50 protein-coding genes (1 of these 50 only partly in view) are annotated in these 56,784 nt (G+C 71.0%); 23 read left to right on the plus strand and 27 right to left on the minus strand.

The window, feature by feature from the left end; translation table 11 throughout:
- The first annotated feature begins 530 nt into the window (after positions 1-530).
- The 4 genes from ACFV9D_RS18530 to ACFV9D_RS18545 are packed head-to-tail and all read left to right on the plus strand — an operon-like array spanning position 531 to position 4,837.
- Positions 531-1,394 carry a DUF6457 domain-containing protein gene (locus tag ACFV9D_RS18530; RefSeq protein ID WP_385146765.1) on the plus strand — a complete coding sequence of 288 codons (864 nt, stop codon included), beginning with the start codon at positions 531-533 and terminating at the stop codon, positions 1,392-1,394.
- Positions 1,391-2,761, plus strand: coding sequence for a molybdopterin molybdotransferase MoeA (locus ACFV9D_RS18535; protein ID WP_385146768.1), 1,371 nt, complete (start codon positions 1,391-1,393; stop codon positions 2,759-2,761). The genes ACFV9D_RS18530 and ACFV9D_RS18535 overlap by 4 nt, the downstream gene beginning before the upstream one ends.
- Complete coding sequence (locus ACFV9D_RS18540) at positions 2,758-3,840, plus strand: potassium channel family protein (protein ID WP_385146771.1); 1,083 nt, start codon at positions 2,758-2,760, stop codon at positions 3,838-3,840. Before ACFV9D_RS18535 ends, ACFV9D_RS18540 begins: the two co-directional genes overlap by 4 nt.
- A 10-nt stretch (positions 3,841-3,850) precedes the next feature.
- Positions 3,851-4,837 carry an NAD(P)H-quinone oxidoreductase gene (locus tag ACFV9D_RS18545; RefSeq protein WP_385146774.1) on the plus strand — a complete coding sequence of 329 codons (987 nt, stop codon included), beginning with the start codon at positions 3,851-3,853 and terminating at the stop codon, positions 4,835-4,837.
- Between the two features lie 208 nt (positions 4,838-5,045).
- On the opposite strand, the gene ACFV9D_RS18550 is transcribed toward ACFV9D_RS18545, so the two are convergent.
- The 5 genes from ACFV9D_RS18550 to ACFV9D_RS18570 form a co-directional block, all read right to left on the minus strand.
- Positions 5,046-5,591 carry a bacterial proteasome activator family protein gene (locus ACFV9D_RS18550; RefSeq protein WP_376434368.1) on the minus strand — a complete coding sequence of 182 codons (546 nt, stop codon included), beginning with the start codon at positions 5,589-5,591 and terminating at the stop codon, positions 5,046-5,048.
- A gap of 111 nt (positions 5,592-5,702) precedes the next feature.
- Complete coding sequence (locus ACFV9D_RS18555) at positions 5,703-8,561, minus strand: FtsX-like permease family protein (RefSeq protein WP_385146778.1); 2,859 nt, start codon at positions 8,559-8,561, stop codon at positions 5,703-5,705.
- Entirely contained in the window at positions 8,558-9,292 is a 735-nt protein-coding gene (locus tag ACFV9D_RS18560) for an ABC transporter ATP-binding protein (RefSeq protein WP_385146781.1), read from the minus strand. Before ACFV9D_RS18560 ends, ACFV9D_RS18555 begins: the two co-directional genes overlap by 4 nt.
- Positions 9,293-9,460: 168 nt before the next feature.
- Positions 9,461-10,138 carry a PadR family transcriptional regulator gene (locus ACFV9D_RS18565; RefSeq protein ID WP_385146784.1) on the minus strand — a complete coding sequence of 226 codons (678 nt, stop codon included), beginning with the start codon at positions 10,136-10,138 and terminating at the stop codon, positions 9,461-9,463.
- A 105-nt stretch (positions 10,139-10,243) separates the two neighbouring features.
- The gene (locus ACFV9D_RS18570; protein WP_385146786.1) at positions 10,244-10,456 is read right to left on the minus strand and encodes a hypothetical protein; all 213 of its coding nucleotides are present in this window, start codon (positions 10,454-10,456) and stop codon (positions 10,244-10,246) included.
- Positions 10,457-10,730: 274 nt separating this feature from the next.
- On the opposite strand from ACFV9D_RS18570, the gene ACFV9D_RS18575 reads away from it, so the two are divergent.
- Complete coding sequence (locus ACFV9D_RS18575; protein WP_385146789.1) at positions 10,731-11,000, plus strand: hypothetical protein; 270 nt, start codon at positions 10,731-10,733, stop codon at positions 10,998-11,000.
- Between the two features lie 240 nt (positions 11,001-11,240).
- Here ACFV9D_RS18575 and ACFV9D_RS18580 read toward each other — a convergent pair whose 3' ends face one another.
- The gene (locus tag ACFV9D_RS18580; RefSeq protein WP_385146792.1) at positions 11,241-12,869 is read right to left on the minus strand and encodes a protein kinase; all 1,629 of its coding nucleotides are present in this window, start codon (positions 12,867-12,869) and stop codon (positions 11,241-11,243) included.
- Positions 12,870-13,152: 283 nt separating this feature from the next.
- On the opposite strand from ACFV9D_RS18580, the gene ACFV9D_RS18585 reads away from it, so the two are divergent.
- Positions 13,153-14,799 carry a protein kinase gene (locus tag ACFV9D_RS18585; RefSeq protein WP_385146795.1) on the plus strand — a complete coding sequence of 549 codons (1,647 nt, stop codon included), beginning with the start codon at positions 13,153-13,155 and terminating at the stop codon, positions 14,797-14,799.
- A gap of 15 nt (positions 14,800-14,814) precedes the next feature.
- On the opposite strand, the gene ACFV9D_RS18590 is transcribed toward ACFV9D_RS18585, so the two are convergent.
- The 3 genes from ACFV9D_RS18590 to ACFV9D_RS18600 form a co-directional block, all read right to left on the minus strand.
- A complete protein-coding gene (locus ACFV9D_RS18590; protein ID WP_385146798.1) occupies positions 14,815-15,831 on the minus strand; it encodes a phosphotransferase in 1,017 nt (338 codons plus the stop codon).
- Between the two features lie 15 nt (positions 15,832-15,846).
- Positions 15,847-16,263 (minus strand): pyridoxamine 5'-phosphate oxidase family protein, encoded by a 417-nt coding sequence (locus tag ACFV9D_RS18595; protein ID WP_385146801.1) that lies wholly within the window; start codon positions 16,261-16,263, stop codon positions 15,847-15,849.
- Between the two features lie 85 nt (positions 16,264-16,348).
- On the minus strand, positions 16,349-17,008 hold the full coding sequence (locus tag ACFV9D_RS18600; protein WP_385146804.1) for a response regulator: 660 nt from the start codon (positions 17,006-17,008) through the stop codon (positions 16,349-16,351).
- 334 nt (positions 17,009-17,342) lie between these two features.
- On the opposite strand from ACFV9D_RS18600, the gene pdhA reads away from it, so the two are divergent.
- The 3 genes from pdhA to ACFV9D_RS18615 are packed head-to-tail and all read left to right on the plus strand — an operon-like array spanning position 17,343 to position 20,900.
- On the plus strand, positions 17,343-18,506 hold the full coding sequence (gene pdhA / locus ACFV9D_RS18605; protein ID WP_385146807.1) for a pyruvate dehydrogenase (acetyl-transferring) E1 component subunit alpha: 1,164 nt from the start codon (positions 17,343-17,345) through the stop codon (positions 18,504-18,506).
- 2 nt (positions 18,507-18,508) lie between these two features.
- On the plus strand, positions 18,509-19,489 hold the full coding sequence (locus tag ACFV9D_RS18610; protein WP_385146810.1) for an alpha-ketoacid dehydrogenase subunit beta: 981 nt from the start codon (positions 18,509-18,511) through the stop codon (positions 19,487-19,489).
- A 31-nt stretch (positions 19,490-19,520) separates the two neighbouring features.
- Positions 19,521-20,900 carry a dihydrolipoamide acetyltransferase family protein gene (locus ACFV9D_RS18615; protein WP_385147282.1) on the plus strand — a complete coding sequence of 460 codons (1,380 nt, stop codon included), beginning with the start codon at positions 19,521-19,523 and terminating at the stop codon, positions 20,898-20,900.
- An 81-nt stretch (positions 20,901-20,981) separates the two neighbouring features.
- Here the strand turns inward: ACFV9D_RS18615 and ACFV9D_RS18620 are convergent, their stop codons facing one another.
- Positions 20,982-21,836: an NAD(P)H-binding protein gene (locus tag ACFV9D_RS18620; protein ID WP_385146813.1), complete on the minus strand. Its 855-nt coding sequence runs from the start codon at positions 21,834-21,836 to the stop codon at positions 20,982-20,984.
- Between the two features lie 111 nt (positions 21,837-21,947).
- Between ACFV9D_RS18620 and ACFV9D_RS18625 the strand changes: the two genes are divergently transcribed.
- Entirely contained in the window at positions 21,948-22,340 is a 393-nt protein-coding gene (locus ACFV9D_RS18625) for a winged helix-turn-helix transcriptional regulator (RefSeq protein WP_385146816.1), read from the plus strand.
- 13 nt (positions 22,341-22,353) lie between these two features.
- Here ACFV9D_RS18625 and ACFV9D_RS18630 read toward each other — a convergent pair whose 3' ends face one another.
- Positions 22,354-22,602 carry a hypothetical protein gene (locus ACFV9D_RS18630; protein WP_385146819.1) on the minus strand — a complete coding sequence of 83 codons (249 nt, stop codon included), beginning with the start codon at positions 22,600-22,602 and terminating at the stop codon, positions 22,354-22,356.
- A 226-nt stretch (positions 22,603-22,828) separates the two neighbouring features.
- On the opposite strand from ACFV9D_RS18630, the gene ACFV9D_RS18635 reads away from it, so the two are divergent.
- The 3 genes from ACFV9D_RS18635 (at position 22,829) to ACFV9D_RS18645 (ending at position 25,335) form a co-directional block, all read left to right on the plus strand.
- Positions 22,829-23,272 carry a hypothetical protein gene (locus ACFV9D_RS18635; protein WP_385146821.1) on the plus strand — a complete coding sequence of 148 codons (444 nt, stop codon included), beginning with the start codon at positions 22,829-22,831 and terminating at the stop codon, positions 23,270-23,272.
- Positions 23,273-23,383: 111 nt separating this feature from the next.
- Entirely contained in the window at positions 23,384-24,025 is a 642-nt protein-coding gene (locus tag ACFV9D_RS18640) for a GntR family transcriptional regulator (protein WP_385146824.1), read from the plus strand.
- The gene (locus tag ACFV9D_RS18645; RefSeq protein ID WP_385146827.1) at positions 24,022-25,335 is read left to right on the plus strand and encodes a nitrate/nitrite transporter; all 1,314 of its coding nucleotides are present in this window, start codon (positions 24,022-24,024) and stop codon (positions 25,333-25,335) included. Before ACFV9D_RS18640 ends, ACFV9D_RS18645 begins: the two co-directional genes overlap by 4 nt.
- A gap of 39 nt (positions 25,336-25,374) precedes the next feature.
- Here ACFV9D_RS18645 and ACFV9D_RS18650 read toward each other — a convergent pair whose 3' ends face one another.
- Positions 25,375-26,202: a maleylpyruvate isomerase family mycothiol-dependent enzyme gene (locus tag ACFV9D_RS18650; RefSeq protein WP_385146830.1), complete on the minus strand. Its 828-nt coding sequence runs from the start codon at positions 26,200-26,202 to the stop codon at positions 25,375-25,377.
- Positions 26,203-26,357: 155 nt separating this feature from the next.
- On the opposite strand from ACFV9D_RS18650, the gene ACFV9D_RS18655 reads away from it, so the two are divergent.
- Positions 26,358-27,155, plus strand: coding sequence for a carbon-nitrogen family hydrolase (locus tag ACFV9D_RS18655; protein WP_385146833.1), 798 nt, complete (start codon positions 26,358-26,360; stop codon positions 27,153-27,155).
- Between the two features lie 276 nt (positions 27,156-27,431).
- Positions 27,432-28,634, plus strand: a complete 1,203-nt coding sequence (locus tag ACFV9D_RS18660) for a trans-sulfuration enzyme family protein (protein ID WP_385146836.1) — start codon at positions 27,432-27,434, stop codon at positions 28,632-28,634.
- 92 nt (positions 28,635-28,726) lie between these two features.
- Here ACFV9D_RS18660 and ACFV9D_RS18665 read toward each other — a convergent pair whose 3' ends face one another.
- Complete coding sequence (locus ACFV9D_RS18665; protein WP_385146839.1) at positions 28,727-29,254, minus strand: LURP-one-related/scramblase family protein; 528 nt, start codon at positions 29,252-29,254, stop codon at positions 28,727-28,729.
- Between the two features lie 88 nt (positions 29,255-29,342).
- Here ACFV9D_RS18665 and ACFV9D_RS18670 point away from each other — a divergent pair, with 88 nt between their 5' ends.
- Positions 29,343-31,148, plus strand: a complete 1,806-nt coding sequence (locus ACFV9D_RS18670) for an NHL domain-containing thioredoxin family protein (protein WP_385146841.1) — start codon at positions 29,343-29,345, stop codon at positions 31,146-31,148.
- Here ACFV9D_RS18670 and ACFV9D_RS18675 read toward each other — a convergent pair.
- The 3 genes from ACFV9D_RS18675 to ACFV9D_RS18685 all read right to left on the minus strand — a co-directional run bounded on the left by ACFV9D_RS18675 (position 31,145) and on the right by ACFV9D_RS18685 (position 34,757).
- Positions 31,145-31,468, minus strand: a complete 324-nt coding sequence (locus tag ACFV9D_RS18675) for a hypothetical protein (RefSeq protein ID WP_385146844.1) — start codon at positions 31,466-31,468, stop codon at positions 31,145-31,147. The genes ACFV9D_RS18670 and ACFV9D_RS18675 overlap by 4 nt on opposite strands.
- 57 nt (positions 31,469-31,525) lie before the next feature.
- On the minus strand, positions 31,526-32,818 hold the full coding sequence (locus tag ACFV9D_RS18680) for a M18 family aminopeptidase (protein ID WP_385146847.1): 1,293 nt from the start codon (positions 32,816-32,818) through the stop codon (positions 31,526-31,528).
- Positions 32,819-32,927: 109 nt separating this feature from the next.
- Positions 32,928-34,757 carry an acyl-CoA dehydrogenase gene (locus ACFV9D_RS18685; RefSeq protein WP_385146850.1) on the minus strand — a complete coding sequence of 610 codons (1,830 nt, stop codon included), beginning with the start codon at positions 34,755-34,757 and terminating at the stop codon, positions 32,928-32,930.
- 306 nt (positions 34,758-35,063) lie between these two features.
- Between ACFV9D_RS18685 and ACFV9D_RS18690 the strand changes: the two genes are divergently transcribed.
- From ACFV9D_RS18690 to ACFV9D_RS18700, 3 genes are all read left to right on the plus strand, one after another.
- Positions 35,064-35,555, plus strand: a complete 492-nt coding sequence (locus ACFV9D_RS18690; RefSeq protein WP_355110628.1) for an SseB family protein — start codon at positions 35,064-35,066, stop codon at positions 35,553-35,555.
- A 113-nt stretch (positions 35,556-35,668) separates the two neighbouring features.
- On the plus strand, positions 35,669-36,631 hold the full coding sequence (locus ACFV9D_RS18695; protein ID WP_385146853.1) for a pirin family protein: 963 nt from the start codon (positions 35,669-35,671) through the stop codon (positions 36,629-36,631).
- 229 nt (positions 36,632-36,860) lie between these two features.
- The gene (locus ACFV9D_RS18700) at positions 36,861-37,976 is read left to right on the plus strand and encodes an AI-2E family transporter (RefSeq protein WP_385146856.1); all 1,116 of its coding nucleotides are present in this window, start codon (positions 36,861-36,863) and stop codon (positions 37,974-37,976) included.
- 1 nt (position 37,977) lies between these two features.
- On the opposite strand, the gene ACFV9D_RS18705 is transcribed toward ACFV9D_RS18700, so the two are convergent.
- Entirely contained in the window at positions 37,978-38,796 is an 819-nt protein-coding gene (locus tag ACFV9D_RS18705; RefSeq protein WP_385146859.1) for an MBL fold metallo-hydrolase, read from the minus strand.
- A gap of 181 nt (positions 38,797-38,977) precedes the next feature.
- The gene (locus tag ACFV9D_RS18710; protein ID WP_385146862.1) at positions 38,978-41,230 is read right to left on the minus strand and encodes a SpoIIE family protein phosphatase; all 2,253 of its coding nucleotides are present in this window, start codon (positions 41,228-41,230) and stop codon (positions 38,978-38,980) included.
- A gap of 136 nt (positions 41,231-41,366) precedes the next feature.
- Between ACFV9D_RS18710 and aspS the strand changes: the two genes are divergently transcribed.
- Together aspS and ACFV9D_RS18720 are read left to right on the plus strand one after the other, a co-directional pair.
- Positions 41,367-43,193 (plus strand): aspartate--tRNA ligase, encoded by a 1,827-nt coding sequence (gene aspS, locus ACFV9D_RS18715; RefSeq protein WP_385146865.1) that lies wholly within the window; start codon positions 41,367-41,369, stop codon positions 43,191-43,193.
- A gap of 118 nt (positions 43,194-43,311) precedes the next feature.
- Positions 43,312-44,274, plus strand: coding sequence for an intradiol ring-cleavage dioxygenase (locus tag ACFV9D_RS18720; protein ID WP_385146868.1), 963 nt, complete (start codon positions 43,312-43,314; stop codon positions 44,272-44,274).
- Here the strand turns inward: ACFV9D_RS18720 and ACFV9D_RS18725 are convergent.
- Positions 44,271-45,032 (minus strand): triphosphoribosyl-dephospho-CoA synthase, encoded by a 762-nt coding sequence (locus ACFV9D_RS18725; protein ID WP_385146871.1) that lies wholly within the window; start codon positions 45,030-45,032, stop codon positions 44,271-44,273. The genes ACFV9D_RS18720 and ACFV9D_RS18725 overlap by 4 nt on opposite strands.
- A gap of 210 nt (positions 45,033-45,242) precedes the next feature.
- On the opposite strand from ACFV9D_RS18725, the gene ACFV9D_RS18730 reads away from it, so the two are divergent.
- Positions 45,243-45,809: a Uma2 family endonuclease gene (locus ACFV9D_RS18730; protein WP_385146874.1), complete on the plus strand. Its 567-nt coding sequence runs from the start codon at positions 45,243-45,245 to the stop codon at positions 45,807-45,809.
- Between the two features lie 62 nt (positions 45,810-45,871).
- On the opposite strand, the gene ACFV9D_RS18735 is transcribed toward ACFV9D_RS18730, so the two are convergent.
- From ACFV9D_RS18735 to metG, 8 genes are all read right to left on the minus strand, one after another.
- A complete protein-coding gene (locus ACFV9D_RS18735) occupies positions 45,872-46,216 on the minus strand; it encodes a barstar family protein (protein ID WP_385146877.1) in 345 nt (114 codons plus the stop codon).
- Between the two features lie 960 nt (positions 46,217-47,176).
- Positions 47,177-47,701, minus strand: a complete 525-nt coding sequence (locus tag ACFV9D_RS18740; protein WP_385146880.1) for a hypothetical protein — start codon at positions 47,699-47,701, stop codon at positions 47,177-47,179.
- Entirely contained in the window at positions 47,691-48,017 is a 327-nt protein-coding gene (locus ACFV9D_RS18745; protein WP_385146883.1) for a hypothetical protein, read from the minus strand. The genes ACFV9D_RS18740 and ACFV9D_RS18745 overlap by 11 nt, the downstream gene beginning before the upstream one ends.
- A gap of 113 nt (positions 48,018-48,130) precedes the next feature.
- Positions 48,131-52,729 carry a putative T7SS-secreted protein gene (locus tag ACFV9D_RS18750; protein WP_385146886.1) on the minus strand — a complete coding sequence of 1,533 codons (4,599 nt, stop codon included), beginning with the start codon at positions 52,727-52,729 and terminating at the stop codon, positions 48,131-48,133.
- A 2-nt stretch (positions 52,730-52,731) separates the two neighbouring features.
- The gene (locus ACFV9D_RS18755; RefSeq protein WP_385146889.1) at positions 52,732-53,376 is read right to left on the minus strand and encodes a hypothetical protein; all 645 of its coding nucleotides are present in this window, start codon (positions 53,374-53,376) and stop codon (positions 52,732-52,734) included.
- Positions 53,373-53,816: an SseB family protein gene (locus tag ACFV9D_RS18760; RefSeq protein ID WP_385146892.1), complete on the minus strand. Its 444-nt coding sequence runs from the start codon at positions 53,814-53,816 to the stop codon at positions 53,373-53,375. Before ACFV9D_RS18760 ends, ACFV9D_RS18755 begins: the two co-directional genes overlap by 4 nt.
- Positions 53,817-53,920: 104 nt before the next feature.
- Complete coding sequence (locus ACFV9D_RS18765) at positions 53,921-54,760, minus strand: hypothetical protein (RefSeq protein ID WP_385146895.1); 840 nt, start codon at positions 54,758-54,760, stop codon at positions 53,921-53,923.
- Between the two features lie 163 nt (positions 54,761-54,923).
- Positions 54,924-56,531, minus strand: a complete 1,608-nt coding sequence (gene metG / locus ACFV9D_RS18770) for a methionine--tRNA ligase (protein ID WP_385146898.1) — start codon at positions 56,529-56,531, stop codon at positions 54,924-54,926.
- Between the two features lie 136 nt (positions 56,532-56,667).
- Here metG and ACFV9D_RS18775 point away from each other — a divergent pair, with 136 nt between their 5' ends.
- A protein-coding gene (locus tag ACFV9D_RS18775) for a response regulator transcription factor (protein WP_385146901.1) crosses the window boundary here: on the plus strand, positions 56,668-56,784 show its 5' portion. It continues 537 nt past the right edge of the window; 117 of the gene's 654 nt are visible here — the first part of the coding sequence; its start codon is at positions 56,668-56,670; its stop codon lies off the right edge, out of view.

Raw genomic sequence — 56,784 nt, forward strand, 5'->3', positions numbered from 1 at the left:
CGCCGACCCGGCCTGACTCGGCCGGGTCGGCGGCTCCCGTGGGCGTGAACGACCGTCGATGGGTCCCAGCGGTCCCCGCCGACCGGCAACGGTTCCGGCCGTAGGTTCGCGGGCCGTGGCGTCCAGGCCCCGGACGCGGCAGCGGCCCCTGGGCGGCGGCGCCATACCGCGCGCGTGCGTGACTGCCCGGCCCCGAAGGCGGCGGGCCCGGCTGCGCTCGTGCGGTCCCCGGCAGGGCCACCTGGTCGGCGGCGCGTTCCGCGCGCGTGCGACCGCTCCGACCTGCGGGTGCGGCGGCCTTGGCCGGCAGTCGGCCGCCGCGTCGCGTCGCGTGAGTGGAGGGAGCGGGCGGGCCCAGGGGCAGACGTGCGGGATCGCGGAGGCGTCAGATGCGGGCGCGCCGACCCCCGGGCCGCCCCGGGGCGGCGCGCGCCGGCGCCGGGCCCGTTCTCGTACCCGGCTGTCTCCGTGCGTGAGACGGACGGAGATCTTCGGGGTCGTACCGGGCGGGTGCGGATCATACTGCTGGGATGACGACCGTGTATGACGCCATCGTCCTCGCCGGGGGTGCCGCGAAGCGGCTCGGCGGGGCGGACAAGCCTGGGGTACGGGTCGGGGGCCGGGCGTTGCTCGACCGGGTTCTGGCCGGGTGCCGGGGCGCCGGGCGCACCGTGGTCGTCGGCGGGCGACGGGCGACCGTACGGCCCGTGGTGTGGGCCAGGGAGGAGCCGCCCGGCGGGGGACCGCTGGCCGCCGTCGACGCCGGGGTGCGCGAGGTGGACGCCGGCACGGTGCTCGTCCTCTCCGCCGACCTGCCGTTCCTCGACGAGCGGACCGGCCGGCAGCTGCTCGACGCCCTGTCCGGGGCGCCCGACGCCGAGGCCGCGCTGCTGGTCGACCCCGGCGGCCGGGACCAGCCGCTCGTCGCCGCCTATCGCACCGAGGCGCTCCGGCGTGAGCTGGCTCTCATCGCCACCGCGCACGGCACCCTCGCCGACCTCCCGCTGCGTCTGCTCACGCGGGAGCTCCGCATCGTCCGGGTCGCCGCGGACCCCCTCGCCTCCTTCGACTGCGACACCTGGGAGGACATCGCCGCGGCCCGGGCCCGTATCAGGGAGCATGGGAACGTGCTGGACGAATGGATCACCGCAGTCAAGGACGAGCTGGGCATCGAGATCGACGTCGACACCGGCGTGCTGCTCGATCTGGCCCGGGACGCCGCCCACGGGGTCGCCCGTCCCGCCGCGCCGCTGACCACGTTCCTGGTCGGGTACGCGGCGGCGCAGGCGGCCGGTGCCGACGGCGGCCCCGAGGCGGTCGCCGAGGCCGCCCGCAAGGCTGCCGCCCTCGCCAACCGCTGGGCCGCCGAAGCGGAGCAGGGCGAAGCCGGATGACCCGGCAGGAGCGCGCGTCCGAGCCGGGGATCGGGCCGGACGCCGAGCCGGAGGCCGCGCCCGCGGTCGAGAGCGACGGTGTGGACGAGGCCCTCGCCCTCGTCGCCCCGCCGCGCGCCGCCGAGCCCCGGCGCGCCGAGCCCCACCGTGCCACCCCCTGGCCCGCCGCCCGGGCGGTCGCCGCCCGGGCCGGGGCCGCGGGCGGCGCCGCGCGCGAGCCCCGCCGTACGCCGCTCGGGCAGGCCCTCGGACAGGTCCTCGTGGAGCCGCTCAGCGCCCTCACCGATCTGCCGTCCTTCGACACCTCGGCCATGGACGGCTGGGCGGTCGCGGGCCCCGGGCCCTGGGAGATCCGTGGCGAGGGCGCGGTGCTCGCCGGCGCCGCCGCCACCACGGCACTGGAGGACGGTACGGCGGTACGGATCGCCACCGGCGCCCGCGTACCCCCCGAGACCACCGCCGTCATCCGCAGCGAGCACTCCCGCACGGACGCCGGCGGCCATCTGCACGCCCGGCGCGAGGTCGTACCCGGCCAGGACATCCGCCCCCGGGGGCAGGAGTGCCGCTCCGGCGACCGGCTGCTGCCCGCCGGGACGGCGGTGACCCCCGCCGTCCTCGGCCTCGCCGCGGCGGCCGGGTACGACGAGCTGGCGACCCTGTCCCGCCCCCGCGTGGAGGTCCTCGTCCTCGGCGACGAACTCCTGACGGCGGGACTCCCCCACGACGGACTGATCCGGGACGCCCTCGGCCCCATGCTCGGCCCCTGGCTGAACGCGCTCGGCGCCGACGTGCTCGCCACGCGACGGATCGGCGACGACGCCGAGGCCCTGCACACCGCCGTCACCGGCTCCGCGGCCGATCTGGTGATCACCACCGGGGGCACGGCCGCCGGGCCCGTCGACCACGTCCACCCCGTCCTCGCCAAGGCCGGAGCCACCCTCCTCGTCGACGGTGTGAAGGTCCGCCCCGGCCATCCCATGCTGCTCGCCCGCCTCGACGGCGGCCGGCACCTGGTCGGCCTGCCCGGCAACCCGCTCGCCGCGGTCTCCGGACTGCTCACCCTGGCCGAGCCCCTGCTCCGTGCCCTGGCGGGCGCCCCGGACTCGTCGCCGTACCACGTGCCCGTACGGGACGAGGTGCACGGCCATCCGCACGACACCCGCCTCGTCCCGGTCGTCCACCGCGGCGATCAGGTCGTCCCCCTGCACTACAACGGCCCGGCGATGCTCCGGGGGATCGCCGCGGCGGACGGGATGGCGGTGGTCCCGCCCGGAGGGGCGCGGCCCGGTGACGCCCTGGAGATCCTCGACCTCCCCTGGCCGGTGTCCCCGGCTCAGGGCGCGTCCCACGGAGCGTGTTTCACGTGAAACTTCCCAGTCGGGACGTCATGGCCCGGCACGCGGACGAGAAGACATCGCCCTCCCGGGTCCGGATGCCCCGGCGGGTCGTCGAGAAGCCCCTGCGGCAGGTGGGCAAACGGCTGTTGATGGCGCTGGGCGTGCTGGCGCTCACGACCCTCATCGTCTACGTGGACCGCGGGGGCTACCACGACAACGCCGACGAGACCCTCGACTTCCTCGACTGCGCCTACTACGCGACCGTCACCCTCTCCACCACGGGGTACGGCGACATCGTCCCGTACAGCGACTCGGCGCGGCTCATCAACATCCTGGTGATCACGCCGCTGCGCGTGCTGTTCCTGATCATCCTGGTCGGCACCACTCTCGAGGTCCTCACCGAAAGGACCCGGGAGGAGTGGCGGCTGAACCGCTGGAGGTCCACCTTGCGTGACCACACCGTCGTCGTCGGCTTCGGCACCAAGGGCCGCTCCGCGATCCAGACGCTCTGCGCGACCGGACTGCGCAAGGACCAGATCGTGATCGTCGATCCCTCCACGAAGGTGATCGAGACGGCGAACGCGGACGGGTTCGTCGGCGTGGTCGGTGATGCGACCCGTAGTGATGTGCTGCTCCGCGCAGAGGTCCAGAAGGCCCGTCAGATCGTGATCGCCACCCAGCGCGACGACACGGCCGTGCTGGTCGCGCTGACCGCCCGGCAGATGAACCGGGGCGCGAAGATCGTTGCCGCCGTGCGCGAGGAGGAGAACGCCCCGCTGCTGCGCCAGTCCGGTGCGGACGCCGTGATCACCAGCGCCAGCGCGGCCGGACGGCTGCTCGGGCTCTCGGTGCTCAGCCCCAGCGCCGGCGCGGTGATGGAGGACCTGATCCAGCAGGGTTCGGGCCTCGACCTGGTGGAGCGGCCGGTCATAAAGGCAGAGGTGGGCAAGAGCGTGCGGGAGACCGAGGACCTGGTGGTCAGCGTGTTGCGCGGGCACCGGCTGCTCGGATACGACGATCCGGCCGCCAGCCCGCTGCAGTTGACGGACCGTGTGATCACGATCGTGCGCGCGGCGCCCGTCACTCCGCTGTCCACGCCGCCCGAGTAGCCTCGCCGCCATGCATGCGATCACGATTCCGGAACCCGGTGGTCCCGAGGCCCTCGTCTGGGCCGAGGTGCCCGATCCCGTGCCCGCCGAGGGCGAGGTCCTCGTCGAGGTGGTGGCGAGCGCCGTCAACCGCGCCGACCTGCTCCAGCGACAGGGCTTCTACGACCCGCCGCCGGGCATGTCCCGGTACCCGGGCCTCGAGTGCTCGGGCCGGATCGCCGCGCTCGGCCCCGGAGTGTCCGGCTGGTCCGTCGGCGACGAGGTGTGCGCGCTGCTGGTGGGCGGTGGTTACGCGGAGAAGGTCGCCGTGCCGGTCGGCCAGCTGCTGCCGGTACCGGACGGCGTGGATCTGGTCACGGCCGCCGCGCTGCCGGAGGTGACGAGCACCGTCTGGTCGAACGTCTTCATGATCGCCCATCTGCGGCCCGGCGAGACGCTGCTGGTGCACGGGGGCGCCAGCGGCATCGGCACGATGGCGATCCAGCTGGCCAAGGCGGTCGGGGCGAGGGTCGCGGTGACCGCCGGCGGCCCCGAGAAGCTGGCGCGCTGCGCCGAGCTCGGCGCGGACATCCTGATCGACTACCACGAGCAGGACTTCGTCGAGGAGCTGCGCAAGGCCACGGACGGGGCCGGTGCCGACGTCATCCTCGACATCGTCGGAGCGAAGTATCTGGAGCGCAACGTGAAGGCCCTCGCGGTCAACGGGCGCCTGGCGATCATCGGCATGCAGGGCGGGGTGAAGGGCGAGTTGAACATCGGCGCCCTGCTCGCCAAGCGCGCCGCGATCACCGCGACGACGCTGCGCGCCCGGCCCCTTCACGAGAAGGCGGCCATCGTCGCCGCGGTGCGCGAGCATGTCTGGCCGCTGATCGGCGCGGGGACGGTACGCCCCGTGGTCGACCGTACGGTGCCGATGCCCGACGCCGCCGAGGCCCACCGGGCGCTGGACTCCGGCAGCCATGTCGGCAAGGTGCTCCTGCTGGCCCCGAAGGCCTGAACAACGGACCTGGCCCGGCGAACGGACCTGGCCCGCCATACGGACCTGGCTCGGCGCACGGAAGACCAGGCGCACGGAAGGCTCGGCACACGCAAGGCTCGGCACACGGGAGACCCGGCATACGGGAGACCCGGCATACGGGAGACCCGGCATACGGAAGGGCCCGGCACACGCTCGTGTGCCGGGCCCTTCCGTACGGAGAGGCGACCTACAGGTACGGCCCCGAGCGGATCGCGTGTCCGTGTCCCTGGTCGTCGTCATCGTCGTGGGGCGCGCCGGGCGGCAGGGCGCGGCGCATCTGCTCCAGCTGGGCGCGGGCCGCCATCTGCTGGGCGAACAGCGCCGTCTGGATGCCGTGGAAGAGGCCCTCGAGCCAGCCCACCAACTGGGCCTGTGCGATGCGCAGTTCCGCCTCGGAGGGGATCGCCTCGTCCGTGAACGGCAGGGAGAGCCGCTCCAGTTCCTCGACGAGTTCGGGCGCGAGCCCGTCCTCGAGCTCCTTCACGGAGCTGGCGTGGATGTCCTTGAGCCTGACCCGGCTGGCCTCGTCGAGAGGTGCCGCGCGTACTTCCTCCAGGAGCTGCTTGATCATGCTGCCGATCCGCATGACCTTCGCAGGCTGCTCGACCATTTCCGTCACCGGGACCTCGCGGGATTCGTCGTCACCCTGAGTGCCGCCGAGTGCCATACCGTCCTGTCCCACGATGAGGACCTGGGGGCTCTCCTGCGACCGTTCATTCCTCGGCATCTCCATGCCGCCATTCTCTCGCACACATGCCTCACCACACGGTGTGCCCCTGTACGAGGGTGATCCACCCTCGTACAGGGGCACAGGAACGCAACGAACCGGTCGGGTCGGGTCAGGTCACGTCGCGGCGCGACGGGCCAGGGCCCCGCGCGAGCGGGTCACCAGGGCGGCCAGGAGCGCGGCACCGATCGGCACGACCACCAGCAGCCCCACCAGCGTCTCCCAGGGGACGACGATCGGCACGTAGGGCGGCGAGGACATGGCGCCCCAGCCCTCGTCCAGGCTCTCCTGGTAGAAGCGCAGGCGTTCGCGCTCCTCGGTGAGCCGCAGGCCCACCGCCGGCAGCACGCCGGCCGCCGATCCCAGGATCACACCCATCGCGGCGACCACCCCGCACTGGAAGCCGCTGAGCGTGCGGCGGACCCGCGGGGGCGCTCCGACGGCGGAGAGCGTCTTGAGGTCGGCCTCGGCGTCGGCCTGGGCCAGGCCGGTCGCGATGCCTGCGGCGCCGATGGTGACCAGACCGGCGAAGACCGCCAGCGAGAGGAGCACGATGCTGCCCTTGCCGACGAAGCCCTCCTCCACGGTCAGCGCGACATCGCTGCCGATCTTGGAGATCTCGCCGTCGAGCTTCTGGCGCTGCTCGGTGGTCGGCATCGTGTCGGTGGAGAAGTACGAGCCCAGCGGCGCCGTGGTGAGGCCTGCGGCCTTGGCGGCCTCGGGGCTGAGGAGCGCCTGGACGCCGTACGACCTCACCTCTTCGGGAGCCAGGTGGGCGGGGAGGGAAACGATCTTGCCCGGTACCGGCTTGCCCTCCTGCTCGGCCTGGTTCGCCTTCGCGGTGTCGGCGATCAGCTTGATGCCGACCTTGCCGTCCTGGCCGACCAGGGCCTTGGAGAAGGAAACGATTTTGCCCTCGGCGAGCGCCTTCTCGGCGCCCGGGTCCTTGATCCCGAGGACCTTGAGGACCTTGGCGTCACCGATCAGCATCCCGCCGTCGACGTACATGCCGCCTTCGTCGTCCTGCTTGCAGCGCCAGTCCTCGGCGAGCTTGCGCCGCTGTTCCTTGGAGAACTTCGCCGCGGGGTCCTCGCCGTTGACGGAGGAGGTCCACAGCGGGCACTCGTTGGCCTTCGGGATGACGACCTCGAACCTGCCGCAGCCCGGGGTCTCCTCGTAGGGCGCGCAGCCGGGTTTTCCGACGCGCACGCGGGCGACATCCGCTCGGGTGTCGATGGGCAGGTGTCGCTGGACGGCCTCACGGACCGCCGGGACGTCCCGGCCGCCCTCCTCCTCGACGAGGGCGGCGACCGCGCCGTGCGGCAGGCTCGCCCGGTACTCGGCCCGCTGCTGCGCTTCGTCGCTCGCCGCGTACGTGGAGACGGCGACGGTACCGGCGACCGCGGCGAGCACGGCGGCCACGGCGGGTGCCGTACGGCCCCGGTTGCGCACGGCGTCCCGCAGGGCGAGGCGCGGCGACAGCGGCAGCCAGCGGCCGGTCCGGCCGAAGAGGCCCACCAGGGCCGGGGTCATGGCGACCACGCCCAGCTCGGCGAGGGCGCTGCCGCCCGCGACGATGACGAACTGGTCGGAGATCACCGATCCGTAGAGCGCGATCGCCGCGCCCAGGAGCAGGGCGGCCAGACCGATCAGCGGCAGCACGCGGCTGCTGCGGCGGACACCGCGACGGCCGGTGAGCGAGGCCAGGACGGTCTGCCGGGACGCGGTGACGGCCGGGACGATCGCGGCCAGCAGGCCGGTCAGCACGGCGAGCAGCGCGATGCCGAGCAGTTCCAGGGGGCGGACGTCGAAGCTGCCGAACCGCTGCCCGAACGCGTCCTCCAGGACCGGCTGGAGCAGGAACGTGAGGATCAGGGCGAGGACCGTGCCGGTGACCGCCGCGGCGACGCCGATGACAAGGCCGCCGCCCAGGACGATGGCCCGGATGTGGCGCCGGTCGCCGCCGTTGGCGCCGACGAGCCCCAGCTGGCGGCGCGAGCGGCGGGCTCCGACGGCGAACGCGGGCCCGGCCAGAAGGCAGATCTCCAGCATCGCGAGGCCGACGACCGTGCCGAGGGCGGCGAGTTCGGCCGCCTGGGCACCCGTGCTGGACTCGTAGTTGCCCCAGCCCTCCTGCTGGTAGAGCGGGACCTCGGAGTCGGCCGGCGGGTTCAGGAGCACCGCACGGGAGGTGACGACCACACCCTTGGTGTTGATCTGCTGCACGGTGTTCCACGTGAAACCACCGGGCGCCTTCACCAGGTGGGCGGTGGAGACTCCGCCCTTGGACATACCGGCCTTCTCGGCCACCTTGGCGTACGGAGCGAGGAACGCGCCGGGCAGGGCGTTGACCTGGTCGGCCTTCAGATCGTTGGGGAGCTCGTACGAGCCGACGATCCGGTAGGTCCGGTCGGAGCCCCGCGGGGAGAGGGTGGAGCCGATCGACAGGCCACTGCTCTCCAGGAAGTGCGTGGTCGCGGCGACCTCGTCCGCCTTCTCCGGGAAGTGTCCCTCCAGGAGGGTCATGATCCCCTTGGCCATCGGGTCGGCGGCCTTGAGTTCGCGGATCTCGGTCTGGAGCAGTCCGTGGACAGTGGTGAGTTTGGCGTTCCCGGAGCTGTCCGTGAGGACGGTGGAACCGGCCGGGAAGGTCTTGGGGACATCGGCGGTACCGCTCGGCCAGGCCTTGTCCCCGTAGTCCTTGGCCGGGTTGTGCATCTCCCCGTCCGGAGACTGGAAGATCGGGTCGCCGCCCACGGCGGCGTCGGTGAACCGGGCGTCGGCGGCGCCCATCATCCGGTCCAGTTGCTCCTCGGTGGAGAGCTCGGAGCTGCGCAGCGTCAGATCGGCGGCGCTGACACCCAGGATGGGCAGGGCGATCATGGCGAGGACCAGGAAGCTGCGGCCCTTGAAGCGCCAGGCGTCACGGCGGGCGATACGGATCGCGGCGCGCCAGGAGTGGAACCAGTTGTTCACCGCTCGGCCGCCTGGCCCGTCAGGAGCGAGTCGGCCTCGCTGCGCACGGTCTGGTCGACGACGGCGCCGTCCCGCAGGAAGACGACGCGGTCGGCCCAGGCGGCGAACCGCGGCTCATGGGTGACGAGGACGCCCGCGGCACCGGCGTCGCAGCGCGAGCGCAGCAGGGCGAGGACGGACTCCCCGGTCTCCGAGTCCAGGGCGCCGGTGGGCTCGTCGGCCAGGACGAGGCGACGGTCGCCGACGAGAGCGCGGGCTATGGCCACCCGCTGCTGCTGGCCGCCGGACATCTCGTCGGGGAAGCGGTCGGCGAGGTGACCCAGCTCCATCTCCTCCAGCGCGGCGAGGGCCTCGCCGCGCGCCTTGCGGGCGGAGGTGCCGTCCAGCTCGCGGGGCAGGGCGACGTTCTCGGCGGCCGTCAGGGCGGGGATCAGGTTGTAGTCCTGGAAGACGTAACCGATGCTGCGGCGGCGCAGGGCCGCGAGGGCCTTGCGGCCGGCGGTGGTGATGTCGGTGTTCTCGACGATCACCCGGCCGGAGGTGGGGGTGTCCAGGCCGCCCGCGATGGTGAGCAGGGTGGACTTGCCGGAGCCGGACGGGCCCATGACGGCGACGAGTTCACCGGGGAAGACGTCGAGGTCGATGCCGCGCAGGGCATGCACCTCGGTCTCGCCGGAGCCGTGGACACGGGTCAGGTTCTGCAGTTGCAGCACGGGCTGCTGTGTGGACATGGAGGGGTCCCCCTTGGACGTACGCCGACGGACGGTCGCGGGACGTGCGGTCACGCGCGGTCTCGTACGGTCACGTGCGGTCTCGTACGGAGCGGTTGAAGAGGTGATGCGGGAAGAGATGGTGAGAGGTCGTGCGGGAACAGGTCGTGCGGAATGTGGGGCCGCGGGTCAGCGCAGCGGTGCCCGGCGGGCGCCCTCGGAGGACGCGCCGGCGGACTCGGGCGACCGCGCGTCACCGGGAGCGGTGGTGGTGGCGGGGCCGGGTGCGGTGGAACCGGGTGGGGTGGCGGAGCCGGCGGTTGCCGTCGAGAGCCGGATCAGCCGGGCCTCGCAGTGGTCCAGCCAGCGGGCCTCGGCCTCGGTCTGGAAGATCAGCTGCTCCAGGACGAGGAGCCAGGCCACGTCGTCGCGTTCCCGGGACTCGCCGCTCTCGAGGGCGGCGAGTGCCTGGGCCTTGAGCCGGGTGTAGTCCTGCATCGCCTTCACGGTGTGGCGGCGCTGCGACTGGATGACGGCGCGGATGTCGACGCCGGGCGCCCCGACGGCCATGGCGAGCTTGATGGCGAGCTCGTCACGGGCCGGGCTGGTGCGGTCCACGGGCTTCTCGAACCAGCTCCTGAGCTCGTCGCGACCGCTGTCGGTGATCGCGTAGAGCGCGTGGCCGGCGTCGTCCTCGCCGCTCTGGGCGACCATGCCGTCCCGTTCGAGACGGTTGAGGGTCGTGTAGACCTGGCCGACGTTCAGGGGCCAGGTGGAGCCCGTGCGGGACTCGAACTCCGTACGGAGCTGCGAGCCGTAGCGAGGCCCGCGTTCGAGGAGGGCGAGGAGCCCGTGGCGGATCGACATACTCAGTATGTATACCGGGTATGCCGCGGCGGACAAGCGACCTGAGACGGAACCTCCGGGTCCGTCTCAAGGGGGACCCGGAGGGGTCCGCGGCAGACGGTCCCCTCAGCGGCGGCGCATCCGGACGCCGAGAAAACCGATGCCGAGCCCCACCATGGCGAGCCCGGCGCCCAGGGTGAGGACGGGAATCTGCCGGTCAGCGGCGGTGGTCGTGGCGCGGGGGCTGAGCCGGGGCGCCGCGGCGGGCGCGGACGCGGGCGGCGGCGTGGTGGCGGTGGGCTCCGTCTCGGGTACCGCTTCGAGCTCCTCCTCCGCCACCTCCTCCTCGACGGGCGGCTCTTCGGCTGTTGCCGTTTTGGTACGCGCGGGGTCCTCCCGCTCGGCGGAGGCGCTCGGTTTCGGCGGTGCGGCAGGCCGACCGGGCCGCTCGCGCCCCGCCCCGGCGGGACGCCCGGCCAGGGAGCCGGACGGGGAGGGCCCGGCGGGCTCGGAGGCAGCGGGCCGACCGGGCCGCCCGGAGGGGGTCGCGGAGGCCGAGCCGGCCGCCGCGGGAGGGCCGGAGGCCCCGGGCGGGCGGGAGGCGCCGCCGCTCGTGACGGAAGGGGCCGGACGAGCGGAAGAGGAGGAAGGGGAGGGGGAGGGCGGTCGGGACGGACGGGATGGGGACGTCGCCGACGAGGCCGGCTTGGAGGGTGCGGCCGTCGTCGACCTCGCCGCCGGCGCCGAGGCCCTGGGGTGGTCCGCCGTCGGCCCTCTCTCGGCCCCGTACGCGACCGGTACGGCACCCACCACCAGCCAGCACGCGACCACCGGGCCGAGGGCCCGCGTCCGCGTTCCGCGGAGTCCTGGAGTCACCGGGTGACCCCCTCCCGTACCGAGCCGCCGACTGTTCAACTCAGCGTCACATGTCGGGACACATCCGGCATCCCGGACAGGAGGAGGGGGTGAGAGAGCGAGCCGGAGCCCCTCGGACGGCCCGCCCGACCGACCCCCCGGACAGCCCGCCCGAACGGCGCGCCCGGGCAGCCACCGAACGGCCCGCCCGGACAGCCACCGGCCAGCCGGGGCCGGGCGCGTGAACGGCGCCCGGCGAGCCGAGCGGCTACTGCGGCGGGTTGCCCGTCGAGATGCTGAGCGTGAAGTCGGCGCCGTCCTTGTCGATGTCCTCACCGACCGGCGGGTACTGCTCGAGGACGGTGCCCTCGCCGTACGTGTTCTCGTCCACCGGCGTCTGCGTCTTGATCTTCCAGCCCGCGGCCTGGATGCACGCCTTCACCGACTGGATGTTCTTGTACGTGAAGTTCGGGACCTCGAACTTCTCCGGGTCGTCGCTCGACTCGGTCGGCTCCGTGCACTTCTTCGTCTCGATGGTCTTGGAGAGGTCCGGACCCTTGTGCCCCGGCGCGGCCGACTGGCTCTGAGTCGGGTCGCCGCCCCCGTTGTCGTTGGGGTCGTCCTTCTTGTTGAGCGAGATCGCGGTGATCACACCGCCGATCACGATCAGGGCCACGACGATCGCGCCGACCATCACCGGCGTGTTCCGCTTCGACGCGCCGGAGCCGCCGCTCGCCTGCACCGACGACTGCTGCGGCGCCATCGTGTACGGCCCGGGAGCGGGCGTCTGGTACGCCGGGACCGGGGCGGGCGTCGGGGCCTGCTGCGGGTAGCCGTAGGAGGGGGCAGGCGTCGGCGGACCGTACGGGCCCGGCTGCGGCGTCGGAGGCTGGTACGGCTGCTGCACGCCGTGCACCGGGGGCGGCGGGGTCTGGCCGACCGGCGGGAAGACCGCCGAGCCCACGCCCGAGCCGCTGCTGACCGGGCCGCCCGCCACGATCACCGGCGCGCCCGTCTGACCCGCCGACAGCACCCGCAGGCACTCGTCCTGCATCGCCGCCGCGCTCGGGAACCGCTCGTTCGGGTTCTTCTTCAGCGCGCGGGCGACGAGCGCGTCCATCGCCGGCGTCACCGAGCGGTTGATGGAGGACGGCGCGACCGGCTCCTCCTGGACGTGCGCGTACGCGATCGCGAGCGGCGAGTCGGCGTCGAACGGCAGACGGCCCGTCAGCAGCTGGAACAGCATGATGCCGACCGAATAAAGATCGGAGCGTGCGTCCACGGCGCGGCCGAGGGCCTGCTCGGGGGAGAGGTACTGCGGCGTGCCGACGACCATGCCGGTCTGCGTCATCGAGGTGACACCGGACTGCATGGCCCGCGCGATGCCGAAGTCCATGACCTTGACGATGCCGCGCTTGGTCATCATCACGTTGCCGGGCTTGATGTCCCGGTGGACCAGGCCCATTTCGTGGCTGGTCTCGAGCGCGGCCAGCACGTCGGCCGTCACCTTGAGCGCCTTGTCGGCCGGCATCGCGCCGAACTGCCGTACGTCGGAGGCCAGGACCGAGCCGAGCGGCTGCCCCTCCACGTACTCCATGACGATGTACGGCATGACGGCGCCGTCGAGGGTGTCCTCGCCGGTGTCGAAGACCGAGACGATGTTGGTGTGCGACAGCTTCGCGACGGCCTGCGCCTCGCGCCGGAACCGCTCGCGGAACGACTGCTCCCGGCCCAGTTCCGAGTGCAGGGTCTTGATGGCGACCTGCCGGTCGAGGGCGCTGTCGTACGCCAGGTAGACGGAGGCCATGCCGCCCTCGCCGAGCAGGTCGCGAAGTTGGTAACGACCGTTCGCGACCGAACCGCCCGCATAGCGGCCCTGTGCGCCGTCCTGGCTCATTCGTGCTCCCCCTACGCGCGCGTGGCGGCGCTGATCCGGAATTTCCTGGCCAAGTCTGCCCCAGGGCAGTGCCACGTCAAGCCAGGTGCCCGTTCCGTGACCCTCCGCGCAAGAAGCGTCTCGCAAGCGTTACAGGAACCGCCTGGAATTTGCACAGGCGTACGCCGTCGGGGTTGGATGGCCGGTCCATCTCGGACTGTGATGTCGGACGAAGCCTGTAGCGTGACGGCGGTACGGCACTGCACGACGGCACTGCACGGTAGACAGACGACGGCGAGGACTGATGGCACCCGAATCCGAAGCAGGCGGCGGCGGCCTGTCGGGCGCCGCCGCGGAGTCCTGGGGCATCGGCGGAGTGGTCGGTGACGGACGGTACCGGCTGACGCACCGTCTCGGGCGAGGCGGCATGGCCGAGGTCTTCGCGGCCGAGGACGTCCGGCTGGGGCGCACGGTGGCCGTGAAGCTGCTCCGCTCCGACCTCGCGGAGGACCCGGTCTCCAAGGCCCGCTTCACGCGCGAGGCGCAGTCGGTCGCGGGACTCAACCACCACGCGATCGTCGCGGTGTACGACTCCGGCGAGGACGTCGTGGGCGGCCACTCCGTGCCGTACATCGTGATGGAGCTGGTCGAGGGCCGCACCATCCGCGACCTGCTGATCAGCGCCGAGGCGCCGGGTCCCGAGCAGGCCCTGATCATCGTCTCCGGCGTGCTCGAGGCGCTCGCGTACTCGCACCAGCACGGCATCGTGCACCGGGACATCAAGCCGGCGAACGTCATCATCACGCACACCGGCGCGGTGAAGGTCATGGACTTCGGCATCGCGCGCGCCCTGCACGGCGCGCAGTCGACGATGACCCAGACCGGCATGGTCATGGGCACGCCGCAGTACCTCTCCCCCGAGCAGGCCCTCGGCAAGGCCGTGGACCACCGGTCCGACCTGTACGCCACCGGCTGTCTGCTCTACGAACTGCTCGCGCTGCGGCCCCCGTTCACCGGTGAGACACCGTTGTCAGTGGTCTACCAGCACGTCCAGGACACGCCGGTCCCGCCGTCCGAGGTCGCCCATGGGGCGCCGCCGGAGCTCGACGGTCTGGTGATGCGTTCGCTCGCGAAGGACCCGGACGACCGCTTCCAGAGCGCCGAGGAGATGCGCGGGCTGATCCAGTACGGCCTGCAGATGCTCCAGCAGGCGGGTGCTCACACCGGCACGTGGAACACCGGCCCGGTGGAGGTGCACGAGGGTGGTCACACGCCGGTCGGCGGCATGGCCGCGACGACGGCGCTGGGGCACCCGATGCACCACGAGACCGCGCAGCGCCCGATCCTGCCGCCGATGAACCCGGACGACGGCGGGGTCGGCGGGTACGACGGCGGTGGCTACGGGCAGGACGGCTACGGCGGGCAGGGCGGCGGCAAGCGCGGTCGCGGCAAGCTGCTGCTGTTCGTGGCGCTCGCGCTGATCGCGATCGTGGCGGGTGTCGTGTACGCGCTGGACAAGGCCGGTGAGAAGGGCGGCACGACGACGGACAAGCCGACGGTCACCAACTCGCCGTCCACCGTCACGGACTCGCCGACGCCGTCCGAGGAGCCGACGCAGGAGACGGAGGAGCCGGACAGCTCCACGGGCGGCGATCAGCACACGTGGGAGCCGTCGTGGACGCCGTCGACGCCGAAGACGACGCCCCCGACCACTCCGCCGACCACTCCGCCGACGGATCCGACGGACGGCGGTACGGACACCGAGGGGACCACGGAGGGCACGACCGAGGGGACCACGGAGGGCACCACCGAGGGGACCACCGAGGGCACCACGGAGGGCAACACCACCACGGGCACCTCGCAGGGCAACACCAACACGGGCACGTCGCAGGGCACGACCGTCGGTACGACGGCGGGCAGCGCCGACGGCGGGACGGGCACCACGCCCTGACCCCTCTCGCGGGGATCACCCCGTGAACGCGTCGCGTACCGCCTCGTATTCGCGCGTCCACCACACCGCCAGGGCCGACGCCGCAGGGAACTGCGGGTCGGCCCTTCGGTCGTCGAGCTGGTAGCGCCAGCGCAGTATCCAGAAGTCGTTGAGCCGCTCCCACCACACGCGGTGCACGGCGGACGCCAGTTCCGCCCCGTCCGCGCCGGCCGCCCGCCGGTAGGCGCGCGCGTACGCCCGTACCTTCTCCAGGGCCAGCTCGCCCGCCGGTCGTACGAAGAAGATGGCGGCCGCCCTGACCGCCTCCTCCGCCCGCGGCTGGACGCCCAGGCGGTCCCAGTCGACGATCGCGGCCGGCTCGGCGCCCCGGTAGAGCAGGTTCAGCGGGTGGAAGTCGCCGTGCACCCAGCCGGCCGCCGCGGCGGCCGGGGGGCGGCGGTGGGCGTGCTCGGCGAGGAGCAACCGGCGTTCGAGCAGCCGGTGTTCGGCGAGCGCGTCGAAGCCCGTGCGGGGGCGTCCCGCGCGGGCGAGGCGGAGCAGCTCGTCGATGAGCCGGAAGGTGTCCTCGGGGCGGGCGCTCTCGTGCTCCGCACCGGGCGGCGGGGATTCCATGACCTGCTCCAGGCAGGTGTGGACGTGCCCGAGGAGCGCGCCCAGGCGCCTCGATCCGCCGGCGGAGAGCTGGGCGCCGTCGCGGTGGCGGCCGTCGACCCAGGGGTGCAGGGCGTAGCAGCGGCCGCCGATGACGGCGACCGTGCGGCCGGCGGCGTCGGCGAGCGGCGGGGCGACGGGCAGGCCGAGGGCGTGCAGGCGCTGGGTGGCGCGGTGCTGGCGGCTGATGGTGTCCCGGTCGGCGGTCGGGGCGTCGAGGTGCTGCTTGAGGAAGTAGGCGCCGCGGGTGGTGGCGAGGCGGTAGCCGCGGTTGAGGAGGCCCTGGGTGACGGGTTCGCAGGAGAGCGGCTCACCGGCCTCCCGGTAGCGGCGCAGCAGGGCGCCGACGGGCGGAGCGAGCGTTTCAGATGAGCGCGGCACTCCCCAGATGTTAGATCACGCTACGTGGTGGAGATGTCGCTCCGTGGTGTAGTCCAACTGGTGCACGGTCACGAACTGGGGCTCGATGCGCATGTAGATCGGCTCGAAGGGCTCGCCGTCCACGACCTGGGGGCTGGGGCCGAAGGCCGCCAGCTGCTCCTCGGTCGGCTCGACGACCTCCGCCGTGCCGGTGAACTGCACGGACCAGAGGTTCTCGGCGCCGGAGTTGAAGTTGTCCGCGCCGTAGGCGACCACGCTGCCCGCGCAGGCCCGGTGGTAGCCGAGGCCCCGGTGCATCCGGAGCAGGACGCCGCCGTCGTCCACGATGTGCCGGGCGGGTGCGACGAACGGCATCGCGCGCATGCTCGTCGCCACCCGGCCGTACGCCACGCGGTTCAGCAGCTCGATGGCGCGGATCTCCTCGGTGGACATGGCTTCCACTCTCCGCCACCGGCGCCGTGCCGGAACAGGGGCCCCTGCCCCGCTCGGACCGGGACGTAGGTCCCGAATCGGGGCGTCAGTGCCGCTCGGCCTGCGTCCGGGCCACGTACGCCGCGGCCTGCGAGCGCCGCTCCATGCCCAGCTTCGACAGCAGGCTGGAGACGTAGTTCTTGATGGTCTTCTCGGCCAGGTGGAGCCGCTCGCCGATGGCGCGGTTGGTCAGGCCCTCGCCGATCAGGTCCAGGATCTTGCGCTCCTGCTCCGTCAGGTTCGCGAGCTTGTCGTCACCCTTGGGGTTGTTTCCGTCGCGGAGCCGCTCCAGGACGCGGGCGGTCGCGACGGGGTCGAGCAGCGACTTGCCGGCGGCCACGTCCCGTACCGCCGACAGCAGCTCGTTGCCCCGGATGGCCTTGAGGACGTAACCGGAGGCCCCGGCCATGATCGCGTCGAAGAGCGCCTCGTCGTCGGCGTACGAGGTGAGCATCAGGCACTTGATGTCCTCGTTCTGCGAACGGACCTCGCGGCAGACCTCGACACCGCTGCCGTCCGGCAGCCGAACGTCGAGCACGGCCACGTCGGGGCGGGTCGCCGGGATCCTGACCAGCGCGTCCGCGGCCGTACCGGCCTCGCCGACCACCTCGATGTCGTCCTCCACGGAGAGCAGCTCGTGGACGCCGCGCCGGACGACTTCGTGGTCGTCCAGCAGAAATACCCGGATTTTTCCATCTTCGCGCACGGGGTCAGTCTCACATATTGGCTCTTCCCGTGCCTGGGGGTGGCGGGATACCGTGCCCGTGTTCCGGCGGCCTCATGGCCGTTGCACCGCGCTGACCAGCTGTGTTCCCGCATTTCTCGATTTACTTGGAAATCCAAGCAAAATCGCAGGTCAAATGGGGTTTCGCAGGAATGCGGCGCACTGGGTAACGTGCCTATGACAGGGCGCTCGCCGGGGCACCTGTCACGCCCGACCCCGGCCGAGTCGCACCCACCCCGTGCGCGGGCACGGATAAGGCGAGCCGCACTGGCCTACCCGGCAACCCCGGGGGCCGGACCGACGGAGGAGCACGCACGTGACCGTGGAGAGCACTGCCGCGCGCAAGACGACGCGACGCAGCAGCGGCACCAAGCGCACCGCTAGCGCGAGCGTCAAGAAGGGCCAGGGCTCCGAGCCCGAGCTCGTTCAGCTGCTGACGCCTGAAGGGGAGCGCGTTCAGCACCCCGAGTACGACATCGACCTGAGCGCCGACGAGCTGCGCGGCCTCTACCGGGACATGGTCCTCACCCGCCGCTTCGACGCCGAGGCCACCTCCCTGCAGCGTCAGGGCGAGCTGGGTCTGTGGGCGTCGCTGCTCGGCCAGGAAGCCGCCCAGATCGGCTCCGGCCGCGCGCTGCGCGACGACGACTACGTCTTCCCGACCTACCGCGAGCACGGTGTCGCCTGGTGCCGGGGTGTCGACCCGGCCAACCTGCTGGGCATGTTCCGTGGTGTGAACCACGGTGGCTGGGACCCCAACAGCAATAATTTCCACCTGTACACGATCGTCATCGGCTCGCAGACCCTGCACGCCACCGGCTACGCCATGGGCGTCGCCAAGGACGGCGCGGACTCGGCCGTGATCGCGTACTTCGGCGACGGCGCCTCCAGCCAGGGTGACGTGGCCGAGTCCTTCACCTTCTCCGCGGTCTACAACGCCCCGGTCGTCTTCTTCTGCCAGAACAACCAGTGGGCGATCTCCGAGCCCACCGAGAAGCAGACCCGCGTGCCGCTCTACCAGCGTGCGCAGGGCTTCGGCTTCCCCGGCGTCCGCGTCGACGGCAACGACGTCCTCGCGTGCCTGGCCGTGACCCGGTCCGCGCTCGAGCGCGCCCGCCGCGGCGAGGGCCCGACGCTGGTCGAGGCGTTCACCTACCGCATGGGCGCCCACACCACCTCCGACGACCCGACCAAGTACCGCGCCGACGAGGAGCGCGAGGCCTGGGAGGCGAAGGACCCGATCCTGCGGCTCAAGGCGTACCTGGAGCGGGAGGGGCACGCCGACGCGGCCTTCTTCGAGGAGCTCGAGGCGGAGAGCGAGACGCTCGGCAAGCGCGTCCGCGAGGCCGTCCGCTCCATGCCCGACCCGGACCACATGGCGATCTTCGAGAATGTCTACGCCGACGGGCACGCGCTCGTCGACGAGGAGCGCGCGCAGTTCGCCGCCTACCAGGCGTCCTTCGCCGAGGAGGGCAACTAACCATGGCCGTACAGAAGCTTCCCCTGGCCAAGGCGCTCAACGAGTCGCTCCGCAAGGCCCTCGAGTCCGACCCCAAGGTCCTCATCATGGGCGAGGACGTCGGCAAGCTCGGCGGTGTCTTCCGCGTCACCGACGGGCTGCAGAAGGACTTCGGCGAGGACCGGGTCATCGACACCCCGCTCGCCGAGTCCGGCATCGTCGGCACCGCGATCGGTCTGGCCCTGCGCGGCTACCGGCCCGTCGTGGAGATCCAGTTCGACGGTTTCGTCTTCCCCGCGTACGACCAGATCGTCACCCAGCTCGCGAAGATGCACGCCCGCGCGCTCGGCAAGATCAAGCTGCCGGTCGTCATCCGTATCCCCTACGGCGGCGGCATCGGCGCGGTCGAGCACCACTCCGAGTCCCCCGAGGCGCTCTTCGCGCACGTCGCGGGCCTCAAGGTGGTCTCGCCGTCCACCTCATCCGACGCGTACTGGATGCTCCAGCAGGCCATCCAGAGCGACGACCCGGTCATCTTCTTCGAGCCCAAGCGCCGCTACTGGGACAAGAGCGAGGTCGACACCGAGGCCATCCCGGGCGAGCTGCACAAGGCTCGGGTGGCGCGCGAGGGCAGCGACCTCACGCTCGCCGCGTACGGCCCGATGGTGAAGGTCTGCCTGGAGGCCGCCGCGGCCGCCCAGGAGGAGGGCAAGTCGGTGGAGGTCCTGGACCTGCGCTCGATGTCCCCGATCGACTTCGACACCATCCAGACCTCGGTCGAGAAGACCCGCCGCCTGGTCGTGGTCCACGAGGCCCCGGTCTTCTACGGCTCCGGCGCGGAGATCGCCGCCCGGATCACCGAGCGCTGCTTCTACCACCTGGAAGCCCCCGTCCTGCGGGTCGGCGGCTACCACGCGCCGTATCCGCCGGCGCGCCTGGAGGAGGAGTACCTGCCGGGCCTGGACCGCGTGCTCGACGCCGTCGACCGCTCGCTGGCGTACTGAGGAGAGCATCGTGACGATCCGCGAATTCAAGATGCCCGACGTGGGCGAGGGCCTCACCGAGGCCGAGATCCTCAAGTGGTACGTCCAGCCCGGTGACACGGTCGCCGACGGGCAGGTCGTCTGCGAGGTCGAGACGGCGAAGGCGGCCGTCGAGCTGCCGAGCCCCTTCGACGGGGTGGTCCACGAACTGCTCTTCCCCGAGGGGACGACGGTCGACGTCGGCCAGGTGATCATCTCGGTGAACGTGGGCGGGGACGCTCCGGCGGAGGCTCCGGCCGCGCCCGCCGCCGCTCCGGCGGCCGCACCGGCACCCGAGGCCGAGGAGCCCGAGCCGCAGGGCCGCCAGCCGGTCCTCGTCGGCTACGGCGTGGCCGCGACCTCCACCAAGCGCCGTCCGCGCAAGGGGGCCACGGCGGTCTCCGCCGCGGTGCCCGAGCAGGCCGCCGCCGCGATCCAGGGCGAGCTCAACGGGCACGGCGGTGTCGCCACCGCCGCCCGCCCGCTGGCCAAGCCGCCGGTGCGCAAGCTGGCGAAGGACCTCGGGGTCGACCTCGCGTCGGTCACCCCGACCGGCCCGGACGGGATCATCACCCGCGAGGACGTCCACCGCGCGGCCGCTCCGGCGCCCGCCCCGGTGGTCGAGGCCCCGGCGCCGGTCGTCGAGGCCCCGGCTCCCGCCGCCGTCCCGGCCGCCGCCGTGTCGGCGGACGCCCGGGAGACCCGTGTCCCCATCAAGGGCGTACGGAAGGCCACGGCGGCGGCGATGGTCGGCTCGGCCTTCACCGCGCCGCACGTCACCGAGTTCGTCACCTTCGACATCACGCGCACGATGAAGCTGGTCGAGGAGCTCAAGTCCGACAAGGACATGGCGGGCCTGCGGGTCAACCCGCTCCTCCTCATCGCCAAGGCCGTCCTGGTCGCCGCCAAGCGCAACCCGGACATCAACGCGGCCTGGGACGAGGCGAACCAGGAGATCGTGCTCAAGCACTACGTCAACCTGGGCATCGCCGCGGCCACCCCGCGCGGTCTGATCGTGCCGAACATCAAGGACGCGCACGCCCAGACCCTTCCGGAGCTGTCGCGCTCCCTGAGCGAGCTGGTCGCCACCGCCCGCGAGGGCAAGACGACCCCGGCGGCGATGCAGGGCGGCACGTTCACCATCACCAACGTCGGCGTCTTCGGCGTCGACACCGGTACGCCCATCCTCAACCCGGGCGAGTCCGCGATCCTCGCGGTCGGCGCGATCAAGCTCCAGCCCTGGGTTCACAAGGGCAAGGTGAAGCCGCGTCAGGTGACCACGCTGGCCCTGTCGTTCGACCACCGTCTGGTCGACGGAGAGCTCGGCTCCAAGTTCCTGGCGGATGTCGCCGCGATCCTGGAGCAGCCGAAGCGCCTCATCACCTGGTCGTAACGGCCGGGTCGAGTTCGCCTGTTTCACGTGAAACGCCCGACCGGGCTCCTCCGGCCGGGCGTTTCTGCTCCCCCGTGGGTCCTACCGGAACGCGGCGACGTACCGCCTCGCCCAGTCGGCGAAGGGACGCGGCGCCCGGCCGAGGACCTGCTCGACGTGGGGGCTGACGAGCTGCTCGGCGGGGCGGGGCTCGCCGAGGATGGTCAGCGTCGTCTCGACCACGGGCTCGGGCATGAACGCCAGCATCTGCGCCCGGGCCTCGTCGCGGGTCTGCTCCACGAACCGGACGGGCTCGCCGAGGGCGTCGGCGATCGCCGCGGCCCGGTCCCGGGGCGTGGAGAGGGCGGGGCCGGTCAGCTCGTAGATCCGCCCGTCGTGGCCGGCCCGGCCGTCCTCCCGCAGCGCCACGGCGCCGACCTCGGCGATGTCGTCCGGGTCGATGACCGGCAGACCGGTGTCGGCGAACGGCGCGGCGATCTCCCGTCGGGTGCGGACCGACTCGACCCAGGCGAAGGCGTTGGAGGCGAAGCCGCCGGGCCGCAGGATCGTCCACGCCATGCCCGACTCCCGTACGGCGTCCTCGATGGCGCGTCCGGTGTCGCCGTGGGAGGCCGACTCCGGGCGGGTCGCGACACCCTGGGAGGACAGCAGGACGACCCGGCGGATGCCGCCGGCCTTTGCGGCGTCGAGGATGTCGTGCGGGTCCAGCAGATGCGCGCTGGGGCCGCCGCTCTGCAGGAACAGCGCGTCGGCGCCCCCGAACACGGGTCGCAGGCTCTCCGCCTCGATCAGATCCGACCGCACGTGCCGGACGCCCGGCGGCACATCCGTGTCCGAGATCCCCCGGGACGTCGCGGTCACCTGCTCACCGGCCGCCGCGAGCATCTGTACGAGCGATCGGCCGACGTTACCCGTCGCCCCCGTCACTACGAGCATGGACAACTCCCCTGTCAGATCTTCTGGTTGACGTCGGGGACGCTAACAGCCTCGATATAGTGGGTACCTAGAGGAAAGTGACTATCGCTCAGGATCCCAGGGGGCACGAGCATGGCGGCCGAGACGACATGGGCGGCATCCGCCGCGACCGATCCGGAACTCGCCTGTCCGGTCGCGCCGGTGGTGGACATCGTGTTCAGCCGATGGACCACGCCGATCCTGTGGAGCCTCCACGCCCGTGGCCGACAACGGTTCGTGGAGCTGGAGCGGTCCATCGGCAGGATCACGCCGAAGGTGCTGACCCAGCGGCTGCGGCAGCTGGAGCGGGACGGCCTGGTGATCCGTACGTACCACCCGGAGGTGCCGCCCCGGGTCGAGTACGAGATCAGCGACCTCGGCCGCAGCCTCGCCCCGCTCTTCGCGCACCTCGCCGAATGGGCCACCGACAACCTGGAGAAGGTCGACGAGGCCCGCCAGGCCTACGACGCCGATCCCGCCCACTGACGCGGGCCAAGGGTCACGTGAAGCGCCCGGTCGGCGAGGGGCCGGGGACCTTGCGCAGGCCGGCCGCGCGTCGGGGAACGGCCCGGAGGCCGAGTGCGAAGCCGAGCGCGAAGCGGCTCGTGCAGCCGTACTCCTGCATCAGCTGACGCACCCGTCGTTGGACTGTGCGTTTGCTCAGGGCAAGCGTGCGCGAAATGCGCTCGTCGCTCCACCCCCGTACCAGTAACGCGACGATGTACTGATTGTCCGCGGTGTCGTGCACGCCTCGTCTCCTCCTGCTTCCGCAGCCCCCGGGTCTTGGCGATTGCGGCCACGGTAACCGCTTCCATGTGCCATCTGCACCGGTTTCCTCGGCCACCTGTCCGAATCCGACGTGACTGGCGGGAAGACGACAGATTGCCCCCGGATTGCTCCTTGGGGCCGCGAGTTCGCCGTTAGCGTTCGGAATCGCAAGGAAGTTCCACCCATCGTTCTATGGAGGAAATACCTTGAAGCTTCGATTCGCGGCAGCGGCCACCGTGGCGGGACTCGCCGGGGTCATCGGGCTTTCGGCTCCCGCCCAGGCCGCCGACGCCGACGTCCAGGTGGCGCAGCCTTCCGCGGTCTCCGCGCTCGCCGACTACACGCTCTGCGCGACCATCTACACCAACGGCACGGCCGCCGGTAAGGGCTGCTTCTCCTCGTACGGGGACAAGTTCACGCTGGACGACTACAAGGCCGACGGCCTGCGGGTCGTCGTCGAGTGGTACACCGACTACGGGCGCAGCGGTGAGTGTCACTGGACCGGGGGCGCCGACGGCGGCCAGGGCGTGTGCAACTACGACATGCGCGAGGACGGTCGCGTCAACTTCCGTGTGGCGGTGCGCAACGGAAGCACCGCCGCCAACACGGCGGCGACCAGCTGGTCCGGCTACGTGCCGATCGGCGGCTGAGTCTTCCTGGCCGCTTCCTGATCCCTTCCTGACGCCTTCCTGGCCCCGCAGGCCCGTCCGCATCGCGGACGGGCCTGCGTGTTGCACCCCTCTTGTATCTATGCTGTGCGCATGGCATCCGCACCCCCAGCAGCCGATCGCGTCTACATGCACGTCAAGCAGGCCGTCCTCGAGCGCCGGTACGAGGGGGGCACGCTGCTCACCGAGGGAGAACTCGCCCAGGCCGTGGGGGTCTCCCGCACCCCGGTGCGGGAAGCGCTGCTCAAGCTGGAGATGGAGGGGCTGCTCAAGCTCTATCCCAAGAAGGGCGCCCTGGTCCTCGCCGTCTCCGCGCAGGAGATCGCCGATGTCGTCGAGACCCGGCTGCTCGTCGAGGAGTTCGCCGTCCGCCGCGCCGTGCCTGCGCCGGCCGCGCTGATCGAACGGCTCGAGGAGCTCCTGGAGGAGCAGAAGCGGCGGGCCGAGGCAGGGGACCTCGCCGAGGTCGCCGTCACCGACCGCTGCTTCCATGCCGAGATCGTCAAGCACGCCGGCAACCAGATCCTCGCCCGCCTCTACGACCAGCTGCGCGACCGTCAGCTGCGGATGGGCGTGGCCGTGATGCAGTCCCAGCCCGACCGCATCACCAAGAACATCACCGAGCACGCCGAGATCCTGGAGCGGATCCGCGCGGGTGACGTGGAGGGCGCGGCGCACTGCGTCCGACAGCACCTGAGCTGGGTCAAGGTCCTGGTCCGGGGTGAGGCACGGTGAGCGGACGGGGCCTCGGATCGGCCGTCACCCTGCCCGGTGACCCTCCCGGCGGCCGCCGCGCCGCCCTCGTCTGGGGCGTCGGCGTCGCCGTCTACTTCGTCGCCGTCATCTTCCGTACGTCGCTGGGTGTCGCCGGACTCGACGCCGCCGACCGCTTCGACGTCAACGCCTCGGCGCTGTCCACCTTCTCCATCCTCCAGCTCCTCGTCTACGCCGGGATGCAGATACCCGTCGGTCTCATGGTCGACCGGCTCGGCACCAAGAAGGTGCTGACCCTCGGCGTCGTGCTCTTCACCGTCGGACAGCTGGGCTTCGCGCTCTCCCCCTCGTACGGCATGGCGCTCGCCTCCCGCGCGCTGCTCGGCTGCGGCGACGCCATGACCTTCATCAGCGTGCTGCGGCTCGGCAGCCGCTGGTTCCCCGCCCGGCGCGGCCCGCTCATCGGCCAGGTCGCCGCCCTGTTCGGCATGGCGGGCAACCTCGTCTCCACCATCGTCATCGCCCGCGCCCTGCACGGCATGGGCTGGACGGCGACGTTCGTGGGCAGCTCGATCGCCGGCGTCGTCGTCCTCGTCCTGCTGCTGCTCTTCCTCAAGGACCACCCCGAGGGCCACGAGCCGCCGCCCGCCACGCACGCCGGCCCCGCGTTCGTCCGGCGCCAGATCGCCGAGTCCTGGCGGGAGCCCGGCACCCGGCTCGGCATGTGGGTGCACTTCACCACCCAGTTCCCCGCCATGGTGTTCCTGCTGCTGTGGGGCCTGCCGTTCCTGGTCGAGGACCAGGGACTGTCCCGGGGAGCCGCCGGCGAGCTGCTGACGCTCGTGGTGCTCTCCAACATGGTGGTGGGGCTCGCGTACGGGCAGATCATCGCCCGGCACCATGCGGCCAGGGCCCCGCTCGCCCTCGGTACGGTCGCGGCGACCGCGCTGCTGTGGGGCGCCACCCTCGCGTACCCCGGCGACCGGGCCCCGATGTGGCTGCTGATCACCCTCTGCGCGGTCCTCGGCGCCTGCGGGCCCGCCTCGATGATCGGCTTCGACTTCGCCCGCCCCGCCAACCCGCCGGAGCGTCAGGGAACGGCCTCGGGAATCGTCAACATGGGTGGTTTCGTCGCCTCGATGACGACCCTGCTCGCGGTCGGCGTCCTCCTCGACGCGACCGGCGACAACTACCGGATCGCCTTCTCCTCCGTCTTCGTCCTGGAGGCGCTCGGCATCGTCCAGATCCTGCGCCTGAAGGCCCGTACGGCCCGCAGGGAGAAGGAACGCCTCGTCGCCAGCCGCGTCGAGGCCGTGCACGTCCCTGCCTAGCGCACAGCCGACGGGGCCGGCGGGACGCCCGGCGCCGGGCTAGCGGGGCGTCACCGCGAAGTTGTCCAGGATCGCCTGCGCCAGGTCGAGGTCGCCCTCGGTCTTGATCCGGTCGGCCACCTCGGCCGGCCGGACCCGGCCGCAGGCCAGCCGGACGTACGTCTCCCAGTCCAGCGCAAGCGTCGCCAGGGGACCCAGCGAGGGCGCCCCGTCGACCGTTCCGTGGCCCTCCGCGTCCACGCGTACCGTCCGCAGGAACTCGACCGGCCCGTGCACGTCGAAGACGACCGCCGAACTCGTCGGCGCGCCCGCGTCCTTGGCGACCACCTTCGGCAGCGCCTCGAGGAGGACGTCACGGGTGACGTGGGCGGCGGGGGAGTCCAGGTTGCCCGGCTTGCCGAGCGTGGCGCGCAGGTCCTGCTCGTGCACCCAGACGTCGAAGGCGCGCAGTCGGTAGGCCACTTCGAGCGTCTGCTCGGCGCCGAGCGGGGCGCGGATCAGATGGTCCGGCTGCCGGTTCTCGTTGCGCAGCTGGCGTGCGCGGCGGATCAGGACGTACTCCAGCTCCGAGGTCATCTCCGGGCCGGTGTGGTGCCGCCGCACATCGACCTGCATCTCCATGTAGCGGGCGAACTCACTGCGTACGTGGTAGAGGTCACGGGGCAACGAGTGGATGGGGCGCGGGTCGCCGAGCATCTCGCACTCCATGCCGATCACATGGGACACGATGTCGCGCACCGACCAGCCCGGGCACGGTGTGGCGCGGTTCCATTCGCCTTCCACGAGCGGCTGAACCAGCTCGGATATCGCTTCGATGGAGTGGGTCCAGGCGTCGGCGTAGGTCTGAAGGCTGGGATGGACGGTCACGGGACCCCTCGGCGGTTCTGCGGTGCGCGGGCTGAAAACAAGACTGCGTGGGAGGCTCGGACGCTAAGTTACGCTGCCCGAAGGCACCCCGGCAGTGCTTTCGTGTGACGATCGTAGGCCCGTGTTGACGGCTCGAATGCCAGGACGGTGGTAGTGTGCGCGCCTCGCTGATCCAGATCGCAGTAGACCCGGACGAATCGGTCGAAACTCGCCGAGCGCGGGTGGCCGGACTGGTGCGGGAGGAGCGCGGGGCCGCGGACCTCGTCGTCCTGCCGGAGCTGTGGCCGATGGGGGCGTTCGCCTACGAGTCCTTTGCGGCGGAGTCCGAGCCGCTGAACGGTCCGACGTACGAGGCGATGGCGGCGGCGGCCCGGGACGCGGAGGTCTGGCTGCACGCCGGGTCGATCGTCGAGGCGGCCGGCGGAGCCCTCTACAACACCTCGCTGGTCTTCACACCCGAGGGCGCGCTCGCCGCGAGCTACCGCAAGATCCACCGCTTCGGCTTCGACAAGGGCGAGGCCGTCATGATGGCGGCGGGGGACGAGCTGGTGACGGTCGCGCTGCCGGAGCTGACGGTCGGCGTCGGTACCTGCTACGACCTCCGCTTCCCGGAGCTGTTCCGGGGTCTGGTGGACGCGGGCGCGCAGGCGTTCGTCGTCCCGGCGGGCTGGCCGGCCCGCCGCCGCGCCCACTGGACGCTGCTCGCGCGGGCGAGGGCGGTGGAGAACCAGGCGTACATGCTGGCCTGCGGCACGGCGGGCACGCACGCGGGCGTGGAGCAGGCGGGGCACTCGATCGTCGTGGACCCGTGGGGCGAGGTCCTCGCGGAGGCGGGCCCGGGCGAGGAGATCCTGCGCGTCGAACTCGACGCGGCGAAGGTGACGACGACGAGGGAACAGTTCCCGGCGCTGAAGGACCGGGTGCTGGGCGTGGCACGACCGGAACGGGCGTGAGGCGGAAGCGGGCGTGAGGCAGACGCCGGAGCGGGCCTGACGCGGACGCCGGAGCGGGTGTGACCCGCCGGGCCGGGCTGGGAGCCGGCCGCCGGAACCGGCTTCGCCCCGAACGGGCCTGAGGCCGGCACGGCCTGAGGCCGGCGCCGGTCTGACTGGCCGACAGGTGCGGGGCCCTGCACGGCCGTCCACTGGGCGAGAGTGTCACCCCGCCTGCGGACCAATCCGGCGGGATTGGTTCTGGGACCGGGCGCTGCCTCGCTGTTCACTGGCGCCATGAGCGACGACACCGGAGCCCTCCGTCCCGAGACCCTCGCCGTCCACCCGCCCCAGCGGGAGATCACCGGCAGCAGGCCCATGGGCATGCCCCTCTACCAGGGGCACGTCTTCTCCTTCGACAGCGCCGACGCGATGGCGGACGCCTTCCACGCGCCCGACACCTTCCTCTACAACCGCTTCGGCAACCCCACCGTCCGCGCCCTGGAGGACGCCGTCGCCCGTCTGGAGGGCGGGGTCGCCGGGCTCTCGTACGCCTCCGGCATGGGCGCCATCAACGGCGTTCTGCTCGCGCTGCTCTCCGCCGGCGGGCATGTCGTCGCCCAGCGATGCCTCTACGGCGGTACGTACGCGGTCCTCACCGACCTCGCCGAACGCTGGGGCGTCGAGGTCACCTACGTCTCCGGTACGGACCCGGAGGAGGTGCGCCGCGCCCTGCGCCCCGAGACGCGGCTGCTGTACCTGGAGACCATCGCCAACCCGACCACCCGCGTCGGCGACCTGCCCGCCCTGATCGCCGTCGCCGCCGAGGCCGGCGTGGCGAGCGCCGTGGACAACACCTTCGCCTCGCCGCTGCTGTTCCGGCCGATCGACCACGGCGCGGACATCGTCATCCACTCCGCGACCAAGTACCTCGCCGGCCACGCGGACGTACTCGGCGGCATGGCGGTCTTCAAGGACGCCGAGCTGTACGACCGTGTCCGCCACCACGCGGTCGAACTGGGCGCGTCGACCGACCCGTTCGCCGCCTGGCTGACCCTGCGCGGCCTGCAGACCCTGCCGCTGCGGATCGAGCGGCAGTGCGCGAGCGCCCTCGACCTGGCCGGCCGGCTCGCCGCGCACCCCGCGGTCTCGGCGGCGCTCCACCCGGCCCTGGCCGGACACCCGGACGAGGCCATCGCCCGTCGGCTGCTGCCGAAGGGCGGCGGCGGGGTGGTCTCCTTCGACCTCGCGGGCGGCCGGGAGGCGGGCCGTGCCTTCGTGGGGGCGGTACGGGTGGCCTCGCTGAGCCCCTCGCTCGGCGATGTGAAGACCCTGGTGATGCACCCGGCCTCCACCTCGCACCGGCAGCTGGACCCGGCGGCCCTGGAAGCGGCGGGCATCGGCCCCGGGACGGTACGGCTGTCCGTCGGCATCGAGCACGTCGAGGACCTGTGGGCGGACCTGGAGCAGGCGCTGGAGGTCGCGGCGAAGGCGGCGTGACGGCGCGGCGGCCGGGCGGCCGGGGCTGGGGACCGGCGGCTGGGCGCTGAGGGTGCCCAGGGCCTGTCCGGCCCTGATCCGCTGGACAGGCCCTAGCCCTCGCGCTCCCGCTCCGCCATCCGGATCACGCACACCGCGACCGCGATCAGCAGCGCCGCGTCGGCGTCCTCGCGGACGACGTTCACGGCGTAGGTGTCCCGGACGTGGAACCACTGCCGGGAGATGTGGGCGAGGAGTTCGCCGTCGTACTCGACGGTGAACTCGCGGTCCAGGATCCGGCCGCTGACATCGAGCTCGGTGCCCTCGACGAGCGTGACGCGGTAGTGGTTGCGCAGCAGCGAGAGCCGCTTCCTGCGGATCGTGGCGAGCGGGCGGTCGTCCCGCTCGATCGTCATCGCGTCCCGCAGGCTGAACATCTTCTGCCGCAGCGTCACCAGGACCAGTCCCGAGGGGTCCTTCAGCTCCAGGGTGTCGCGCAGCCGCAGGGCCTTGCCGTCGACGAGAAAGGCGTGGCGGCCGCTCTCGTCCTCGATCCAGTAGTCGTCGCCGATGGCGAAGATTTTGTCCCGTACGAGGTACTTGTGGGGGTTCGGGGGTTGTTCCCCGGAATGTCGCAGCATACGGTCACAGCTTCCCCGGCGGGCGCCGGTTCACGCCGTGCCGTAGGCGTGTGATCCGGTGTTCATGCTCGGATGGCAAGCTTGAACCATGAACGATGCCGCCCCGGCGCCCACCCCCGCGCCCGCGCCCCGCCGCGCCCGTGTCCGTGCCCCCGAGCTGATCGGCAAGGGGGGCTGGCTGAACACCGGTGGAGACGAACTGACCCTCGCCGACCTGCGGGGGAAGATCGTTCTGCTCGATTTCTGGACCTTCTGTTGCATCAACTGCCTGCACGTGCTCGACGAGCTCCGTGAGCTGGAGGAGAAGCACCGCGACACCCTCGTGATCATCGGGGTGCACTCCCCGAAGTTCGTCCACGAGGCCGAGCACCAGGCCGTCGTCGACGCCGTCGAGCGGTACGAGGTACACCACCCCGTTCTCGACGATCCCGAGCTCGGGACCTGGAAGCAGTACGCGGTCCGCGCCTGGCCGACGCTCGTCGTCATCGATCCCGAGGGGTACGTCGTCGCCCAGCACGCGGGCGAGGGGCACGCCAACGCGATTCGGACGCTCGTCGAGGAGCTGGAGGTCGAGCACGGGGCCAAGGGGACGCTGCGGCGCGGGGACGGGCCGTACGTGCCGCCGGAGCCGGTCGCGACCGATCTGCGCTTCCCCGGCAAGGCCCTCGCGCTCGACAACGGGAACTTCCTCGTCTCCGACACCACCCGCCACCAGCTCGTCGAGCTGGCCCCGGACGGGGAGACCGTGGTGCGGCGGATCGGGGACGGCGAGTTCCGCGAGCCGCAGGGGCTCACCCTCCTTCCCGACGGCACCGTCGTCGTCGCCGACACCGTGAACCACGCGCTGCGCACGTACGACCCCGAGAGCGGCGCGATCGGGCTGCTCGCCGGTACCGGCAAGCAGTGGTGGCAGGGGTCCCCCACCTCGGGACCCGCCCTGGAGGTGGACCTCTCCTCGCCTTGGGACGTGGCCTGGTGGCAGGGCAAGGTGTGGATCGCCATGGCCGGGGTCCACCAGCTGTGGACGTACGATCCCGCGACGCGGACGGTCGAGGTCGCGGCCGGTACGACCAACGAAGGGCTCGTCGACGGGCCGGCCGCCGAGGCCTGGTTCGCTCAGCCTTCCGGGCTCGCCGCCACGGAGGACCGGCTGTGGATCGCCGACTCGGAGACCAGTGCCGTGCGCTGGATCGACACCGAGGGCGTCGTCCACACCGCCGTCGGCACCGGGCTCTTCGACTTCGGCCACCGCGACGGCGCCGCCTCCCAGGCGCTCCTCCAGCACCCCCTGGGCGTGACCGCCCTCCCCGACGGGTCGGTCGCGATCTCCGACACGTACAACCACGCCCTGCGCCGCTTCGACCCGGCGACGGGCGAGGTGACGACCCTCGCCACCGATCTGCGCGAGCCCAGCGACGCCGTCCTCGTCGGGGACGAGATCCTCGTCGTCGAGTCGGCCAGGCACCGGCTGACCCGGCTGCGGCTGCCCGAGGAGGCCGTCCAGGTCGAGGCGGTCGCCCACCGCACCCAGCGCGAGGCCACCGAGGTCGCGCCCGGCCGGCTCCGTCTCGACGTGGTCTTCCAGGCGCCGACGGGGCAGAAGCTGGACGAGCGCTACGGCCCCTCCACCCGGCTCCTTGTCTCCTCGACCCCGCCCGAGCTGCTGCTCGGCGGCGAGGGCACGGGCACGGACCTGTTCCGGGAGCTGGACCTCAACCCGGAGATCACCGAGGGCGTGCTCCACGTCTCGGCGATGGCGGCGTCCTGCGACGACGACCCGGCCAACGAGTACCCGGCCTGCCATGTGCACCAGCAGGACTGGGGCGTCCCGGTGAAGGTGACGGAAGGCGGCGCCGTCCGCCTCCCGCTCATCCTCGCGGGCATGGACGCCTAGCGCACGATCCCCTGGTTGCGCGACGGCCGCCCGGCCGCCCCGTCCAGACATCCGGCCACCCACGCCCCCGGGTCGTGGGTGGCCGGTGTGCCACCCATGCCCATCCGCTCCATCTCCGCGCACTCCCCGTCCCGCAGCACCCGGAACTTCGCGATCCGGACGGCCTGTACGTAGCCGCCCTCGTACGCGATGTCCGTGCCCCAGGGCGGGCGTTCGTCGTATCGCGCGATCAGGAATCCTGCCGCCGCCGTGCCGAGCAGCACGGCGGCGGCGAGAGATGCGATGAACTTCCCCCGGGACGGGCCTTCCTGACGCTCCATGGGAAGAACATGTCAGGAGGCACCTTTCCCGGATGTTTCGCGGAGCCGCTCGGGGGCTCAGCCCTCCAGGAACGCCACCAGCGCGTTCGCCAGGAGGTACGGGTCGTCCGCTCCGCACAGCTCACGGGCGCTGTGCATCGACAGACACGCCACGCCGATGTCGACGGTGCTGATGCCGTGGCGGGCCGCGGTGATCGGGCCGATCGTCGTGCCGCAGGGCATGTCGTTGTTGGAGACGAAGGACTGCCACGGCACGCCCGCCTTCTCGCAGGCCGCGGCGAACACCGCCCGGCCGCTGCCGTCGGTGGCGTACCGCTGGTTGACGTTCACCTTGAGGATCGGGCCGCCGTTGGGGCGCGGGTGGTGCGTCGGGTCGTGGCGTTCCGCGTAGTTGGGGTGGACGGCGTGGCCGACGTCGGAGGAGAGGCAGATCGAGCCGGCGAAGGCGCGGGCACCCTCCTCGTAGCCGCCGCCGCGGGCGTGGACCGAGCGCTCCAGGACGTTGCCGAGGAGCGGGCCCTGGGCGCCGGTGTCGGCCTGGGAGCCGTTCTCCTCGTGGTCGAAGGCGGCGAGGACGGGGATGTACGGGAGGTCCGCGCGGCCCGCGACGGCGGCCAGGGCGGCGACGCCCGCGTGGACGGAGATCAGGTTGTCCATGCGCGGCCCGGCGACGAGTTCGCGGTCGCGGCCGAGGTAGGCGGGGGCCTCGATGGCGTGGACCATCAGGTCCCAGCCGCTGACGTCCTCGGCCTCGACGCCGGCCTCCTCGGCCACGAAGCGGATCAGGTCGCCCTCGTGGACCTCGCCGAGGCCCCAGATCGGCTGCATGTGGCGCTGCCGTTCGAGCTTGAGGCCGTCGTTGGCCTGGCGGTCGAGGTGGATCGCGAGCTGCGGGACGCGCAGCACGGCGCGGTCCACGTTCACCAGGTGGTGGCTGCCGTCGCGCAGGGTCAGCCGGCCCGCGAGGCCGAGGTCGCGGTCGAGCCAGGTGTTGAGCAGCGTTCCGCCGTAGATCTCGACGGCGACCTGGCGCCAGCCCCGGGCGCCCATGTCGGGCTGCGGCTTCACGCGCAGGTTGGGGGAGTCGGTGTGGGCGCCGACGATCCGGTACGGGGTGTGGGGGGCGGCACCCTCCGGTACGTACCAGGCGATGAGCGCGCCGCCGCGGATCACGTACTTCCCGCCGGTCGTCCCGTCCCAGGCCGCGGTCTCCTCGACCTGCCGGAAGCCGGCCTTCTCCAGCCGCTCGGCGGCGTTCGCCACGGCGTGGTACGGCGACGGTGAGGCCGCCAGGAACGTCATGAGTTCATCGGTGTGGCCGCGGTCGAAGCGGGCGGTGCTGCTCGTCATGGGATCACCTTACGCAGGGCCCGGAATGCGGCGCCGGGCGCTCGAAAGACGGAACGGCCCGCTCCCCTCCCCGGGAGCGAGCCGTTCGTCAGCGGACGGGGCGTGCGTACTAGAACGCGGCCTCGTCCAGGTCCATCAGCGAGCCGTCGACGGCCTCGGCGAGCGCGCGCTCGGCGCCGACGCCGGGCAGGACGTTGGCGGCGAAGAACTTCGCGGCCGCGATCTTGCCCTGGTAGAAGGCCTGGTCCTTGGCGGAGGCGCCGGCGGCCAGCTTGTCGGCGGCGACGGCCGCACCCTTGATGAGCAGGTAGCCGACGACCACGTCGCCGGAAGCCATCAGCAGGCGGGTGGTGTTGAGGCCGACCTTGTAGATGTTCTTGACGTCCTCGCCGGTGGCGGTGAGGTCGGTGAGCATCGCGCCGACGATGCCCTCGAGGTCCACGGCCGCCTTGGCGAGCGCGTCGCGGGCGCCGGCCAGCTCCTCGCCGCCGGTGCCGACCGCGAGGAACTTCTTGATCTCCTCGGCCAGCGCGTTCAGGGACGCGCCCTGGTCGCGGACGATCTTGCGGAAGAAGAAGTCCTGGCCCTGGATGGCCGTGGTGCCCTCGTAGAGGGTGTCGATCTTGGCGTCCCGGATGTACTGCTCGATCGGGTACTCCTGCAGGAAGCCGGAGCCGCCGAAGGTCTGGAGCGACTGCGCGAGCTGCTCGTAGCCCTTCTCGGAGCCGTAGCCCTTCACGATCGGCAGCAGCAGGTCGTTCAGGCCGATCAGGGCCTTCGCGTCCTCGCCGGCCGCTTCCTTGAGCTGGATCTCGTCCTGCACGGTGGCCGTGTAGAGGACGAGGGAGCGCATGCCCTCGGCGTACGCCTTCTGCGTCATCAGCGAGCGGCGGACGTCCGGGTGGTGCGTGATGGTGACCTTGGGGGCGGCCTTGTCCATGAAGTTCGCCAGGTCGGTGCCCTGGACGCGCTCCTTGGCGTACTCCAGGGCGTTGAGGTAGCCCGTGGAGAGGGTGGAGATCGCCTTCGTGCCGACCATCATGCGGGCGAACTCGATGATGAGGAACATCTGGCGGATGCCGTCGTGCTTGTCGCCGATCAGCCAGCCCTTGGCGGGGTGCTGGTCGCCGAAGGTCATCTCGCACGTGTTGGAGGCCTTGAGGCCCATCTTGTGCTCGACGTTCGTGGCGTAGACGCCGTTGCGCTCGCCCAGCTCGCCGGTCTCCCAGTCGAAGTGGTACTTCGGCACGAGGAAGAGGGACAGACCCTTGGTGCCCGGGCCGTGGCCCTCGGGGCGGGCGAGGACGTAGTGGAGGATGTTCTCCTCCATGTCGTGCTCACCGGAGGTGATGAAGCGCTTCACGCCCTCGATGTGCCAGGAGCCGTCCTCCTGCAGGACCGCCTTGGTGCGGCCGGCGCCGACGTCCGAACCGGCGTCCGGCTCGGTGAGGACCATGGTGGAGCCCCACTGGCGCTCGACGGCGATCTGCGCGACCTTCTTCTGCGCCTCGTTGCCCTCGTTGAAGAGGATGCCGGCGAAGGCCGGGCCGGAGGAGTACATCCACACGGCCGGGTTCGCGCCGAGGATCAGCTCCGCGTAGGCCCAGATCAGGGAGCGCGGGGAGGTGGTGCCGCCGATCTCCTCGGGCAGACCCAGGCGCCAGTACTCGGAGTCCATGAAGGCCTTGTAGGACTTCTTGAAGCTGGCCGGGACCGGGGCGGTGTTCGTCTCGGGGTCGAAGACCGGCGGGTTGCGGTCGGCGTCGGCGAAGGACTCGGCCAGCTCGTTCTCGGAGAGGCGGGTCAGCTCCTCCAGGACGCTCTTGGCGGTCTCGACGTCCATCTCCTCGAACGGACCGGTGCCGTACACCTTGTCGCGCCCGAGTACCTCGAAGAGGTTGAACTCGATGTCGCGGAGATTCGACTTGTAGTGCCCCATGGCGACGGCTCCGTAAGGATCGGGGAGGCGGATGTCCTGGTATGCGAGCGTGCTCGTACTACCGGTGAGTAGCCCACGCTTCTCTACGATGATGCTACCCACCGGTAATAAGAGCAACCCCTATCCGGTCATCTGTGACACGAGCCGCAGAAAAAGGGGCTTGGGGGGTGTGCCCCGGGCCCCTCGCGGTCCGGGGCGTGTGCCCCGGGCCCCTCGCGGTCGCCGCGGGCCGGTCGGGTACCCACCTCGTACGCCGGGTCGGTGGAAGCGGTCTGTGGGCGACCTCCGCTCGGTACGCTGTGGGGCATGTACGGCTACGACCAGAACCAGGGCGCCCAGCAGCAGTACGCCCCGCCGCCGCAGCAGCCGATGCCGGGCGGTGTCCAGGGTGGGATGCAGGGTGGGTACGGGCAGCAGCCTCCCCTGTATCCGGAGCCGTCGCCGCCGTCGCTCGCCGACGCCGTACGGGCCTTCACGACCGGGTCCCTGGCCGCCGAGGACTTCCAGCAGATCTTCGCGACCTCCAAGGTCTACTGCCCGCGGGGGGACAACCCCGGCTTCCTCGCGCTGCACAACACCCAGCAGCCGGTCATCCCGATGTTCACCTCGCTGAAGGAGCTGCGGCGGTACGCGGGCAAGGAGTCGAAGTACTTCGTGATCACCGGCGCCGAGGTGATCGACCTGCTGCCGACCGGGTACGGCTTCGTCCTGGACATGGAGGGCGACCACCGGATGGTCTTCGACGCGAAGGCCGTGGAACAGATGGTCGACTTCGCGATGCGCCGGATGTACGGCTGACCGACGCTGGTAGGTGGGAGAGCGCCCGGGAGGAATTCCTCCCGGGCGTTGTGCGTTCCGGGTGGCAGGAAGTTCATTGTTCAACTAAACTGGTCGCACAAGGAGGTCCCGCCATGCCCGCTGTGACTGTCGAGAACCCGCTCACCCTGCCGCGCGTCGCCGCCCCGGCCGACGCCGTCTCCCGCCCCGTGCTCGCCGTGACCACGGCGCCTTCCGGCTTCGAGGGCGAGGGCTTCCCGGTGCGCCGCGCGTTCGCCGGGATCAACTACCAGTACCTCGACCCGTTCATCATGATGGACCAGATGGGAGAGGTGGAGTACGCCCCCGGTGAGCCCAAGGGCACCCCGTGGCACCCCCACCGCGGCTTCGAGACCGTCACGTACATCATCGACGGGATCTTCGACCACCAGGACTCCAACGGCGGTGGCGGCACCATCACCAACGGCGACACCCAGTGGATGACCGCCGGCTCCGGCCTGCTCCACATCGAGGCCCCGCCGGAGTCCCTCGTCGTGAGCGGCGGCCTCTTCCACGGGCTCCAGCTGTGGGTGAACCTGCCCGCCTCCGACAAGATGATGGCCCCGCGCTACCAGGACATCCGCGGCGGCCAGGTGCAGCTGCTGACCTCCCCCGACGGCGGCGCGCTGCTCCGCGTCATCGCCGGCGAGCTCGACGGCCACGCGGGCCCGGGCATCACGCACACCCCGATCACGATGATCCACGCGACGATCCGGCCGGGCGCCGAGGTGACCCTGCCCTGGCGCGAGGACTTCAACGGGCTCGTCTACGTCCTGGCCGGGCGCGGCTCCGTCGGCACCGAGCGGCGACCGGTCCACATGGGCCAGACCGCCGTGTTCGGCAAGGGCGGTGCGCTGACCGTCAGGGCCGACGAGACGCAGGACGGGCACACGCCCGACCTGGAGGTCGTCGTCCTCGGCGGACAGCCGATCCGCGAACCGATGGCCCACTACGGCCCGTTCGTGATGAACACCCAGGCCGAGCTGCGCCAGGCCTTCGAGGACTTCCAGGCGGGCCGACTCGGCACGATCCCGGCGGTCCACGGGATGGGCGAGTAAGGACGCGCGGGGGTACGGGACGCAGACGCGTACGAGTTACGGGTACGGGGTCGGGCACGCGCCCGGCCCCGTACCCGTATCCGTACGCCCGCGACTCCGTACGCCCGCGACTCCGTACGTCTGCGGGTCGGGCGCCACGTACCCGTACCCCCACACGCCCTGACGGGGCGTCACTCGTCCGGGCCCGCAGCGCAGGACGACACGCCGGACGGCGTGGTCCGGTGAGGGGGTGCAGCCCCCGCAGCCGCAACCCCACAGCCCGCAGGGTCCCCGGAGCGTCCCGCGTCCTCTCCTCCCCGAGGTCGTCCGCCGGGTCGCCGCCTGGTGTGCCGTCGCGCTGCTCGTCGCGGGGGTCGCCGCCGTCGGGATCTGGCTGTGCGCCGTGTTCCAGACGGCCGTCACACCCGTCCTGCTCGCGATCCTCGGCACCGCGCTCCTCGGGCCGCTCTACCGGCGCCTGCTGCGGATGAAGGTGCAGAAGTCGCTCGCCGCCGGACTCACGGTCCTCGCCGTCCTCGCCTTCGTCGGCGGCGCCACCTACATCGTGGTCGTCGCCCTCATCGAGACCGGCGACCAGATCATCGCCTCGGTGCGACAGGCCGCCGCCGACATCGCCGAGCACCTGGGCGCGGCCGGCACCTCGCTCGACGACCTCGCCAAGAACGCGAAGGATCTGCTGCAGAAGTTCGGCGGGACCGCCGCGTCCGGGGTGATCTCGGGGCTGAGCGTCGTCGGCGAGGTGGCCGCCACCGCCGTCCTCGCCCTGCTGCTGATCTTCTTCTTCCTGCGCGACTCCGACAAGGCCGCCGGGACCCTGCGCTCGCTCGCCCCCCGCTCGACCGGCGACACGCTGGAGGCCATGGGCCGCCGCGCCTTCGAGGCCGTCGAGGGCTTCATGCGGGGCACGACCCTCGTCGCCCTCGTCGACGCCGTCCTCATCACCATCGGGCTGCTGATCCTGCGCGTGCCCGGCGCCGTCGGGCTCGGCGCGCTCGTCTTCGTCACCGCCTACATCCCGTACCTCGGCGCCTTCCTCTCCGGGGCCGTCGCCGTCCTCGTCGCCCTCGCCGACCGCGGCTTCGTCATCGCGCTGTGGGCCCTCGGCGTCGTCCTGGCCGTCCAGGTCATCGAGGGCAACGTCCTCCAGCCCGCGATCCAGAGCCGGACCGTGCAGATGCACCCGGCCGTCGTCATGCTCGCCATCACGGCCGGGGCGTCCGTCGCGGGGATCCTGGGCATGCTGCTCGCCGTACCGGTGACGGCGGCCGCCTTCGGGGTGATCGGCGAGCTGCGCAGCCGGTACGGGACGCCGGAGGGGACAGCGGAGGCGCCCGCCACGGAGTGACTCAGGTCGCCGCCGGCATGCCGCCCGGCTCGAAGGACGCCAGCATCTGCTCGAGCGCCGCCTGGTCCGGGCCCACGAACGGGTCCGCGTCCGGGGCCATCGTGATCGTGTCGATCATCAGGGCGGTCATCCGGACGGCGGGCGGCAGGTGTGTGCTGAGCACGATCTCCGGGTTCATCTCCTGCAGGGGCGCGATCGTCGCCCGGTACTTCTCCGGGTCCACGATGTGCACCCACGGGCTGTCCAGGGTCGCCCACAGCAGCTGCGCCTCCCGCAGCTCCTCGGGCTTGAGGTCGTTCGCGTGCCCGCTCTCCGCGAGCTCCGCGGTCGGCATCGGCCCGCCGAAGCAGTCGGAGCTGAAGCAGATCCGGGTCTTCTCGTCGTAGAAGCCGACGGTGGCCGGGTTGTCGAAGAGCGGCGGCCTGAAGGCGCGCAGCATGCGGTCGCCGACGTCGAGGGACTGGCCGGGGTTGAGGAAGTAGAGGCGATCCATCGGCAGGGGGCGCTCGGTGGTCATGATCCCCGCGCCGATGTACGTCGTCACGACGCGCGCCCGGGGCGCGGCCACGAGCAGGTCGAAGATGCCGCCCGTGTGGTCACGGTCGGGGTGGGTGAGCCAGATCCAGCGGACGTCGGCGGGGTCGATGACCGAGCCGAGCGCCGCGACGAAGTCGCGGTCGGAGATGGAGAGTCCGGTGTCGACGACGACCGGCTCCTTGGCGGTGAGGACGTAGGCGTTGACGGGCAGGTGGCCGATTCCTGGCACTTCGAGGCTGTCGGCCAGGACGGTGGTGTCGCTGCCGACCTTGTGGGTGTCCATGGCATGCTCCGTGGTCCCCCCAGGCGGCCGTACGACACCAGTCTCCCCTGCTGCCGCACACCCCGCCCGCCGTGGGATCCGCTGCCGTACGCCCGGCGCGCCGTGGCACCCGCTGTCGTACGCGTCTCACGCGGCGTGAGACCAGGGCCGCAGGGCGCCACGTGTCGCCCCCGTCGGGCGACTACGCGCAGCAGCCCTTCCCCGACGGCGGCTCGTTCAGCTCGAACCAGATCGACTTGCCCTCTCCCCGCGGGTCCACGCCCCACGCGTGCGCCAGCATCTCCATCAGCACCAGGCCGCGCCCCGACGAGGCCATCTCGCCCGGATGCCGCTTGTGCGGCAGCTCGTCGCTCGCGTCGGAGACCTCCACCCGCAGCCGGCGGGCTTCGTCGTCGCAGGTCACCTCCGCGACGATGAGGGCGTCCCCGTCCGTGTGGATGAGGACGTTGGTGACCATCTCGGAGATCATCAGGACCGCCGAGTCGACCTGGTCCTCGTCGGTCCAGTCGTGCAGCAGCTGGCGCAGGTGCTGGCGGGCCGCTGCGATCCGCTCCGGCTCCGCCTGGGCGACGGTCATCATCGTGCGGCGCGGCGCCTGGCGCACCGCCGGGCCCTGGCGGGAGAGGAGCAGGACGGCGATGTCGTCCTCGCGCCGGTCGGCGAGCGGCCCGGTGGTGTGGTGGGAGCCGGGCCCGTGGACGGCCTCGACGAGGCTGTCGGCCAGGTCCTCCAGGGAGTCGCCGTCGTGCCCTTCGAGCAGCGCGCGGATGCGTTCCCAGCCGCTGTCCAGGTCGTGGCCGCCGGTCTCCAGGAGCCCGTCCGTGCACATCATCAGGGTCTCGCCGGGCTCCAGCGTGAACCGGGTGGTGGGGTAGTCGGTGTCCGGGTCGATGCCGAGCGGGAGCCCGCCCGCGGTCGGACGCAGGAGAACCGTTCCGTCGGTCATGCGCACCGCCGGGTCGGGGTGCCCGGCCCGGGCGATGTCCACGACGCCGGTGACCGGGTCGATCTCCAGGTAGAGGCAGGTCGCGAAGCGCGGCCCGCCGTCGTGAGCCGCCCCGTCGTGAGCCGCCCCGTCGTGAGCCGCCCCGTCGGGGCCGGTCACCAGGTCCGGGCCGGACACGCCGGACACGCCGACCCCGGCGCCCCGGAGGGACCCGTCGGTCCCGGTGGTCCCCGTGGCGTCCCCGGGCGTGTCCCCGTTGGTGATCCCGTACAGGAAGCGCGAGGCGCGGGAGAGGACGGCGTCCGGCCGGTGGCCCTCGGAGGCGTACGCGCGCAGGGCGATCCGGAGCTGGCCCATCAGCCCGGCGGCGCGGACGTCGTGGCCCTGGACGTCGCCGATGACGAGCGCGATGCGTCCTCCCCCGTGGCCTCCGGCACGGGAGGTACCCCCAGGCACCGGGATCATGTCGTACCAGTCGCCGCCGACCTGGAGCCCGCCGCCGGTGGGGACGTACCGCGCGGCGACGTGCAGGCCCGGGATCCCGGGCCCGAGCACCGGCATCATCGTGCGCTGCAGGCCGAGCGACAACTCGCGCTCGGACTCCGCGACACCCGCCCGGGCGAGGGCCTGGGCGAGCATCCGGGCGACCGTGGTGAGGACGGACCGCTCGTCGGGGGTGAACGCGACCGGGTGCTTGAACGCGGCCATCCAGGCGCCCATGGTGCGCCCCGCGACGATGAGCGGCAGGTAGGCCCAGGACTGCCGGCCGAAGCGCTGCGCGAGCGGCCAGGTCACCGGGAAGCGCCGCAGGTACTCCTCCGGCGTCGGCAGGTAGATCGCCCGCCCGGTCCGTACGACCTCGGCCGCCGGATAGTCGGTGTCCACCGACATCGAGGTGAAGGGGCCCTCGTCGCCCGCGCTGTGCCCGTGGTGGCCGATGATCGTCAGCCGCTCGCCCGCGACCCCGAAGACGGCGAGCCCGTCGGGCGAGAAGCCCGGCATGGAGAGCGAGGCGGCGACCCGCAGCACTTCGGCGGTCGACCGGGCCTCGGCGAGCGCCCGGCCCGCGTCGAGCAGGAATGCCTCGCGCGAGCGGCGCCAGTCGCCGGTGACGGGCGTACGGGCGGCGGTGCCGGGCTGAGGTTCGGCGACCTCCTGGAGGGTGCCGACGAGTTGGTAGTCGTCGCCCTCGATGAGCGGCTTGGACCTGCTCCGTACGGTACGGATCACCCGTCCGTGGCCGTCCATGATCCGCAGCCGGGCCTCCGCGAGGGTCCCCTCGGCCACGGCGAGGTTGACGACCCCGTCGATCTCGTTCCAGTCGACGGGATGAAACCGGGAGCGTACGGCAGCTTCGGTGAGCTGGGCCGGTTCGGCGGGCAGCCCGAGGAGCCGGGCCGCCTCGGCGTCGAGCGTGACGATCCCGGAAGCGTTGTCCCAGCGCCACAGGCCGGTCGCGATCGCGGCCAGGACGTCCTCGGTGCGCATTGCCCCACTTTATGAATATCGGACTCCAGGTCGCCACTGAGAGTATTCGAAAAGGGATCTTGGGTCGCCCGGTACCCTTGACGGGCTTAGATATATCTAGGCTCCCCACCGATTTCCGAAGACTGGATGAACGACGATGCATCGGTACAGGTCCCACACCTGCGGCGAGCTCCGCGCCTCTGACGTCGGCACCGACGTCCGGCTGAGCGGCTGGCTGCACAATCGGCGCGACCTGGGCGGCATCCTCTTCATCGATCTGCGCGACCACTACGGGATCACGCAGCTCGTCGCCCGGCCCGGCACCGCCGCCGCCGAGGTGCTCGACAAGCTGACGAAGGAGACCGTCGTCCGCGTCGACGGCAAGGTCGTCTCGCGTGGCGCGGAGAACGTCAACCCGGAGCTCCCCACCGGCGAGATCGAGATCGAGGCCGCCGAGGTCGAGGTCCTGGGCGCGGCCAAGCAGATCCCGTTCACCGTCAACACCGACGACGGCGTGAACGAGGAGCGGCGCCTCGAGTACCGCTTCCTCGACCTGCGCCGCGAGCGCATGCACCGCAACATCATGCTGCGCTCGGCCGTCATCGCCTCCATCCGCTCGAAGATGGTGGCCCTCGGCTTCAACGAGATGGCGACCCCGATCCTCGCCGCGACCTCCCCCGAGGGCGCCCGCGACTTCGTCGTCCCGTCCCGCCTGAACCCGGGCAAGTTCTACGCGCTGCCGCAGGCGCCGCAGCAGTTCAAGCAGCTGCTGATGATCTCCGGCTTCGACCGCTACTTCCAGATCGCGCCGTGCTTCCGGGACGAGGACGCCCGCGCGGACCGTTCGCCGGGCGAGTTCTACCAGCTCGACGTGGAGATGAGCTTCGTCGAGCAGGAGGACGTCTTCCAGCCGATCGAGAAGCTCATGACCGAGATCTTCGAGGAGTTCGGCGGCGGGCGTCACGTCACGTCCCCGTTCCCGCGGATCCCGTTCCGCGAGTCGATGCTCAAGTACGGCAACGACAAGCCGGACCTGCGCACCGCCCTCGAGCTCGTCGACATCTCGGACGTCTTCGAGAACTCCGAGTTCAAGGCCTTCGCCGGCAAGCACGTGCGTGCCCTGGCCGTCCCGAACACGGGCGACCAGCCGCGCAAGTTCTTCGACTCGCTGGGTGACTTCGCGGTCTCCCTGGGCGCGAAGGGCCTGGCCTGGGTCCGCGTCGGCGAAGGCAACGCGCTGACCGGCCCGATCGCCAAGTTCCTCACCGAGGAGAACGTCAAGGTCCTCACCGAGCGCCTCGGCCTGGAGCCGGGCCACGCGATCTTCTTCGGCGCGGGCGAGTTCGACGAGGTCTCCAAGATCATGGGCCCGGTCCGGGTCGAGGCCGCGAAGCGCGCCGGCCAGTTCGAGGAGAACGTCTTCCGGTTCGCCTGGATCGTGGACTTCCCGATGTACGAGCGGGACGAGGAGACCGGCAAGATCGATTTCTCGCACAACCCGTTCTCCATGCCGCAGGGCGGTCTTGAGGCCCTGGAGACCCAGGACCCGCTGGACGTCCTCGGCTGGCAGTACGACATCGTCTGCAACGGCATCGAGCTGTCCTCGGGCGCGATCCGGAACCACGAGCCCGAGATCATGTTCAAGGCCTTCGAGATCGCGGGCTACTCGCGCGAGACGGTCGAGCACGAGTTCGCGGGCATGCTCCGCGCCTTCGAGTTCGGCGCCCCGCCGCACGGCGGCATCGCCCCGGGCGTGGACCGCATCGTGATGCTCCTGGCCGACGAGCCGAACATCCGCGAGACGATCGCCTTCCCGCTCAACGGCAACGCCCAGGACCTGCTGATGGGCGCCCCGACGGAGCTGGACGAGGCGCGCCTGCGCGAGCTGAACATCCAGCTGCGCAAGCCGGTGGAGAAGGCCGTGGAGAAGCCGACCGACGGCCGCCCGATCACGGAGGCCGTCCACCCGGACGCCTCGCGGTAAGTGCGACGGAAGGGCCCGGAACCGTACGACGGTTCCGGGCCCTTCCGCGTACGCGCACACAGGAACTCACAGCTGCCGCCCATGTCCCTGACAGCGGGGCTTCCTAGGGTCCTCGCCCATGAGCGAGAACGCGAAGCACAAGAGGACCATGACGCGCCGTCGGGCGCTGGTCGCGGGCGGCGGTGTGGTGGTCGCGGCCGGGATCGGCGCGGGCGCGGTCGCGACGGCGTCGGCCGGCTCGTCGGGCAAGGGCACGGCGTCGGGCGGTACGTCCGCAGGCACGTCGGGCGAGGCGTGCTACCGCCTCACGTCGGAGACCACTGAGGGCCCGTACTACATCGACGCGGACAAGATCCGGAAGGACATCACCGAGGACCGGGAGGGCATCCCGCTGACCGTGCGCCTGAAGGTGATCGATGCCGACACCTGCAAGCCGCTGCGGAGCGCCGCGGTCGACATCTGGCACTGCGACGCGCTGGGCATCTACTCGGGGTACGAGAGCCTGAGCACGGGCGGCGGAGGCGGAGGCGGAGGCGGCACGCCGCCGACGGGTATCCCTCCCACGGACATGCCGACGGACATGCCGAGCGGAACGCCGACCGGGACGCCGACCGGGACGCCTCCCACCGGAGGGCCGGGCGGCGGCGGAGGCGGCGGCCACGAGGAGCCCACGGACGACAAGCGATACCTGCGCGGCACCCAACTCACCGACAAACACGGGTACGTGGAGTTCAAGACGGTCTTCCCCGGCTGGTACCGGGGCCGTTGCGTCCACATCCACACCAAGGTGCACGTGGGCGGCAAGATGACCGAGTCCGGCTACGAGAGCGGGCACACCTGCCACACCGGCCAGCTGTTCTTCGCGGAGTCCGCCGTCCTGGACTCCGCGAAGGTCGCCCCGTACTCCACCAGCACGACGGAACGCACGACGCTCGACGCGGACACGATCTACCCGGGCAACGGGGCCGAGGGCGGGCTGCTCACCCTCAAGTACCCGAAGGGGAAGATCGCGAAGGGTGTGGTCGCCACGCTGACGATGGGCGTCGACCCGGACGAGACCCACACGGGCACGTCCTCCTAACCACGGAGCCGGTCCAGGAACAGGGCAGCGGCCAGCAGATGGCCGCTGCCCCTCGGCCGGAGGCCACGCTCCCGCAGCCGCCGGTCGAGGTCGTCGAGGGCGAGCCGCCCCTCGACGACCTCGCGGGCCCCGTCCTGCACCTCCCGCAGACCGTGCGGGCCGGCGGCGTGGAGCAGGCCGGTGTCCTGGAGCGTCGTCATGACGGTGAGCAGAGCCTTGAGGTGGGCCGCGGGCTCCCGGTCACCGTCTCGCCGCGCGGCGTCAAGGGCGGCCAACGCCCGCCGTACGTGCGGAAATCCGGCCCGCGCCTCGCCCCTCGCGCCCGCGGCCCCGTACCGGACGGAGACGGCGGACCCGGGCGAGGGCGTGCGGGGAGCCCGCCGGTCCGGGTGCGCCGCGATCGCCCGCGCGAGCCCGGTGATCTCCTCCACGCCTCCACCCGGCGCGAGGGCAGCCCCCGCCACCAGCAGCCCGAGCGGCCACACGGCCCCGTGATGCAGAGCGCGGCCCCCATCGGCCCGCCGCATGTCCCGCTCCGCGCCCCGCCCGATCGCCCCGAGCTCCTCGCGCAGCCCACGACTGGGCTCCCCGCCCCGCCGCGCGACCGCCGCCATCGCGGCGAACCCGGGCCCCAACGCCTCGGCGGCCCACCGCAGCGCCCCGGGATCCCCCTCCCCACTGCCCGGCAGCCGGACCCCACCCAGCAGCCCTTCCACAGCGACCCGGGCCAGCTCCTCGTCCTTACGGCTCACAGTCATGCGCGGCAGGCTAGGCCCCGGACCTGGGCGTTTCCCCGAGCTGGGCTGTGAGCGGGCTGTGTCACCCACAGGGGTGAACGGGTCGCAATCCTTCGATCCACGCCTCTGGCATATGCCAGGGTCGCTGTCATGGCGACTGCGACGAACCGGGCCGGGGCCGTAGGTGAACACGTACCGTGGAAGGCACCACCGATCCAGGAGGAGTCTGCCGTGAGCGTCCTGACTCAGGAGGGGTTCGAGGAACTCGCCCGTCTTGGCGAACGCGTGGACGAATCTCTGCGCCTTGAGTTCATCAACGGGAAGATCGGGGAGAAGGCATTGCCGGACGGCGACCACGGGCGGATCATCGAGTGGCTCACACGTCTGTGCATCCAGACCGACGCGGGCTGGTGGCTCTACCCGGACCAGGGCCTGAGGGTCGAGAGGTACCGGAAAGGCAACGCCCGTCCCGACGGCTGTCTCGCACCGAGTGACACGTTCGTCGGCCAGGGCGAGTGGGCGAGTGCCGACGGCGTCCTGATGGTCGTCGAAGTCACCTCCGGCGACTCGGACACCGGTCGCCGCGACCGCGTCGAAAAGCCGCGTGCCTACGCCGAGACCGGTATCCCCGTGTACCTGCTGATCGACAGGACCATGTGCGAGGTCAAGGTCCATTCCCAACCGGACGGGGAGCGCTACGAGATGGTGGCGACGGTGCCGTTCGGTAAGACGGTCACGCTGCCGGAGCCGGTGGACATGGAACTGGACACCGAGCCGCTCAAGGGCTGGGTGCGCTGACCCGGAGGGGCCCGTATCTGAGCGCACAGCGGCGCCGGACCAGGCTTTACTGAAAGTGACCGCTATCGAGCGCTGTAACTTCGAGTGATCTCCTGGCTGAACTCATCGCACGACATCGGGTGACACAAGAACAGTGCGTGGAGCGTTCTCTTTGCGTGCCCCGGCAAGTCTGGCTTTCCTGCCCAATGGTCAGCAGCCCGTAGTAGGGCTCGGAAGAATTCGGTGCGCTCCCCCGGGCTCTCGACGAGGATGCTTTCTGCGTTGTCCACGATCAGAATGCATTTCCCGGCGGTGATCCACTTGAGGTCCGACAGGCAGTCGTGGAGGGCATTCCAGTTCCAGCCGAAATAGTCCGGAAGTCGGAGGTGCTCGTAGAATTGAGTGAAGACGCCGTCGGCGTCGTTCATTTCTCGACCTTGCATCCTGGCGGCGAAGATGGGCCCACTCGGCGGCAGAGCCTCCGTTGCTGCGACGGTCGCGTCGCTCGGTACGACGTGAATCCAAGGGGCAGAGTTCCCCCACCAGTCGACTCCGCTCATCGGCCTGCCTCCATGACGATATATGTCTGATAATGAGTCGGAGTGTAGTATGCCGAGCCGTCAGACCCCGTGATGACTCGCTCCCCACCGGGTTTCGGATTCTGTGCCGATTGCACCGTTCCCCACTCTGTGTAGCGAATTGATTCTCCAGTGCTGTCAAACTCGGGCAGCTTGTATCCGCCGTTCTTGCCGCTGTTCTCGAAAGGCTTCGGTATTGATGGCCCCATGAGTTGGGGTCCGGCTCCCTGTGCCTCGACTCCGTACGTTCGAATGTCTTTCAGAACAGCCCAGGACTCTTCTGGCACTTCGTTGGGAATCCACCCCTCAAGTTTCGACGTGTCGCCGAGAATCTGTCCCGGACACGGGCCCAGCCCCAGCGGGTCCGACCACGTGTGGGGGTTGTGGACGTACGTCGCCGGGTTCGGGGCCGGGGTCAGGCCCAGGGGGTCCTGGCTGAGGTAGCGGGGGTGCCGATGAGGTCGGTGACGATGGCGAAGAAGCGCTCGTCGGTGGAGTCCGTGCGGCGCTCCGGCCAGGGGCCGTAGGCCCGCGTGGTCCCAGGTGAGGGTGACGTCTTCGGTCGTCTGTTCGCAGAGGGTCGTGCCATCCCACGTGAAGTGGACCGTCTCGAAGGGGGATTGCTTCCACGCCGCGCCGTCCGGTGGCGTCACCGACGGCGGCGGTCCTCCACGTCCCATTTGTAGCGCCAGGTGTCGGGCCCCGACCGGCGCTTCGTCAGGCCTCAGCGCTACCGGGGCCTCTCGTGGACGGGGCGCCTGGGGTTCACGCGACGCGTTCGAGAATCGAGAACCCCGGGCCGCCGGTCGACTACGGGAATCGATGGACGACGATCCACGTCTCCGATTCCTCCGTGGAGACTGCGCACATTACTCGGCCGTCCTCCGATACCGCCATGAACTCGGTGTTGCCGGTGCCGGCATGGATTCGGGACGGAAGATCGCTGCCGATGGGGTCCCGTACATGGATCCAGCCGACTTCGTGCCCGCGTGCGACCGGAGCCAGAATATAGAATGCGTTGCCTTTTGTGATGAGGTGATGGGCGTCAATCTGGGCCGCCCATTCGCGATCCAACTGTGCGGAGGCGTCGGGCAGGGATTCGCTGACAACCACAGTTGGTTCGACTTCGAATCCGTTGACCGCATAGATCGCGGACATGACCTCGGGAAAGCCGTCAGGGACCTCGCAATCGAGCACTGTCAGTCCGCTGGCCTCCAGCTTCTGACGCCACTCCAGCGCTGTTCCGTTCGCGCCGTCATGCAGCATCGAGCCGGGCGTGCCACCCGTCCCGCGGACGGGCTTGAACTCTCGGATCGTTGCCGCCTCAGAATACATGCGTGACGATCCAGTCCTCGTCGTCCTCGACAGAAACGGCGCACAGTGCGCGCCCGTCCAGTGACACGGCGATGAACTCGCGGTACCCGGTTGCAGCAGTGATGCGTGAAGGAAGGTGATCTCCGACGGTGTCCCTGACGCGCAGCCAGCCTCGGCGCACACTTCCCGGACTGGACGTGCGCAGCAGGAACTCTCCGTTCGCGTCGTGGATCTCGAGTTTGTCGGCCTCTGCGTGCCAGCGAATGTCCACCTGATCCCGCGCATCTGACGCGGTATGCGGAACAGATGCAGTCGGCTCGACGTAGTAACCCGTCACGGCAAGTACTGCCTCGGCAGGGTCCGGTGCTCCATCGGGAAGTCTTCCGTTGCCTGCTACGAGTCCCACAGCTGCGAGCGACTCCAACAGCTCGGATTCCCCTTCTGATTCTTCTACCATGTCCCCCATCCCTCTTTGTAGAAGAAGTGGTGATCGCCACCTGGTTTATTGACTTTCCCGTACCGAGTTAGTGATTCATTGTAACGGTTGCGCCCCTCTCCGGGAGAGTTGTCCCATCCGAAGTTCACACCTGATTGATCGCCACCCTGTTTCGGTATACCAGCATGGAAGTGTGGCCCAGCTCGGTCGAATGTGTGCTCCACGACAACCCGAGAACCCTCGTCTGTTTCGAATTGTCGGAAGCGGCCCCAGTGGGTGGGGTTTGGGGAGTAGAGGTAACCAGGCATGTGTGCATACTGGACGTCCCCCATCACGAGCCATTCAGCGTCAGGAACAGTGCCGTAGGGTACGCCAGCTGCTTCGAAGGCGGCCTTTTCTGCGTCAGCTCTGTGTTGAAAGGGGTTGGAGTGCTCGCCCTTGGGTGGGCAAGGGCCCAGACCGAGCGGGTCGCTCCACGTGTGCGGGTTGTGGACGTACGTCGCCGGGTTGTCCGCCGGGGCCAGGCCCAGGGGGTCCTGGCTGAGGTAGCGGGCCGATTCCGGGTCGTAGTAGCGGAAGTAGTTGTAGTGGAGGCCCGATTCGGGGTCGAAGTACTGGCCCGGGAAGCGGAGCGGGGTGTAGGCGGAGGCCGATCTGTTCCAGGTGGTCGTGCCCCAGAGCGTGGTGCGGGAGTGCCAGGCCAGGGCGCCCGATTCGTCGACGAGTTCTGTCGGGGTGCCGATCAGGTCCGTGACGATGGCGAAGAAGCGCTCGTCGGTGGAGTCCGTGCGGCGCTCGGTCTGGGCCAGCGGGCGCAGGCCCGCGTGGTCCCAGGTCAGGGTGACGTCGGCCGTCGTCTGTTCGCAGAGGGTCGTGCCGTCCCAGGTGAAGTGGATCGTCTCGAAAGGGGACTGCTTGGATATGCGGCGGCCCAGGGGGTCGTACGCGTACCGCCAGACCGTGCCGTCCGGGGTGGTCACCGAGGTCAGGCGGTCCTCCGCGTCCCACTCGTACCGCCAGGTGTCCGGCTTCCGGGAGAGGCGGGTCTTCTGACGCAGGACGGTGCGGCCCTGGGCGTCGTGTTCATAGCGGACCGTGCCGGCCTGGGTGATGCGGGTGCCCTGATACGTCCGCACGCCCGTCGACTCGTGGGACGGGTGGGTGGACGGCCAGGACGCCTCCGTCTGGTTGCCCGCCTCGTCGTAGGCGTAGCGCTCCGTCCAGCGGTCCGCCCGGACCGCCGTGACACGGCCCGCCCCGTCCAGGTCGAAGCGGCGCGTCCCCGACAGCGCGTCCGTGACGGAGATCAGTCCACCGTCGGGGCGGTAGCCGTAACGGCGGTGCTGGAGGTGGTCTCCGCCCGACGTGATCTCTTGCGTCGTCAGGCGGCCCAGCTCGTCGAAGGACGACGTCAGGGAGGTGAAGTCACCGACGTTCCGGGCCACTTCGCGGCCCATGGCGTCGAAGGAGAAGTCGAGCGTGCGGCCTGAGGTGGTGAGCCGGCTTCTGCGGCCCGCCGCGTCGTACGACCACTCGCTCACCGAACCGCCCGGCGTCCGCCTCCCCACCCGGCGGCCGACCCCGTCGTACGCGTACGTCAGCGTCCGGCCGTTCACCGTCTCCGACTTGAGGCGGCCGTAGCGGTCCCGGAGGCGCACCAGTGTCGCGTCCGGGCCCGTCGCCGCCGCGAGTTCGTCGAAGATGTCGTACTCGTATGTGGTGACCGCGCCCGCCGCGTCCTTGCGGATGGTCTGGCCGAGGGCGTTGTGCTCGAGGCGGACCGCCTCGCCGAGTGCGTTCGTACGGGACGTCAGCCGGCCCGCCGCGTCATAGGCGTACGTCAGCGTCCGGTCGTCGAAGTCCGTCTCCGACAGCAGTCGGCCGGCCTGGTCGTAGTCGTAGTCCCAGGTCAGGCCCTGGGGGTTGGTGACCTGCGTCAGCTGAAGCGTGGCGTCGTGGGTGAAGGCGTAGTGGACTCCGTCCGGGTCCGTACGGGACCGCACCACGTCGAAGTCGCCGTACTCGAAGCGGGTCGTGGCTCCCAGCGCGTCCGTGTGGGTCAGGCAGTTGCCCTCGCCGTCGTACGTCCACGATTCCACCGAGCCGTCCGGCGCGACGCGCCGCGCCAGCCGGCCCTCGACCGTCCACTCCAAGCGGGTCTCGGCACCGAGCGGGTCCGTGGTCCCGACCGTGCGGCCGAAGGCGTCCCGTTCGTACCGGGTCGTCGCGCCGAGTGGATTCGTGATCCGGACGGGGAGGCCGTGGCTGTCCAGGACCAGCCGGGTCGTGTGGCCCTCGGGGTCGGTGATCCCGGTCAGCCGGCCTCCGTCGTCGTACGAGAACTCCGTCCGCGCCCCGGACGCCTCCGTCACCGACGTGCGGTTTCCGCGCTCGTCGTACGTCTGGCGGACGGTCGTGCCGTCCGTGCGCGTCATGCGGACCGGGAGCCCGAGGGCGTTGTACTCGGCCGTCGTGGTCCGCCTGTCCGGGCGGACGGCCGAGACGAGGCGGCCCTCCTCGTCGTACGCGAAGCGCGTGACCGCGCCCATGGGATCCGTACGGGACAACAGGCGGCCCCGCGCGTCCCGTTCGTACCGGGTGACCGCGCCGGTCGGGTCGGTCTCGGCGACGATCTGCCGACGCTCGTCCACGTCGTACCGGGTCGTGCGGCCGAGGGCGTCCGTGACCGTGGTCAGACCGTCGGCCCAGGTGAAGCGGAAGGCCATGACACCGTCCGCGCCCGACTGGGAGACGCAGCGGTGCCGGTCGTCGTAGACGTAGTCGTAGCGGGAGTCGTTGGTGTCGGTCCAGGAGGTGATCCGGCCGTGCTCGTCGTAGCCGAAGCTCAGGGGCCGCCCGGAGGAGTTGGTGACGGAGGTCAGGTGGCCGCCGGTGTAGCCGTAGCGGAGGACCTCCTGTTCGCCCAGGTGCAGGGCGGTCACGCGGGAGCCGTCGGTCGTCAGCTTCAGGTGGTAGCCGCCGTGGTGGACGACCGAGGTGGGAGCGCCGGCGGCGTCGTACTCGAAGGTGATCCAGTTGCCGTTGCGGTCGTCGATCTGGGAGAGGAGGGCGAGGTCGTCCGTGTGCAGCGTGAAGTGCAGGACGCGGCCCGTGCCGGGGTCCGTGACCGTGTACGTGTCGCCGTCGCGGTCCAGCGTCCAGCGCCGGATGCCGTGCGTGGGCAGCACGGGGACGCCAGGGGCGGGGTGCGGGTAGGCGAGCAGGCTGGTGTCCTCGCAGAGGAGGACGACTCCCTCGGCGTCGATCTCCAGGCGCTGGTCCAGCGTGCTCGACCATGTCGGGCCGAACCAACGGCCCGCCCGGTAGGAGGACTCGAAGGTACGGGTGAGGGCCAACGGCAAGGAGCCCGGCAGGGCGATGTCGGTCTGGGGCAGGACCATCCGGCCCGTCGCCATGTCGACCGGATCGCCGCACTTGCACTTCTCCGCGTCCTCGCGGCCGGTGGCGTGCGGATCCTCCGTGTGGCCCGCCCGGCCCTCGCCCGTGCCCTTGCCCTTGGCGTCGTCGGCGAGATCCGACACGCGCGTGATCGTCTTCGCGCCGCCGAGGCCCTTCGTGCCGAAGATCTCCGGTATCAGCCGGCCGAGGAACTCGCTCGGGTCGCCCTTCGCGGCCTCCCATGCGCTCTTCAGGGCCCGGTCGGGGTGGGCGGCCGTGGAGGCGAGACCCGCCAGCGTCATGTTGACGTTCTCGTAGTACTCGGCCGGGTGCGTGCGGTTGTACGCGTCTCGTGGGTCGATCGAACGGACGAAGTTGGTGATGCCGACGACGCCCTTCACCGCGCCGCCGGTGAGGTGCAGCAGTTCGGCGCCCTGGCCCTTGTAGTAGTCGGTGACGTCCATCAGCAGCTGGTCGCCCGCCGACGGCTCGGCAGGGGCGTGGGCCAGCGCGGCCGCGATCGCCTTCTTCGCCGTGTCGGCCGCCTCGCTCCGCTGGCGCCGGGCGTCGGTGAGGATCTCCTGCGCCCGGGCCCGCTGGGCGTCGCCCGGGTCCGTGCCCGGGGCCGGGCAGGGCAGGGGATCGTCGCCGTCGAGCGATGCCTTGTAGTCGGCGACCTTCTTCTCGTACGCGGCCTGTGCCGTCGTCGAGGAATCGTTTCCCTGCTTGTGCAGGGCGATCGCCTCGCGTGCCTTGCCCTGCGCCCAGGTGATCGTCGTACCGTACGCCTCCAGAGCGGCCGCGGCGGCTCCGAAGGCGTCGGACGCATGCAGCCAGTCCGTCGGCAGGGCCCGGTACTTCTCCTGGAACGCATCGGCCGCCTCGCCCTTCCAGCGGCCGGAGTCCAGCACCTTCAGGCCACGGCCGACGCTGTCGAACGCCGACTGGAAGTCCCGGAGGTTCTTCACCGTGGCGGTGACCTCGCCGGCGTTGCCGTGCACGAGTTCGTTCGGCTCCTCGGACTGACCGAGCTGCGCCTCGCCGACCTCCGCCCCGAGCGAGGACGCGGTCCGGTCGCCCCAGTCCTCGACCTTGTCCGCGGCCCCCTCCGCGCCGACGTAGTCCAGGCCGTCCCCGATGAGGTTCGTGGCGCCGTCGATGCCCTTGCCGACCAGCCTCTTGCCGCCGTCGAGCAGTTCCCCCCACTCCGGCATCGTCAGCGCTCCCCGCCGTTCGGCTCCTGCGCCCGACGCACAGCCTCTTCCGTCGGGTCGAGCCCCTCGCGCAGCTGTGCGTCCATCGCCTCACGCTGCCGCGCATCGATGACGCCCGCATTGCCCATCGAGTCGAGCAGCCCGTCCTCGACGTCGTACGCCGTGTCCCGCCAGGTCTGCTCGACGTTCTCCTGGGCCCGGCGCATCGACTCGGGGCTGTAGTCGGCGTTGTCGGTCGGGCTCTGGTTCTTGATCTCGTTCCAGCTCTTCTGCTTGACCTCGTCCTCGGACAGATGGGGATTGCCGTTGACGGCATTCACCGTGATCTTGATCGTGTCCTTGAGGTAGCGCTCCTGCTCGCCGTACGCGCCCGCCGACACCCCCAACGCGGCCGTGAACAACTGCGCCTTCTGCATCAGGTCCCGCACTCCCCAGCCCCAGCGGTCGCAGAACGTCCCGAACTCTTCCGCCAGCCCGTGATTCCCGAGTTGCACACCGGACAGCGCCAGCGTGGAGAACCCCCGGCCTGTGATGGCCTGTTGGCCGATCGACAGGTCCTTCAGCTCTCCGTGCGCCTTGTTGATGCCCTGCGCGATCAGTTCGAGCGCGCCTTCCTCCGCCGCGAGATCCGGCTCGTTGCCGCTCACTGCCCACCCCCGAGGTCCACGACCGCCGAGTCCGGGACGACGCCCTCGACCGGCGGGAACAACGCTCCGTCGTCACTGCCCGCGTCCAGCGCCACTCCGGCGGGTACACCCGACGCGGCGGTCAGCTTCGGCACCAGTACGTCCAGCAGCCGGGCGCCGAGGATCGTGCGGTACTCCCACTCGCGGCCGGCGTCATCCTGTGCCTGTGCGAATCGCGCGAGACACTCCTCGTTCGAGAACGCGCAGATCCAGCGCACCCCGCCCTGCTCGGCCGTCCACAGACCGCCGTGCGGATCGATCGGGACCAGTACCGCCGTACGCCGGAACTCGCCCAGCAACACCGCGAACTCGAGCCCGGCGGCAGGCGGATCCATCGGCGCTGGTGCCGGTGCCGTTGCTGATGTCGCCGTCGATGTGTCAGCCAGATCGGACAGTCTCATGTGCTCCTCCCCCGTCACGCACACGCGTGCGATCGTCACACACTCGTCTTTCCGACTGCAATCACATTGGCCGAGAACGACCGCCGCGGGTCCGCTGGCCCCGGTCAGTCGAGCGGGCGGCGCGTCTCCTCGCGGACCTTGAGCGTGGTCTGGGCCGCCTTCGTCAGGTCGACGGAATCCGCGCTCGGGCCCGCGGACGCCGTCGTCATCTCGGCGACGGCCGCGTTGGTGTTGTCGTCCGCCCAAGCGCACATGGGGTAGGTCACCCGGCCTCCGCCCGACTGCTCCGTGGCCAGGACCTGGCATGTCACCGTCGTGTTCGCCCCGGAGGGGGTGACGTCCTTCGGCGGGACGACCACGCTGGTGCCCGCCGCCTCGCGGGCGCCCTTGAGGATCTTCTCCCTGGCCAGGTCCGGATCCTTGATCCGCCCGTACAGCCCGGAGACGACCAGGACTCCGGCCCCGCCCTCGTCGGCAGTCGTGTACTGGCCCATCACGCCCTTCGGGTCGCGGATGACGGCCTCGCTCGCGTTGTCGAGCCCGGCGTCGGCCTGGCCCGAACGGTCGTCGGCGAGTGTGTACCGGCCGTCCAGAAGCGTCTTCGGGAGGGCGAGTCGGTGCGTCGCGGCGGGATAGGTCCCGGAGTCCGAGCCGCCGCGGAGGCCCCCGTTACCGATCCACGAAAGCGCCAGAACGCCGGCGATGGACGCGGCGACGATCCCGAGGGTCAGACCGGTCCGGTTCTTCTTCGGCGGCGGGGGCGGAGGCGCGCCCCACGCGCCCTGCGGCGGGTAGTACGGCGGTTGCCCAGGGCCGGGCCCGTACGCGTTCGGCTGCGGGTACGGCGATTGTGCGGGGCCGGGCCCGTACGCGTTCGGCTGCGGGTACCCCGGGGGCGGGGGGCTCTGGTGCGCGGATGGCCCTGGGGGCGGCGGCATGGACATGCCCTAGAACGTAGGTCAACCGCCATGGCGACCGGTCCTGTTCAGCCACCCGGACGTCTCGGTTCCGGCGCGTCCGTCCGCGTACGACGATGGCCGCCGTCCCCCGGAGGGAGCGGCGGCCACGGCCGTGTGCGTGCGAGGAGAGGGTCGAACCCTCCTCGGGTCAGTCCTTCTTCGGCTCCTCCAGGCGCGGGAAGAGCACCGCGCCCTTCGTCACCGTCGCGCCCGCCGGGAGCTTGCCCCACTCGCCGGCCGACTGGACCGGCTGGGTCGCCAGGGCGCCCAGGGCGGGCTCGGCGCCGAGGGACTCCCAGAGCTTCTGGGAGGTCTCCGGCATGATCGCGTTCAGCAGGACCGCGACCGCGCGCAGCGACTCGGCCGCCGTGTAGAGGATCGTCGCAAGGCGGGCCCGGCCCGCCTCCGACTCGTCCTTCGCGACCTTCCACGGCTCCTGCTCCGTGATGTAGCCGTTGACCTGCTTCACGAAGTCGAAGATCGCCAGGATGCCGCCCTGGAAGTCCAGCTCCTCGCCGATCTTCAGGTCGGCCGTCGCGACGGCCTTCGCCAGGCCCTCGTGGATCGCCTTCTCCGCGTCGCCGTCGGCCGTCGCGGCCGGCAGGGCGCCGTCGAAGTACTTGCCGACCATCGCCGCGACCCGGGACGCCAGGTTGCCGTAGTCGTTCGCCAGCTCGGAGGTGTAGCGGGCGGTGAAGTCCTCCCAGGAGAACGAGCCGTCGCTGCCGAACGCGATCGCGCGCAGGAAGTACCAGCGGTACGCGTCCACGCCGAAGTGCGAGGTCAGGTCCTGCGGCTTGATGCCGGTCAGGTTCGACTTCGACATCTTCTCGCCGCCGACCATCAGCCAGCCGTTCGCGGCCACCCGGCCCGGGACCGGCAGGCCCTGTGCCATCAGCATCGCCGGCCAGATCACCGCGTGGAAGCGCAGGATGTCCTTGCCGACCAGGTGCACGTTCGCGGGGAACGTGTCCGCGAACTTCTCCGGGTTCTCGTTGTAGCCGACCGCCGTGGCGTAGTTCAGGAGCGCGTCGACCCACACGTAGATGACGTGCTTCTCGTCCCACGGGATCGGGATGCCCCAGTCGAACGTCGAGCGCGAGATCGACAGGTCCTGCAGGCCCTGCTTGACGAAGTTCACGACCTCGTTGCGCGCCGACTCGGGCTGGATGAAGCCCGGGTTCGCCTCGTAGAACTCCAGCAGCTTCGGGCCGTACTCGCTCAGCTTGAAGAAGTAGTTCTCCTCCTTGAGGATCTCCACCGGCTTCTTGTGGATCGGGCACAGCTTCGTGCCGTCCTCCGCCTCGATGAGGTCGCCGGGGAGCTTGTACTCCTCACAACCCACGCAGTACGGGCCTTCGTACCCGCCCTTGTAGATCTCGCCCTTGTCGTACAGGTCCTGCACGAACTCCTGGACGCGGTCGGTGTGACGCTTCTCCGTCGTCCGGATGAAGTCGTCGTTCGCGATGTTCAGGTGCTCCCAGAGGGGCTTCCACGCCTCCTCGACGAGCTTGTCGCACCAGGCCTGAGGCGTGACGTCGTTCGCCTCGGCCGTGCGCATGATCTTCTGACCGTGCTCGTCCGTGCCGGTGAGGTACCACACCTTCTCGCCGCGCTGACGGTGCCAGCGCGTGAGCACGTCGCCTGCGACGGTCGTGTAGGCGTGGCCCAGGTGAGGAGCGTCGTTGACGTAGTAGATGGGGGTCGAGACGTAGTACGCCTTCGCCCCCTGCTTCTCGGATCCAGTGGCCGCCATGGTCGAAATCCTAACGGCCAGTTCAAGATCCACTCACATCGATAACGGGGGCGGGCGCCGCGGCGGGAGATGGAGAGGTTCGGGAAACGTTGGGGGGCGTAGAAAGAGCCGGGTGCCGAGCAGCGAGGAAGAGAGCATGCGCGTACTGGTCGCCGAGGACGAGGAGGTCCTCGCGGAGCTCGTCGCCACCGGGCTGCGGAGGGCCGGCTTCGCCGTCGACACGGTCTACAGCGGCGACGCCGCCCTCGCCTAC

The organism is Streptomyces sp. NPDC059875 (genome assembly GCF_042731085.1).
Classification (GTDB): Bacteria; Actinomycetota; Actinomycetes; order Streptomycetales; family Streptomycetaceae; genus Streptomyces.

Excerpts from the sequence above, each read along its gene's own strand:
- ACFV9D_RS18530 (WP_385146765.1), top strand. The coding sequence starts at position 531 with ATGACGACCGTGTATGACGCCATCGTCCTCGCCGGGGGTGCCGCGAAG.
- ACFV9D_RS18535 (WP_385146768.1), top strand. The coding sequence starts at position 1,391 with ATGACCCGGCAGGAGCGCGCGTCCGAGCCGGGGATCGGGCCGGACGCC.
- ACFV9D_RS18545 (WP_385146774.1), top strand. The coding sequence starts at position 3,851 with ATGCATGCGATCACGATTCCGGAACCCGGTGGTCCCGAGGCCCTCGTC.
- ACFV9D_RS18550 (WP_376434368.1), bottom strand. The coding sequence starts at position 5,591 with ATGGAGATGCCGAGGAATGAACGGTCGCAGGAGAGCCCCCAGGTCCTC.
- ACFV9D_RS18560 (WP_385146781.1), bottom strand. The coding sequence starts at position 9,292 with ATGTCCACACAGCAGCCCGTGCTGCAACTGCAGAACCTGACCCGTGTC.
- ACFV9D_RS18565 (WP_385146784.1), bottom strand. The coding sequence starts at position 10,138 with ATGTCGATCCGCCACGGGCTCCTCGCCCTCCTCGAACGCGGGCCTCGC.
- ACFV9D_RS18580 (WP_385146792.1), bottom strand. The coding sequence starts at position 12,869 with ATGAGCCAGGACGGCGCACAGGGCCGCTATGCGGGCGGTTCGGTCGCG.
- ACFV9D_RS18585 (WP_385146795.1), top strand. The coding sequence starts at position 13,153 with ATGGCACCCGAATCCGAAGCAGGCGGCGGCGGCCTGTCGGGCGCCGCC.
- ACFV9D_RS18595 (WP_385146801.1), bottom strand. The coding sequence starts at position 16,263 with ATGTCCACCGAGGAGATCCGCGCCATCGAGCTGCTGAACCGCGTGGCG.
- ACFV9D_RS18610 (WP_385146810.1), top strand. The coding sequence starts at position 18,509 with ATGGCCGTACAGAAGCTTCCCCTGGCCAAGGCGCTCAACGAGTCGCTC.
- ACFV9D_RS18615 (WP_385147282.1), top strand. The coding sequence starts at position 19,521 with ATGCCCGACGTGGGCGAGGGCCTCACCGAGGCCGAGATCCTCAAGTGG.
- ACFV9D_RS18620 (WP_385146813.1), bottom strand. The coding sequence starts at position 21,836 with ATGCTCGTAGTGACGGGGGCGACGGGTAACGTCGGCCGATCGCTCGTA.
- ACFV9D_RS18625 (WP_385146816.1), top strand. The coding sequence starts at position 21,948 with ATGGCGGCCGAGACGACATGGGCGGCATCCGCCGCGACCGATCCGGAA.
- ACFV9D_RS18640 (WP_385146824.1), top strand. The coding sequence starts at position 23,384 with ATGGCATCCGCACCCCCAGCAGCCGATCGCGTCTACATGCACGTCAAG.
- ACFV9D_RS18660 (WP_385146836.1), top strand. The coding sequence starts at position 27,432 with ATGAGCGACGACACCGGAGCCCTCCGTCCCGAGACCCTCGCCGTCCAC.
- ACFV9D_RS18665 (WP_385146839.1), bottom strand. The coding sequence starts at position 29,254 with ATGCTGCGACATTCCGGGGAACAACCCCCGAACCCCCACAAGTACCTC.
- ACFV9D_RS18670 (WP_385146841.1), top strand. The coding sequence starts at position 29,343 with ATGAACGATGCCGCCCCGGCGCCCACCCCCGCGCCCGCGCCCCGCCGC.
- ACFV9D_RS18675 (WP_385146844.1), bottom strand. The coding sequence starts at position 31,468 with ATGGAGCGTCAGGAAGGCCCGTCCCGGGGGAAGTTCATCGCATCTCTC.
- ACFV9D_RS18680 (WP_385146847.1), bottom strand. The coding sequence starts at position 32,818 with ATGACGAGCAGCACCGCCCGCTTCGACCGCGGCCACACCGATGAACTC.
- ACFV9D_RS18685 (WP_385146850.1), bottom strand. The coding sequence starts at position 34,757 with ATGGGGCACTACAAGTCGAATCTCCGCGACATCGAGTTCAACCTCTTC.
- ACFV9D_RS18690 (WP_355110628.1), top strand. The coding sequence starts at position 35,064 with ATGTACGGCTACGACCAGAACCAGGGCGCCCAGCAGCAGTACGCCCCG.
- ACFV9D_RS18695 (WP_385146853.1), top strand. The coding sequence starts at position 35,669 with ATGCCCGCTGTGACTGTCGAGAACCCGCTCACCCTGCCGCGCGTCGCC.
- ACFV9D_RS18705 (WP_385146859.1), bottom strand. The coding sequence starts at position 38,796 with ATGGACACCCACAAGGTCGGCAGCGACACCACCGTCCTGGCCGACAGC.
- ACFV9D_RS18710 (WP_385146862.1), bottom strand. The coding sequence starts at position 41,230 with ATGCGCACCGAGGACGTCCTGGCCGCGATCGCGACCGGCCTGTGGCGC.
- aspS (WP_385146865.1), top strand. The coding sequence starts at position 41,367 with ATGCATCGGTACAGGTCCCACACCTGCGGCGAGCTCCGCGCCTCTGAC.
- ACFV9D_RS18720 (WP_385146868.1), top strand. The coding sequence starts at position 43,312 with ATGAGCGAGAACGCGAAGCACAAGAGGACCATGACGCGCCGTCGGGCG.
- ACFV9D_RS18725 (WP_385146871.1), bottom strand. The coding sequence starts at position 45,032 with ATGACTGTGAGCCGTAAGGACGAGGAGCTGGCCCGGGTCGCTGTGGAA.
- ACFV9D_RS18735 (WP_385146877.1), bottom strand. The coding sequence starts at position 46,216 with ATGAACGACGCCGACGGCGTCTTCACTCAATTCTACGAGCACCTCCGA.
- ACFV9D_RS18740 (WP_385146880.1), bottom strand. The coding sequence starts at position 47,701 with ATGTATTCTGAGGCGGCAACGATCCGAGAGTTCAAGCCCGTCCGCGGG.
- ACFV9D_RS18750 (WP_385146886.1), bottom strand. The coding sequence starts at position 52,729 with ATGCCGGAGTGGGGGGAACTGCTCGACGGCGGCAAGAGGCTGGTCGGC.
- ACFV9D_RS18760 (WP_385146892.1), bottom strand. The coding sequence starts at position 53,816 with ATGAGACTGTCCGATCTGGCTGACACATCGACGGCGACATCAGCAACG.
- ACFV9D_RS18765 (WP_385146895.1), bottom strand. The coding sequence starts at position 54,760 with ATGTCCATGCCGCCGCCCCCAGGGCCATCCGCGCACCAGAGCCCCCCG.
- metG (WP_385146898.1), bottom strand. The coding sequence starts at position 56,531 with ATGGCGGCCACTGGATCCGAGAAGCAGGGGGCGAAGGCGTACTACGTC.